Annotated in this window: 55 protein-coding genes (2 of these 55 only partly in view); 17 read left to right on the forward strand and 38 right to left on the reverse strand. The window is 72.2% G+C overall.

Annotated elements, in window-relative coordinates; genetic code table 11:
- The 16 genes from MFF21_RS21840 to MFF21_RS21915 all read right to left on the reverse strand — a co-directional run.
- Window positions 1-862: the 5' portion of a heme lyase CcmF/NrfE family subunit gene (locus MFF21_RS21840; RefSeq protein WP_238314076.1), read on the reverse strand. 1,139 nt of this gene lie to the left of the window's left edge; only the first 862 of its 2,001 coding nucleotides appear in the window; it begins with the start codon at window positions 860-862; its stop codon lies beyond the left edge, outside the window.
- 31 nt (window positions 863-893) lie between these two features.
- The gene (ccmE, locus tag MFF21_RS21845; protein WP_238314079.1) at window positions 894-1,400 is read right to left on the reverse strand and encodes a cytochrome c maturation protein CcmE; all 507 of its coding nucleotides are present in this window, start codon (window positions 1,398-1,400) and stop codon (window positions 894-896) included.
- 146 nt (window positions 1,401-1,546) lie between these two features.
- The gene (gene ccmI / locus MFF21_RS21850; protein ID WP_238314090.1) at window positions 1,547-3,046 is read right to left on the reverse strand and encodes a c-type cytochrome biogenesis protein CcmI; all 1,500 of its coding nucleotides are present in this window, start codon (window positions 3,044-3,046) and stop codon (window positions 1,547-1,549) included.
- Window positions 3,047-3,266: 220 nt separating this feature from the next.
- Window positions 3,267-4,682: an ATP-binding protein gene (locus MFF21_RS21855; protein ID WP_238314091.1), complete on the reverse strand. Its 1,416-nt coding sequence runs from the start codon at window positions 4,680-4,682 to the stop codon at window positions 3,267-3,269.
- On the reverse strand, window positions 4,679-5,146 hold the full coding sequence (locus MFF21_RS21860) for a DUF2335 domain-containing protein (RefSeq protein WP_238314093.1): 468 nt from the start codon (window positions 5,144-5,146) through the stop codon (window positions 4,679-4,681). Before MFF21_RS21860 ends, MFF21_RS21855 begins: the two co-directional genes overlap by 4 nt.
- The gene (locus MFF21_RS21865) at window positions 5,112-5,321 is read right to left on the reverse strand and encodes a hypothetical protein (RefSeq protein ID WP_238314095.1); all 210 of its coding nucleotides are present in this window, start codon (window positions 5,319-5,321) and stop codon (window positions 5,112-5,114) included. Before MFF21_RS21865 ends, MFF21_RS21860 begins: the two co-directional genes overlap by 35 nt.
- Window positions 5,322-5,420: 99 nt before the next feature.
- Window positions 5,421-6,098, reverse strand: a complete 678-nt coding sequence (locus MFF21_RS21870; protein WP_238314098.1) for a response regulator transcription factor — start codon at window positions 6,096-6,098, stop codon at window positions 5,421-5,423.
- A gap of 43 nt (window positions 6,099-6,141) precedes the next feature.
- Complete coding sequence (locus MFF21_RS21875; RefSeq protein WP_238314100.1) at window positions 6,142-6,519, reverse strand: PepSY domain-containing protein; 378 nt, start codon at window positions 6,517-6,519, stop codon at window positions 6,142-6,144.
- Window positions 6,520-6,592: 73 nt separating this feature from the next.
- Complete coding sequence (locus MFF21_RS21880; protein ID WP_238314102.1) at window positions 6,593-6,811, reverse strand: hypothetical protein; 219 nt, start codon at window positions 6,809-6,811, stop codon at window positions 6,593-6,595.
- A gap of 33 nt (window positions 6,812-6,844) precedes the next feature.
- Window positions 6,845-7,198 (reverse strand): hypothetical protein, encoded by a 354-nt coding sequence (locus tag MFF21_RS21885; protein ID WP_238314104.1) that lies wholly within the window; start codon window positions 7,196-7,198, stop codon window positions 6,845-6,847.
- 39 nt (window positions 7,199-7,237) lie between these two features.
- Complete coding sequence (locus tag MFF21_RS21890; protein ID WP_238314106.1) at window positions 7,238-7,744, reverse strand: hypothetical protein; 507 nt, start codon at window positions 7,742-7,744, stop codon at window positions 7,238-7,240.
- 26 nt (window positions 7,745-7,770) lie between these two features.
- Window positions 7,771-8,358 carry a lysozyme gene (locus MFF21_RS21895; RefSeq protein ID WP_238314108.1) on the reverse strand — a complete coding sequence of 196 codons (588 nt, stop codon included), beginning with the start codon at window positions 8,356-8,358 and terminating at the stop codon, window positions 7,771-7,773.
- 37 nt (window positions 8,359-8,395) lie between these two features.
- Entirely contained in the window at window positions 8,396-9,916 is a 1,521-nt protein-coding gene (locus MFF21_RS21900) for a DUF2793 domain-containing protein (protein ID WP_283206551.1), read from the reverse strand.
- A 42-nt stretch (window positions 9,917-9,958) separates the two neighbouring features.
- A complete protein-coding gene (locus MFF21_RS21905) occupies window positions 9,959-13,852 on the reverse strand; it encodes a baseplate multidomain protein megatron (protein WP_238314110.1) in 3,894 nt (1,297 codons plus the stop codon).
- Window positions 13,849-14,319: a C40 family peptidase gene (locus MFF21_RS21910; RefSeq protein ID WP_238314112.1), complete on the reverse strand. Its 471-nt coding sequence runs from the start codon at window positions 14,317-14,319 to the stop codon at window positions 13,849-13,851. Before MFF21_RS21910 ends, MFF21_RS21905 begins: the two co-directional genes overlap by 4 nt.
- Before the next feature lie 56 nt (window positions 14,320-14,375).
- Window positions 14,376-15,269 (reverse strand): phage/gene transfer agent baseplate hub protein, encoded by an 894-nt coding sequence (locus MFF21_RS21915; protein ID WP_238314114.1) that lies wholly within the window; start codon window positions 15,267-15,269, stop codon window positions 14,376-14,378.
- Between the two features lie 214 nt (window positions 15,270-15,483).
- On the opposite strand from MFF21_RS21915, the gene MFF21_RS21920 reads away from it, so the two are divergent.
- On the forward strand, window positions 15,484-15,954 hold the full coding sequence (locus tag MFF21_RS21920) for a host-nuclease inhibitor Gam family protein (RefSeq protein WP_238314116.1): 471 nt from the start codon (window positions 15,484-15,486) through the stop codon (window positions 15,952-15,954).
- A 482-nt stretch (window positions 15,955-16,436) separates the two neighbouring features.
- Here MFF21_RS21920 and MFF21_RS21925 read toward each other — a convergent pair whose 3' ends face one another.
- The 8 genes from MFF21_RS21925 to MFF21_RS21960 are packed head-to-tail and all read right to left on the reverse strand — an operon-like array spanning window position 16,437 to window position 20,046.
- On the reverse strand, window positions 16,437-17,072 hold the full coding sequence (locus MFF21_RS21925) for a DUF2460 domain-containing protein (RefSeq protein ID WP_238314117.1): 636 nt from the start codon (window positions 17,070-17,072) through the stop codon (window positions 16,437-16,439).
- A gap of 9 nt (window positions 17,073-17,081) precedes the next feature.
- Entirely contained in the window at window positions 17,082-17,711 is a 630-nt protein-coding gene (locus MFF21_RS21930; RefSeq protein ID WP_238314118.1) for a phage tail tape measure protein, read from the reverse strand.
- A 12-nt stretch (window positions 17,712-17,723) separates the two neighbouring features.
- Window positions 17,724-17,942 carry a phage tail assembly chaperone gene (locus MFF21_RS21935; RefSeq protein ID WP_283206552.1) on the reverse strand — a complete coding sequence of 73 codons (219 nt, stop codon included), beginning with the start codon at window positions 17,940-17,942 and terminating at the stop codon, window positions 17,724-17,726.
- Window positions 17,939-18,268, reverse strand: coding sequence for a gene transfer agent family protein (locus MFF21_RS21940; RefSeq protein WP_238314120.1), 330 nt, complete (start codon window positions 18,266-18,268; stop codon window positions 17,939-17,941). The genes MFF21_RS21935 and MFF21_RS21940 overlap by 4 nt, the downstream gene beginning before the upstream one ends.
- Window positions 18,269-18,271: 3 nt before the next feature.
- Window positions 18,272-18,682 (reverse strand): phage major tail protein, TP901-1 family, encoded by a 411-nt coding sequence (locus MFF21_RS21945; protein ID WP_238314122.1) that lies wholly within the window; start codon window positions 18,680-18,682, stop codon window positions 18,272-18,274.
- A gap of 10 nt (window positions 18,683-18,692) precedes the next feature.
- Window positions 18,693-19,103, reverse strand: coding sequence for a DUF3168 domain-containing protein (locus MFF21_RS21950; protein WP_238314124.1), 411 nt, complete (start codon window positions 19,101-19,103; stop codon window positions 18,693-18,695).
- A complete protein-coding gene (locus MFF21_RS21955) occupies window positions 19,100-19,441 on the reverse strand; it encodes a head-tail adaptor protein (protein ID WP_238314126.1) in 342 nt (113 codons plus the stop codon). The genes MFF21_RS21950 and MFF21_RS21955 overlap by 4 nt, the downstream gene beginning before the upstream one ends.
- A gap of 23 nt (window positions 19,442-19,464) precedes the next feature.
- Complete coding sequence (locus MFF21_RS21960) at window positions 19,465-20,046, reverse strand: head-tail connector protein (RefSeq protein ID WP_238314128.1); 582 nt, start codon at window positions 20,044-20,046, stop codon at window positions 19,465-19,467.
- Between the two features lie 42 nt (window positions 20,047-20,088).
- Between MFF21_RS21960 and MFF21_RS21965 the strand changes: the two genes are divergently transcribed.
- Window positions 20,089-20,850, forward strand: a complete 762-nt coding sequence (locus MFF21_RS21965; RefSeq protein ID WP_238314135.1) for a trypsin-like serine protease — start codon at window positions 20,089-20,091, stop codon at window positions 20,848-20,850.
- A 187-nt stretch (window positions 20,851-21,037) separates the two neighbouring features.
- Entirely contained in the window at window positions 21,038-21,862 is an 825-nt protein-coding gene (locus MFF21_RS21970; RefSeq protein ID WP_238314136.1) for a S1 family peptidase, read from the forward strand.
- A 28-nt stretch (window positions 21,863-21,890) separates the two neighbouring features.
- Here MFF21_RS21970 and MFF21_RS21975 read toward each other — a convergent pair whose 3' ends face one another.
- The 5 genes from MFF21_RS21975 to MFF21_RS21995 all read right to left on the reverse strand — a co-directional run bounded on the left by MFF21_RS21975 (window position 21,891) and on the right by MFF21_RS21995 (window position 27,031).
- On the reverse strand, window positions 21,891-23,159 hold the full coding sequence (locus MFF21_RS21975; protein WP_238314137.1) for a phage major capsid protein: 1,269 nt from the start codon (window positions 23,157-23,159) through the stop codon (window positions 21,891-21,893).
- Window positions 23,160-23,166: 7 nt separating this feature from the next.
- On the reverse strand, window positions 23,167-23,694 hold the full coding sequence (locus tag MFF21_RS21980; protein WP_238314138.1) for an HK97 family phage prohead protease: 528 nt from the start codon (window positions 23,692-23,694) through the stop codon (window positions 23,167-23,169).
- Between the two features lie 32 nt (window positions 23,695-23,726).
- Window positions 23,727-24,884, reverse strand: coding sequence for a phage portal protein (locus MFF21_RS21985; RefSeq protein WP_238314139.1), 1,158 nt, complete (start codon window positions 24,882-24,884; stop codon window positions 23,727-23,729).
- Between the two features lie 199 nt (window positions 24,885-25,083).
- Entirely contained in the window at window positions 25,084-26,349 is a 1,266-nt protein-coding gene (locus MFF21_RS21990) for a DNA-packaging protein (RefSeq protein WP_238314306.1), read from the reverse strand.
- Window positions 26,330-27,031 (reverse strand): hypothetical protein, encoded by a 702-nt coding sequence (locus tag MFF21_RS21995; protein ID WP_238314140.1) that lies wholly within the window; start codon window positions 27,029-27,031, stop codon window positions 26,330-26,332. The genes MFF21_RS21990 and MFF21_RS21995 overlap by 20 nt, the downstream gene beginning before the upstream one ends.
- Window positions 27,032-27,330: 299 nt before the next feature.
- On the opposite strand from MFF21_RS21995, the gene MFF21_RS22000 reads away from it, so the two are divergent.
- A complete protein-coding gene (locus tag MFF21_RS22000) occupies window positions 27,331-28,362 on the forward strand; it encodes a sensor histidine kinase (protein ID WP_238314141.1) in 1,032 nt (343 codons plus the stop codon).
- An 84-nt stretch (window positions 28,363-28,446) separates the two neighbouring features.
- On the forward strand, window positions 28,447-28,878 hold the full coding sequence (locus tag MFF21_RS22005; protein WP_238314142.1) for a SufE family protein: 432 nt from the start codon (window positions 28,447-28,449) through the stop codon (window positions 28,876-28,878).
- 96 nt (window positions 28,879-28,974) lie between these two features.
- On the opposite strand, the gene MFF21_RS22010 is transcribed toward MFF21_RS22005, so the two are convergent.
- The 3 genes from MFF21_RS22010 to MFF21_RS22020 form a co-directional block, all read right to left on the reverse strand.
- A complete protein-coding gene (locus tag MFF21_RS22010; RefSeq protein WP_238314143.1) occupies window positions 28,975-29,826 on the reverse strand; it encodes a DUF6456 domain-containing protein in 852 nt (283 codons plus the stop codon).
- A 137-nt stretch (window positions 29,827-29,963) separates the two neighbouring features.
- A complete protein-coding gene (locus MFF21_RS22015) occupies window positions 29,964-30,158 on the reverse strand; it encodes a hypothetical protein (RefSeq protein WP_238314144.1) in 195 nt (64 codons plus the stop codon).
- Between the two features lie 133 nt (window positions 30,159-30,291).
- Complete coding sequence (locus tag MFF21_RS22020; protein ID WP_238314146.1) at window positions 30,292-30,729, reverse strand: Ros/MucR family transcriptional regulator; 438 nt, start codon at window positions 30,727-30,729, stop codon at window positions 30,292-30,294.
- A gap of 404 nt (window positions 30,730-31,133) precedes the next feature.
- On the opposite strand from MFF21_RS22020, the gene MFF21_RS22025 reads away from it, so the two are divergent.
- On the forward strand, window positions 31,134-33,314 hold the full coding sequence (locus MFF21_RS22025) for a S9 family peptidase (protein WP_238314148.1): 2,181 nt from the start codon (window positions 31,134-31,136) through the stop codon (window positions 33,312-33,314).
- 113 nt (window positions 33,315-33,427) lie between these two features.
- Window positions 33,428-35,266 (forward strand): dihydroxy-acid dehydratase, encoded by a 1,839-nt coding sequence (gene ilvD, locus MFF21_RS22030; protein WP_238314309.1) that lies wholly within the window; start codon window positions 33,428-33,430, stop codon window positions 35,264-35,266.
- Between the two features lie 136 nt (window positions 35,267-35,402).
- On the opposite strand, the gene MFF21_RS22035 is transcribed toward ilvD, so the two are convergent.
- Window positions 35,403-39,032: an AsmA-like C-terminal region-containing protein gene (locus tag MFF21_RS22035; RefSeq protein WP_238314150.1), complete on the reverse strand. Its 3,630-nt coding sequence runs from the start codon at window positions 39,030-39,032 to the stop codon at window positions 35,403-35,405.
- 152 nt (window positions 39,033-39,184) lie between these two features.
- A complete protein-coding gene (locus MFF21_RS22040) occupies window positions 39,185-39,439 on the reverse strand; it encodes a hypothetical protein (RefSeq protein WP_238314152.1) in 255 nt (84 codons plus the stop codon).
- 137 nt (window positions 39,440-39,576) lie between these two features.
- Here MFF21_RS22040 and MFF21_RS22045 point away from each other — a divergent pair, with 137 nt between their 5' ends.
- From MFF21_RS22045 to MFF21_RS22055, 3 genes are all read left to right on the forward strand, one after another.
- Complete coding sequence (locus MFF21_RS22045) at window positions 39,577-41,934, forward strand: ATP-dependent helicase (protein WP_238314154.1); 2,358 nt, start codon at window positions 39,577-39,579, stop codon at window positions 41,932-41,934.
- Window positions 41,935-42,295: 361 nt separating this feature from the next.
- The gene (locus MFF21_RS22050; RefSeq protein ID WP_238314156.1) at window positions 42,296-43,012 is read left to right on the forward strand and encodes a PhoH family protein; all 717 of its coding nucleotides are present in this window, start codon (window positions 42,296-42,298) and stop codon (window positions 43,010-43,012) included.
- 489 nt (window positions 43,013-43,501) lie between these two features.
- Window positions 43,502-43,732: a hypothetical protein gene (locus MFF21_RS22055; RefSeq protein ID WP_238314157.1), complete on the forward strand. Its 231-nt coding sequence runs from the start codon at window positions 43,502-43,504 to the stop codon at window positions 43,730-43,732.
- A 76-nt stretch (window positions 43,733-43,808) separates the two neighbouring features.
- Here the strand turns inward: MFF21_RS22055 and MFF21_RS22060 are convergent, their stop codons facing one another.
- Both MFF21_RS22060 and MFF21_RS22065 read right to left on the reverse strand, forming a co-directional pair.
- Window positions 43,809-45,293 (reverse strand): L,D-transpeptidase family protein, encoded by a 1,485-nt coding sequence (locus MFF21_RS22060; RefSeq protein WP_238314159.1) that lies wholly within the window; start codon window positions 45,291-45,293, stop codon window positions 43,809-43,811.
- Window positions 45,294-45,633: 340 nt separating this feature from the next.
- A complete protein-coding gene (locus tag MFF21_RS22065; protein WP_238314161.1) occupies window positions 45,634-46,593 on the reverse strand; it encodes an acetyl-CoA carboxylase carboxyltransferase subunit alpha in 960 nt (319 codons plus the stop codon).
- 239 nt (window positions 46,594-46,832) lie between these two features.
- On the opposite strand from MFF21_RS22065, the gene MFF21_RS22070 reads away from it, so the two are divergent.
- The gene (locus MFF21_RS22070) at window positions 46,833-47,618 is read left to right on the forward strand and encodes a 3-hydroxybutyrate dehydrogenase (RefSeq protein ID WP_238314163.1); all 786 of its coding nucleotides are present in this window, start codon (window positions 46,833-46,835) and stop codon (window positions 47,616-47,618) included.
- 63 nt (window positions 47,619-47,681) lie between these two features.
- Here MFF21_RS22070 and MFF21_RS22075 read toward each other — a convergent pair whose 3' ends face one another.
- Together MFF21_RS22075 and MFF21_RS22080 are read right to left on the reverse strand one after the other, a co-directional pair.
- Window positions 47,682-48,038 (reverse strand): CsbD family protein, encoded by a 357-nt coding sequence (locus tag MFF21_RS22075; protein ID WP_238314166.1) that lies wholly within the window; start codon window positions 48,036-48,038, stop codon window positions 47,682-47,684.
- A 194-nt stretch (window positions 48,039-48,232) separates the two neighbouring features.
- On the reverse strand, window positions 48,233-49,426 hold the full coding sequence (locus MFF21_RS22080) for an adenylate/guanylate cyclase domain-containing protein (RefSeq protein WP_238314169.1): 1,194 nt from the start codon (window positions 49,424-49,426) through the stop codon (window positions 48,233-48,235).
- A gap of 426 nt (window positions 49,427-49,852) precedes the next feature.
- On the opposite strand from MFF21_RS22080, the gene MFF21_RS22085 reads away from it, so the two are divergent.
- From MFF21_RS22085 to MFF21_RS22110, 6 genes are all read left to right on the forward strand, one after another.
- Window positions 49,853-50,782, forward strand: coding sequence for a DUF7146 domain-containing protein (locus tag MFF21_RS22085; RefSeq protein WP_238314172.1), 930 nt, complete (start codon window positions 49,853-49,855; stop codon window positions 50,780-50,782).
- Window positions 50,782-52,365 (forward strand): YfjI family protein, encoded by a 1,584-nt coding sequence (locus MFF21_RS22090; protein ID WP_238314174.1) that lies wholly within the window; start codon window positions 50,782-50,784, stop codon window positions 52,363-52,365. The genes MFF21_RS22085 and MFF21_RS22090 overlap by 1 nt, the downstream gene beginning before the upstream one ends.
- Window position 52,366: 1 nt before the next feature.
- Window positions 52,367-53,104, forward strand: a complete 738-nt coding sequence (locus MFF21_RS22095) for a hypothetical protein (protein WP_238314177.1) — start codon at window positions 52,367-52,369, stop codon at window positions 53,102-53,104.
- The gene (locus MFF21_RS22100) at window positions 53,101-53,358 is read left to right on the forward strand and encodes a hypothetical protein (protein ID WP_238314180.1); all 258 of its coding nucleotides are present in this window, start codon (window positions 53,101-53,103) and stop codon (window positions 53,356-53,358) included. The genes MFF21_RS22095 and MFF21_RS22100 overlap by 4 nt, the downstream gene beginning before the upstream one ends.
- Window positions 53,359-53,369: 11 nt before the next feature.
- Window positions 53,370-53,627: a hypothetical protein gene (locus MFF21_RS22105; RefSeq protein WP_238314183.1), complete on the forward strand. Its 258-nt coding sequence runs from the start codon at window positions 53,370-53,372 to the stop codon at window positions 53,625-53,627.
- A 162-nt stretch (window positions 53,628-53,789) separates the two neighbouring features.
- A protein-coding gene (locus MFF21_RS22110; protein WP_238314186.1) for a hypothetical protein crosses the window boundary here: on the forward strand, window positions 53,790-53,858 show its 5' portion. Its footprint extends 216 nt past the window's final position; only the first 69 of its 285 coding nucleotides appear in the window; the start codon lies at window positions 53,790-53,792; its stop codon lies off the right edge, out of view.

The raw sequence follows: 53,858 nt of genomic DNA on the forward strand, positions 1-53,858 counted from the left end.
GCAGCGACAGGGAGAATGTGAGGATCGCCAGAAGGACGGTCCAGACCTTCAGGGCGTCGCGCTTCTCCATCACCACGGTGGAGTGGACCAGGGCGGTGCCCGCGATCCAGGGCATTAGCGAGGCGTTCTCGACCGGATCCCAGAACCACCAGCCGCCCCAGCCGAGCTCGTAATAGGCCCAGTAGGAGCCCATGGCGATGCCGAGCGTCAGGAAGCTCCAGGCGGCGAGCGTCCAGGGGCGCACGGCCCGGGCCCAGACGGCGTCGATCCGGCCATCGATCAGCGCGGCGATGGCGAAGGCGAAGCTGATCGAGAAGCCGACATAGCCGAGATAGAGCAGCGGCGGATGGATCGCGAGGCCGGCATCCTGCAGGAGCGGGTTGAGGTCGTTGCCCTCCATCGGCGCCGGCGCCACCCGGGTGAAGGGGTTCGAGGTGGTGATGATGAACAGCACGAACACGAAGGTGATCGTGGCCTGCACCCCGAGGGTGTTGGCCCGCAGGGTCGGCGGCACCGCGTTGCGCGCCACCGCCACCATCGCCCCGAACAGGGCGAGGATGAGGACCCAGAGCAGCATCGAGCCCTCGTGGTTCCCCCAGACGCCGCTGAGCTTGTAGATGAAGGGCTTGAGGGTGTGCGAGTTCTCGACCACGTTCTGGACCGAGAAGTCGGACGTGGCGTGGGCATAGGTCAGCGCCGCGTAGGCGAACAGGATCGCGGCGAACACGCCCAGGGCCGCGGGCACCGTCGCCTCGCGCAGGGCCGCGTCGCCGGAGCGGGCCGCCCAGACCGGCAGCACCGCCTGGACCAGCGAGAGCGCCAGCGCCAGCGCCAGCGCGAAATGGCCGACCTCTACCAGCATCGGCGGGTCTCCTTCTTCCGGTTCCGGGCCATCACCGCTCGCTGCGCTTGCCGATGGGGGCGCCCGTCTCCGCCTGCGGCGCGGCGGGCGCGGCGCCCTTCTCCCCGCCTTCCTGCCAGCGGCCCTGCGCCTTCAGCGCGTCGGCGACCTCGCGGGGCATGTATTTCTCGTCGTGCTTGGCGAGCACGGTGTCGGCGCGGAAGATGCCGCCGGCATCGAGGGTGCCCTCGGCCACCACGCCCTGTCCCTCCCGGAACAGGTCCGGCAGCAGGCCCTGGTAATGCACCGGCACGCTCGCCTTGGTGTCGGTCACCGAGAAATCCACGCTCTGGTTCGACCCGCGCTTGAGGGAGCCCTCCTCGACGAGGCCGCCGAGGCGGAAACGGGTGCCCGGCGCCACGCCCTGGGCCGCGACCTCGGCCGGGGCCCGGAAGAAGACGATCGACCCGCTCATGGCGGAGAGGATCAGCCCGAGGGCGAGGGCGAGCACGGCCCCGCAGGAGGCGATCAGGATCAGACGTCGGCTCTTGCGGGTCACTTCGCGATTCCGCCCCGGATCGCTGCCGCGCCGCGGGTGCGATCGTGTTTTCGAACGATGATAAGGTCGGGTTTCGGCCGACCGCCCCGCGAAATCAAGGTGCGCGGCCGGGACCGATTGTCAGGGTGGGGACGATTGCGGAGGCCTCAGGGCTTGAGGTCGAGCTCGCGGGCGAGGGCGTCGAGGCGTTCGGCGGCGCCCCTGTCGGCGGCAAGGGCCATCTTCGCCCGGTCGAGCGTCTGGGTCGCGGCCGGGCGGTCGCCCAGCGCGTTGTAGGAGCGCACGAGCCGCATCCACTCGTCGACGCTGCCGCCCTTGGCCGAGAGGCGCCGGTCGAGACCCGCCACCATGTCCCGGATCATCTTCTCGCGATCGGCCTCGGGCATGGCGCGCATCGCCGCCGCGGCCTCCGGGTCGATGCGGGCCGGCCCGGGCGGGGGTTCGCTCCGCGGCGGCTGAACCTGGGACAGCCCGAGTCCGGCGACCTGCGCCTCCAGGCTCTCCCGGGCCGCCGTGTCGCCGGACAGGGCGGCCCGGCCCCGCTCCAGCGCCTCGCGTGCCTTGTCCGGCTGGTCGAGCGCCCCGTAGGAGCGCACCAGACGCGCCCATTCCTCCGGCGTGCCGCCCTGCTTGGCGAGGCGCCGGTCGAGCCCCTCGACCATGCCGCGGATCGCATCCATGCGCTGGGAGGGGGGCAGCGCCTGGAGATTGGCCGCGGGGCCGGCGGCCGGTGCGTCCGGCTTCGTGTCGGGCGCGGGCTTCGTCTCCCCCGCCGGCTTGCCGGCCTCGGCCTTCAGCCGGGCGAGGCTGTCGCGCACGCCGCCCATCCAGGAGGCGTCGGCTGGACCCTGGGCTTCGAGCGCCGCCAGGCGGCGGATAGCGCCGTCGAGGTTGCCCGCCAGCTCGTCGGCCCGGGCGAGGTAGAATTGCGGCTTGGGCGCCTTGGGATCGGCGGCGACCGCCCGGTCGAACAGCGTGCGCGCCTCCGGCGGCACGTTGCCGTCATTGGCCGCGACCAGGGCCTCGCCCCAATCCGACAGGATCGTGGCGTTCTCGCCCTTCAGGCGGGCCACGGCGGCGAAGGCGCGGGCGGCCTCGTCGAAGCGGCCGAGCCGCATGTAGACCGGGGCCAGCACCTCCCAGCCGCGGGCGTCGTCGGGATGGCTCGCGAGGCGCGCCTCGATCTGGCCGATCGCCTTCATCAGGTCCTGGCCGCCGGCCTGGGCGGCCTTGCGGTCGGCCTCGGTCTGCGAGGGCATGTTGGGCGAGCCGTAGAGCCCGTAGACGACGAGGGCCACCAGCGGCACGGTCGAGAGGGCGAAGGCCGCCGCGGCCCGGCGCTGGCGCAGATGGGGTTCGGCGAGATGCGGGCCGTCCCGATGGTCGGCGGCTTCCTCGCGGCTCGCCCGCAGCAGGCGCCGGGCGGCCTCCGCCCGCGCCGATTCGGCCTCCGCCGGGGCGATCAGCCCGCGGGCGAGGTCGCGCTCGATCTCGGCGAGCTGGTCCTCGTAGAAGCCGGTCTGCGTCGCGAGCCCCTCCGGCTCGCCGGCCTGGGCCTGCGGCTTCGGACGGCGCGTGAGCGGCCAGAGCAGCGCGAGCACGGCCGCGCCGGTCATGAACGCCAGGATGAACCAGATCGCCGTCATTGAACCTTACAGAGTGCCGGGGCTTCGCGGCCAGCGCCCCGCACCGGATCGTGGATCCGCGGCAAGTCGACAGCTCCCCTCGTCCCGTCCCGAGCATCGGGTGCCTGACGGCCCGCCGCCCATGGCCCGCTTGACCGCGAGCCGCCGCGCCTTAGCACGGACGAGGCCGAACGTAACCGCGCCGGGGCCGCGCGCGATGTCGCTCCGGGGCGGGGCCGCCCTATCGCTGGGCCGCCCCGGCCGGGGCGTCGCCCGGCACTTCCAGCACGGCGCGCAGCCCGCCGATCGCCGCCTGCTCCAGGCGGAAGCGGCCGCGATAGAGCGCGGCGAGGTCGGCGACGATGGACAGGCCGAGGCCGGAGCCGGGCTTGGTCTCGTCGAGGCGGCGCCCGCGCTTGAGCACGGCGGTGAGGTCCGCTTCGGGCAGGCCCGGACCGTCATCCTCCACCGCGACGATCAGATGTGGAAAATCCTGCTCGCCGACCGCGGCGGCCGAGATCGCCACCCGGCCGTTCGCCCATTTCGAGGCGTTGTCGACGAGGTTGCCGACCATCTCCTCGAAATCCTGACGCTCGCCGCGGAAGCGCAGGCCCGGCGGGACCTGCACCTCGTAGGCGATGTCCTTGTCGCGGTAGATCTTGCCGAAGGTGCGCACCAGGCCGGCCAGCGCCGGTTCGACTTCCGTCGAGGCGCCCAGCGTGCCGGCGAGCGCCGCGGCCCGGGCCCGGTCGAGGTGATAGTTCACCTGGTCGCGCATCACCGCGGCCTGCTCGCGGATCTTGTCGGCGAGCTCGGGGGGCGCCTCGCCGCCGCCGACCTCGTTCACGATGATCGAGAGTGGCGTCTTGAGGGCATGGGCGAGGTTGCCGACCTGGGTGCGCGCCCGCTCCAGGATCTCGCGGTTGGTCTCGATCAGCAGGTTGATCTCGCCCGCCAGGGGGGCGATGTCGCGGGGATACTCGCCGTCGATGCGGTCGGCCTCGCCGCGGCGGATGGCGCCGAGCGCCGTGCGCAGCTTGGTCAGCGGCGCGAGGCCGAAGCGGATCTGCAGGAGCGCCGTCACGGCCAGCGAGAAGCCGAGCAGGCCGAAGGTGACGAAGAGGGAGAAGCGGAACCGGTCGACGTCGTTGACGATCTCGTCCGCCGGTCCCGCCACCCGCACGGTGTAGCGACCCTCCTGGCCGAGATCGACGTCGCGCTCGACGATGCGCAGGAGCCGGTCGTCCTGGCCGTGGCCGTAGCCCTGGCGGATCTGCCCGATCGTCGCCGTGCCGGCCTGGTCCGGCCCCTTGAGGGGCACGCCGACGAGGGAGCGCGAGCCGCGCAGGTCCCGTGGCCGCGCATCGGGCCGCCCGACCTGCCAGTACCAGCCGGACAGGGGCAGGTCGAAGCGCGGGTCGCCCAGCGCGAAGGAGCGCGTCTCCGGATCGTTGGGCGAGACGAGGTCGGTCGCGAGGTTGTTGGCGTAGACGAGCAGCCGGCTGTCGAAGCCGCGCTCGGTGTTCTCCCGGTAGAGCGTGGTCAGGATCCAGGCGGCCAACACCAGGATCGCCGTGCTCGACAGGAGCGAGGACACCGCGAGGCGGACCGCGATGGAACGGCGGCGCAGGGGCAGCCAGGCGAGGCGGTCGGTCATGGCGGTGGCAAAGGGGCGGGCGTGTCGACCCGCTTGACGGAACGCCGGTAAAGAAAGGCGCCCACGACGGAAACGATGGTGCCGCCACCGATCGTGGCGGCGACCCAGGGTTCATGCATCCAGATTGCGAAGGCGGAGACCCCGAGCGCCGTCAGGGCAAACAGGACCGCGCTGATCTGACCGAGGGCCTCGCGCCGTACGGTGGCATCAAGCGCCGTTCGCTCGTAGGCGCGGCGGTGATCGGCCTCCAGCTCCCATTGCCGCAGGATGCGCTCCGGGGCATCTGGAACGATACGCTGAAAATCCTCCAGGATGGCCGGTGGCGGGAGAGGACCCTTCCAGAACGCGCCGTGTTCCAGGAAGACGGAGGATTCGTTCGGTTCGCTCGTCCGGCCCTGGTCGGTCGGCCCCGGCTGTCGCGCGGGCGAGCTAGACCGCCGGGGTTTCCGCACGGAGCCGCTCACGCACGATCACACGGCGCATATCGTTGCCGATCCGAAGCCCGTCGAGGCGCAGGGCCTCGGCCTCGTCGCGATGGGGATAGCGCAGCGGTGCCTCCGGTGCGGGCCAGATCGACGCGAGGGCACCAAGACCTTCCAGGAAGCTGCCAAAGCGCGTCTTGCGCTCATCTGAGGGCATCGAGGGTTCTCTGCCTTGCGGTCGCGGTTGCTGCATCTCGGGTGCAGGCTGCGGACCATGCCATGAAACGCGCGGCCTGCGTAGGGACATGACCCCCGCTCACCCCCGCCCGGTCGGCTGGTTCGGGTCGACCAGGTAGCCGAGGCCGCGCACGGTCTGGATCAGGTCCACCGCGAGCTTCTTGCGCAGGCGACCGACGAAGACCTCGATCGTGTTGGAATCCCGGTCGAAATCCTGGTCGTAGAGATGCTCGGTCAATTCGGCGCGGGAGACGACCCGGCCGGTATGGTGCATCAGGTAGGAGAGCAGCCGGTATTCGTGGCTGGTGAGCTTCACCGGGTTGCCGTCGACGAAGACGCGGCCGGAGCGGGTGTCGAGGGTCACGGGGCCGCAGGCGATTTGGCTGGTGGCGTGGCCGGCGGCGCGGCGCAGCAGGGCGCGCACCCGGGCCATCAGCTCCTCCATGTGGAAGGGCTTGGTCACGTAGTCGTCGGCCCCGGCATCGAAGCCGTCGACCTTGTCCGACCAGCGGTCGCGGGCGGTGAGGATGATGACGGGCGTCTTCACGCCCGCCCGGCGCCAGCGCTGCAGCACGGTGACGCCGTCCGCCTTGGGCAGGCCCATGTCGAGGATGATGGCGTCATAGGGCTCGTTCTCGCCGAGATAGCCGCCCTCCTCGCCGTCGAAGGCCTTGTCGGCGACGTAGCCGGCCTCCTCCAGGGCGTTGACGACCTGCCGGTTGATGTCCCGGTCGTCCTCGACGACGAGCAGACGCACGTGAACCTCCTCGAAACCGTTGCGGGCCGCCCCACCCCCGGCCCTACCACTGCCCCGCGACCTGACCGGACTGGGCGTCGACCATCACCTTCACGAACTGCCCGTCCCGCCGCAGGGCGGTGAGCAGGTAGACGAGGCCCTGGTCGTGCCGGCAGAGGGTGGCGCGCTGGATCTCGGCTCGGGGAATCACCTGCCGCGCCGCGCGGATCGCCGCAATGGGGGCGACGACGCGCTTGTCCGCCACCGCCTCGCGCAGGTCGGCGGGCGAGAGGCAGTCATCCCCCTTGTTCAGGGGTTCGCGGGGGATCTGCGGCTGCGCGGCGGTGACGGCGCCGGTCTCCTCGGCGAGCGGCCCAAGGCCGTCCGTCGCGAGGAGCGCGACGGCCGGTACGGCGAGCAGCAGGACGAGGGTGAGACGCATGGGCGGCACTGTCGAGTTCAGGCACTGAATGCGCCCTGAATGGAGTCGGTTGCGCGGTGCGACGAAGGCGCCTTCACTCGGGCAGGATCACGGGCGCAATCCGCGTCCGCACCGCCTGCAGGGCGCGGCGGGCGAGGGCCTGGCCTTCGAGGGCGTCCTGGGCCGCCAGGCGCAGGGCGCCGAGCGAGCTCTCGAAGGCGCGCTGCGCGGCGCGCAGGCGCCCCTGCGCCGCCAGGCACCGGGCAGCCTCGCGCCGGCGGCGGATTCCGCGCGGGATCTCGAAGGGACCCATCGTCGTCTCCATCGTCGTGAAACGGGGGGGGCGTCACGGCCGCGCCCGCCCCTGGATCTCGGCCAGGCGCCGCAGGATCTCGTCGAAACGGTCGCGGGCATGCCCGTCGCTGCGGTCGACCCCCTGCGCGATCTCCCCGACGAGCCGGGCCAGCTCCTCCAGCACGCGGCTGCGGGCCTCCAGGGCCGAGGCCACGGCGGCGTTGGTCTGGGAGGCCCGTTCCAGGGCGGTGGCGGTGCTGCCCGCCTCCTCGATCCGGGCCTGCGCCGCGCGCGTGCCCTCCCGGTGGAGATGCAGGCAGGCGAGCCCGAGCAGCACCGCGACGATCCAGCCCGCGCCCGCCTCGGACAGGAGCAGGCGCGCGGCCTCGATGGCGATCCGGTCCACGGGCGGCCTCCTGCGGCGTCGGGGCGGCCCGGCCCGCCCTCAGGGGCGGGCGAGGGCCGGGGCGAGGGTGTTGGCGCGGGTGGCCTCGGCTTCGAGCGGAAGGCTACGGAACACCTTCTCGGCGAGGCCCGTCTCGCCGCCGGCCGCCCGCACCAGCCAGGCCGGGGCCTGATCGAGGGCGCGCTGCACGGCCTGGGCGATCACCGCGGAGCCGAGGGGCACGGAGAGGGTGCGCCCGCGCGCCGCCCCGGCCACGGCGTTGAGCGCGTAATCCGTGGCGTTGCGCACCAGGCGCTCGACCAGGGTGCTGGTGACGAGGAAGCGCAGCGGCCCGGCGAGCCGCGCCGCGGCCCCCGCGGCGGCCGCGGCCAGGGCGGGCGCCGCGATGCCGCCGAGCGCCTGCAGGCCGGCGGTGAGGGCGTCGCCCCAGGGCAGCAGGATCTCCGCGCCCGCGGCACGGGCCGGGCTGCAGGCCCCGGCGAGGCCGAGGACGGACAGGGCGAGGAGGGCGGCAGGGGTTCGTGCGGGACGGTTTCGTGCGGTCATGGCGATGTCTCCGAACGGCGTGTGGGTCAGCGGCGGAAGAGGCGGGCGAGGGCGCGGCGCAGCCAGCCGGGCCGCGCTGCGGCGCCCGGAGGCGGGCTCTCGGCGGGGGGCGCCTGCGCGGGCCATGCGACCGGCTGCCGGTCGTCGCGGCGGGCACGGGGCAGGGCAGTAGCGTAGGGCGTGCGGAACTGGTCGTGTTCGCCTTGGCGGCGGGGGATCAGTGCGGCCGGCCGGTCCCACATCAGGATCGCCTGCGCCGCGCCGTCGCGATCGCCGTCCCGCAGGCGCCGCAGCACGGTGGAGCGCAGGAAGGCGGTGGGTCCGATGTTGAAGCAGAGGGAGACGAGGGCGTCGAAGGCGTTCTGCGGCAGGTCCTCGCCCGGGGATCCGGCGAGGGCCTCGCGCACTGTCCGGGCGTAGCGGGCCACGTCCCGGGCGAAGAGCGCGTCGCATGCCTGCGCCGTGATGGTCAGGCCCGGCACGACGACGGGTGGCCCCGCGGCGGCGGTGTGGCCGACGCCGATCGTCCAGATGCCGGCGGAATCGCGATAGGCCTCGAGCCGGCGTCCCTCGCGGGCGACGAGCACGGCGCGGCCGATGGGGCTGAGCTCCATGGAAATCTCCGGCGATGGTCGAGGGACGAGACGGTCCTCAGCCCCGGCACAGGATCCAGACCTCGCCGCGGCCACCGGCGCCCCCCGGGCCGGAGGCCGCGCCGTTGCTGGCGCCCCCACCCCCGCCCCCGCCGCCGCCGGGAAGGCCGCCATTGCCGCCGGCACCGCCGGAGCCCGAGCCGTTGGCCGGTCCGGCCCCGCCGCCGCCGCCGCCGCTCGCACCTCCGCGGATCCAGGCCTTGGCCGCCCCGTTGTTGCCGCCGAGCCCGACGGCGCCTCCTGCGGCGGTGACGGCCCGCCGTCCCGCATTGCCGAGGATGTAGCCCTGTCCGCTCGGGCCGCCGGCGGTCGCGGCCTCGCTCGCGGAGATGCCGCCGCCACCCCCGCCGCCGCCGCTGCCCTGGAGACCGTTTCCGCCGGCTCCGCCGGCGGCGGCGCCCGCGGAGCCGGTGCCGCCGCTGCCCACGGCCAGCGCGCTCAAGCCGCCTCCGCCCGTGCCGCCGCCGGCCGCCGCCGTGGCGCCTGCGCCGCCGGCGCCCCCGCCCAGGGCCGTCAGCAGGATGACGGAGCCGTTGGCGACCGTGGTGTTGCTCCCGGCCGTGCCGCCGCTGCCATTGGTCGAATCCGCGGTCTGGGCCGGTGCGCCGGCCCCGCCGGCGCCGATCGTGATGGCGAGCGTCGCCGGAAGGTCGTCGGCGAGGAATTCCTCCACGACCAGGGCGCCCGCGCCGCCGCCCCCGCCTCCGGCCCGGACCGTGCCGGCGGCGCCGCGGCGCCCCGCGCCGCCCCCGCCTCCGCCACCCATGGCGAAGATCGTCACCATACGCGCCCAGGCGGGCCTCTCCCAGGTGCCGGAGCCGGTGAGGGCCGTCACCTCCGTGCGCAGGGCGCCGCGCTCGAAGCTGACGAGGCCGCTGCTCCGGTCGACGCTGAAGGCGGTCGACCAGGCACTTCCGTCGGCGCTGACCCGGAGGCTCAGGTCGTCGCTGCCGACGAGCCCGATTTCCGCCCGGCCCGAGAAGGCGCTCTGGAGCAGGAGGGACAGGACATTGGCGGCCCCCTCCTTGTTGAGGGCGTAGCGCAGATCCCCGCTGCCGCCCTCGGCGGCGGGCCTGGCGGTCCAGAGGGCCTTGTTGAGGCGGGCCGCGAAGGGATTCTGCGCATCCGCCTGCGTGCCGATCCCGAGAAGAGCGAGGTTCTGCAGCCCGGCGATCGTGCTGCGCAGGTCGATCCAGGCGGAGCCGGTGAAGGCGTAGAGGGCGCCCTCGTCGAGGAGGAAGGCGCACCAGCCCGGCCGGGGTGCGTAGCCCGTCCAGACGCCGTCGCGGAAGGCGGCGACCTGCCCCGACAGGCCGCTCCAGGCCCCGGTCGGGTTCGCCGCGAGGACGAGGTAGCGGTCCCCCTCGTTCGGCGCGGCGGGCGGCGCCGCGAGGTCCTTGTCGAGGCAGGCGAGCTGCACCAGCGCGTCGAGGTCGGCGAGCGCCTCGTTGTGGGTGACGTGCTTCTGGGCCTGCCCCGCCGCGAGCAGCGGCAGGCGCAGGTTCTCGGTCTCTGCCATGCGGGGCTCCGTCGTCGAGGGGCTTCGGGAAGAGGCGGCCGTTCAGGCCATGCGCACCGGCAGGCGCGCCTGTGTCGCCGGGCCGGGGCCGGTCACGGCGCCGAGCTGCGCCACCGAAACGGTCAGCGTGTCCTGCGGGCCGCCGAAATCGGCGCTCTCCTGCGCCTGGGCGTAGAGGGCGCTCGCTTCGTCCGTCTCGAAGCTGCGCAGGGCGCTGCCATCCGCGCCCAGGATCGTGACGCGGTAGCGCTCCGGCGCGTCGAGGGGGATCTCGGCGGCCTCCCAGGCATCGGCGTCGCGCAGCGCGCGGCGGATCCAGGAGAGCCGCACGCCCTCCGCCTCCCGCCGCGCCCGCAGATGCACCGGAGACAGGGGCCGGTAGGCCAGGAGGCCGGCGCTCGCCTCGAAGCCGGTGGAGGCCGGATCGGCGGGATCGCGCTCGGCGGGCACCGCCCGGTAGCGGAAGGCCCGTCCGGCCTCGTCCAGGCGCTCCACCAGGGGCTGCACGGCCCCGTCGTCGAGACGCACGAGCAGGCTGCCGGCGGGGGCGGTCCGCGCCGCGGCGGCCTCGCTGCCGGCGAGCCCCCGCAGCAGCCGGGACAGCCGCCAGCGGCCCGCGCCGATCAGCGCCACCCCGGCGGCCGCGAGGATCTCGACCGTGCCGTCCGGGGCCCGCAGGGCGAACAGGTTGCCGCCGCCGAGGGCCTCGGCTTCCGGGATCGCCGCGAACCCCTCGGCATGGCGCAGGGCGACCTCGAAGCCGGCCCCGCGGTCGAAGCGCCAGAGCGGGCCGGGCGGCAGTGCCGTCAGCGTTTCCCCGAGGCAGGCCGGATGCTCGATCAGGCGCTGCAGGGCGAGGCCGGCGCCCTCGCCCTCCGACCGCCAGAGTGCGACCCGGCCGGGCCAGGGATCGGCGGCCACCGCCACGTATTGCAGGGCGGGCGGCGTGCCCTGGGCGATCGGCAGGTCGAGGGCGACGGCGAAGGGCGGCCCCGGCAGGGCGGGCGGCGTGCGCCGCGGCGGCGCGGTCCCGGACGCGGCGGCGGGGCTGTCGGAGGCCGGCGGCACCGCCCGCGCCTCGATCCGCCGCCCCGCGGCCGAATCCGCGATCCGCTCGATCCGGTAGAGGCCGCCTCCGGATTCTTGGGGCAGGATCAGGCGGTCCCCCGGCTCCGCCGCGATCTGCCGGGGGCTGAGCGTCAGGCTCGCGCTGTCGCGGCCGGCCAGGGCGGTCTCCAGCACTGCCTCCGCCAGATCCTGCGCGCTCGCCCGCCGCGTCACTACGGCCGTGTCGAGGCGGCTCTCCCGGCGGCGCTGGCCGCCCGGGCGCAGGGCGGCGGCGGTGGCGCGCCGGTAGTCCGGGTTCTCGGAATCGGTGAAGGCGACCGCGACCGAGCGGGGCAGCTCGCTCTCCTGCGCCCGCACGAAGCGAAGCGGCGCCTCCCCGTCGCGCGGGCGCACGAGGTCGTCGGCCCGGAGCGTCAGCGCGGCGGCGCGGCCGGGGCCGCGGATGGTCAGGGTGCCGGCGCCCGCGCGCACGTCGAGGCCGAAGAGCTGGACGAGGGGTTCGAGGGCGCCGCGGGCGGAGAGCGGCCGGTCGATCACGTAGCCGTCGAGGAAGCCCGCCGCCTCGCAATCGAGCCCGCCCGCCTGGCCGAAATCGGCCAGGATCGCCGCGATCAGCCGGTCGAGCTCCATCCCCTCGATCCGGCCCGTGAGCCAGTGGCCGCTGCGCCAGTTCTCCGCATCCGCCCAGACGCCGTCGAAATCCGGGAAGGCGGGGAAGGGCCGCGCATCCCAGCACCAGGCGAAGAGGCGTGCCGGATCCACCATGCGGCCGGGGAAGGCGGCGGCCTCCGGATTGTGGGCCGCCTCGAAGCCCGCCATGGCGGGATCGAAGCGGGCGAGGATCGCCTCCAGGCCCCGGGCCTGGATCAGGTCGTCGCGGAATCCCCGCGAGAAGGGCGGCAGGGCGTTCTCGGAGGACTTGGCGTCCGGGAAGGCGTTCGGGCCGTTGCTGCCCCGGTCGACGGCGGGGATGCCGATCTCGGTGAGCCAGATCGGCTTGCTCCCGGGCACCCAGGCGGTGGCGCCCGTCTCCACCCCGTTCTCCCGCTCGACATGCGGGTTCGACCACCAGGAGACGAGGTCCTTGGCCCGGTAGGTCCAGGGCCGGCCATAGGCCCCGTCCGTGATCGGGGTGCGGATCTGGGCCGCCCGGTCGGCGGCGCTGGCATAGAACCAGTCGAAGGCCTCCCCCGATCCGAGCCGGCCCTTCAGATAGGCGCGGTCGTAGATCTCCGACGCCTCGGCGGCGTCGCGATGCGCCGTGCCGTCGCGCCAGTCGGTGATCGGCGGGTAGTAGTCGATGCCGACCGCGTCGAGGGCCGGGTCGGCGAAGAGCGGGTCGAGGGGGAAGCGCAGGCTCGCCCCGTCGTCGCGGATATGGGCGCCGTACTCGGTCCAGTCGGCGGCGTAGACGAGCATCACCGACGATCCCAGCCGTGCCCGCACGTCCTGGGCGAGTCGGCGGAAGGCGGCGACCGCCGGATAGGCGCCGCCGGGGCCGCGCACCCGGGTCAGCCCGACGAACTCGCTGCCGATCACGAAGCCGGAAAGCCCCCAGGCGGCGGCACGGTCGGCATAGTGCAGGACCATCCGGCGATAGCCCTCCGCCCCGTCGAAGAAAGCGGCGACCTGCTCGGCGGCGGCCGCCGTTCCGTCGACGCTGCCCGGCGCCCCGGGGGCGGGATGGCAGGTGATGCGCCCCCGCCAGGGATAGGCCGGCTGCGGCTGGTCCGGCGCCTGTGGGTCGGGCAGGGCGTTGCCGGCGGGCACGTCCATCATCACGAAGGGGTAGAGCACCACCTTGAGCCCGCGCCGCGTCAGCTCCGCGACGAGGCGTTCGAGGGACGCGTCGTCCGGCGTGCCGCCATAGGCCGGCCCGCCTCCGGGCCGCGTCGAGACGGCCCGGGCGGTGGCACGCGTCAGGCCGGCGACGCTCCAGGCCGCGCCGAAGGTGGCCTTGCGCGTCGAATCCACCCGCGGCGTCAGGGTGCAGGCGCCCGCCCGCAGGTCGTCGCCGAACCAGCTGACCACCACCGACACCGCCTCGAGCTTCGGGCAGAGCGCCTGCAGGGCGTCGAGGGAGGCGACCACGTCGCTCGCCCCCTGGAGCTGGAAGCGGTTGGCCGGCTTGGTCGCCCCGAACCCGGCATCCTCGGTGACGGGGCGTGGGTCGAGCCCGAATTCCGTCGCGCCGGGGATCAGGCAGACCGCCCGCAGGTGGCTGGCCAAACCGGCCACGGGGCGGATCACCTCGAAGGCGAATTGCGGGATGCGGTTGCCGAACTCGGCCAGGGCTAGGTTCTCGAACACCACATAGGCGAGCCCGCGATAGGCCGGGGCGTTCTCCGCCCCCTCCTTGGCGACGATCAGCGGGTCCGGCATCTGGTCCGGCCCGCCGCGATGCACGCGGTAGCTCAGCCGGGTCAGGTCGAGCTCGGTGCCGTCCGCCCAGATCCGGCGCACCAGGGCGATCTCCCCGGCGCAGAGCCCGACCGCGAGGCTGACGGAATAGCTGTAGGCGGTGGTCACGACCTTGCGGCCGCCCCCGCCCTTCGAGCCGGACTGCGTGCGCGTCACCGTGGTGTTGGCGGTCTCGAGGGGCCGCGTCGCCCAGATCAGGGTGCCGCCGAGGCGGGCGCGGCCGTAGAGGCGGGGAATGGGATCGCCCTCGGTCGAGGTCAGGCCGGCGAGGTCGGTGAGCCGCGGCCCCTCGACGAAGCGGGGGCCGGGGGCGCCGGGGCCGAACAGGGCGCGGTCGAGCGCCCCGCCGGCCGCCGCGCCGAGCACCTGCCCGATCCCGGCCCCGATCGGGCCGCCGAGGGCCGCGCCGATGGCGGAGCCCGCCGCCTGCAGGACCAGCGTGGTCATCGCGGCTCCTCCCGGTCGGGAAAGCGGAAGGCGGCCGCGAGGTGCCGGCGCCACCAGGGGGTGAAGGCGATCTCGGTGACTGCGGCGCCGTCCTGGGCATGCACCATCGCCTCCGGGCCGGTGGCGATGGCGCAGTGCTTGGCCGGCAGATGCGCCCGGAAGGCGAAGAGCAGCACGTCGCCGGGCGTCGGCCGGTAGCCCGGCCCCGCGGGAATCGGGATCAGGTGGCGCCGCGCCGCCTCGGCCAGCAGGTCGCGCCCGCCGGGCACGGCCTCGGCCCAGCCGGCGGGATAGGGCGGCGGCACCTCCGGCTCGGCGCCGTGGATCTCGGCCCAGACTCCGCGCACGAGGCCGAGGCAGTCGCAGCCGACCCCCTTCAGGCAGGCCTGGTGCCGGTAGGGCGTGCCGATCCAGCCGCGCGCGGCGGCGACGATTCTTTCGCGCAGGCGCGGGGAAGCGGGCGGCATGGGCGATCCTCCGCGCGACGGGACGGAACGACGGGTCGGGTGGGCGTTCGGCCGCCTCAGCGGAACAGGCTGCCGCCGTCGAGGCCGGGGCCGCCGCTCGGGGCGGGGCGCAGCACGAAGTCGTTGCCGGGCATGTGCGGGAAGCCCTGGAAGTTGAGCCCGTTGGCGAACTTTTCGCGGCAGGTGGCGAAGGCCTTGTCGCAGCCCGCGGTCAGGGTGACGGCGTCGCCGGCGGCCACCGTGCGCGCCGGGGCCTGCCAGAGCTCCAGCAGGATCTCGGTCCCCGTCCCCGCCTGGGTGCGGATGTCGGCGGAGAGCCCGGCATTGGCGCCCGTCTCCCAGGCGAGGCGCCCGCCGCCGAACCAGCCCTCCGCGACGGCAGCGGCCAGGCTCACCCGCAGCCGCGTCGCGGACGCGATCTCCGCGACCGTGCCGGTGCCGCGGTAGCGCGGATCCGTCAGGTCCACCCCGCAGCGGGCCTCCCCGAGGGCGGCGTCGCAGGCTGCCCGGAAGGTGCGGCCGGATTCCGCGTCGAGCCGGTGCATCGGCCCGCGCAGCTCCGCCACGAAGGCGGTCCCCGCCCGCCGGATCTCCCCGATCTCGGCGCGATCGAGCAGCAGCCGGGCCTCGGGGGCGCGCCAGTCGACGAGCCAGGTCTCGACGGAGGCCCCGTCATAGAGCCCGGCGGCGACGTCGGCTTCCGCGATCGCCGCGGCGCTGAGCGCCCCGGCCACCTCGCCCCCGCCCACGGCGAAGCCGAGCTCGGCGCTCGCCTCCGCCGCCTCCAGCCCCGTGCGGGCGGCGAAGGCGGTGCCGTCGAAGGCGAGGTCGCGGTCGTGGTCGGTGAAGCCGAGGGCGAGCCCGTCCCGGCGCAGCAGCCGCCAGCAATGGCACAGGGTCGTCGCCCCGCCGGCGAGCCGCGCGGCGAGGTCGGGAGGAAGGGCGCGCATGCAACTACTTCCGGCTTAGTGGGGAAAAGACCTCAACGAAGGTCCAGCGTCTTGCATTTGTGAACTTAGAGCACTGCAGAGGAAGCGGCCCATTCTCGGGCTGCTATTGTTCACGTTATGTTCTTATATGAGAAGAATCTGGTGGTTCGCGATAGCAATGGGCTTGTTCAGTCTTCCGATTGGCACTAGGTTTGCTGTCGCAGAGGAGCGTCTGATGCGGGATTTGCGATCAGAACTTAGAGAGCGAATCGCCGAAATTGAGTCGGAGATGCGAGAGGCGATTCAAGCATATAATCGCCAGAAAGAAGAGATTGATCGGGCATACGCTGAGCGGACTGATCCTCTTGAGGAAGAGCGCCAAGTTATCAATAATTTGCTTATCATTCAACAAAGGAAATTGGGCGAAAAGCCATCCGCCTCTACTCCAATTGAGTCGTTATCAAGTTTTTTAATTCAGCAGACTCGGAAGATTGGCCGTATCTCAAAGGAAGATCTTCGAATTTCTGCCGTTAAAGCTGGGTATTTTTCAGTGGACGATGGCGGTGGTAGAGTTGTTCATGCGACACTTCTAAATCTGGTCCGTAGTGGACGTCTTCAAGAGTATGATGACAGTACTTATTCGGTGCCATCGAAGCCTGATTTGTTAGTTTCTGGCGCTTCGCGAGTCGAGGGAGTATTTAAATGAAAAAAGGTTGCTCTCCGGGGTAGGTTCAACCCGAGAGAGAAATAGTCGAGCCGGACACTCCCTGGTTCAGAGGGAGCGCCGGCTCGGCCAGAACCACACATCACGAACGCTTCCGGTTCGGAAGTCCCTGATGCGCAGCCACACGTTCAACGTCGCATCTCAGGGACGAATTTTCAAGCCGGCAGCATCCCACCATACCGCGCACTTGCGGAGGATATGTCATGCCTGCCGAGTTTCCCTGTAGTCGTCAGACAGCATGCTATATTTTGCACGCCGTCTTAGTGTTGGGCTGGAGCCAATCTCGCACAGCTTTTCACTTTTGCGTTAATGGCGGTACTGTGTCAAAAATTGTAAGAGGTCTCGTACATCAAGGGGCGTCGCCTCTGCCATTCTAATATTATTTGGTCGAGACTAGTATAAATAGTCTTGACCAATTTTATTAATATAAATAATATAGTTCAATAAAATAATAGAAGTATTTACTATAGCACAACCTCGATCAGCGGCACCCGCGGGATCTCCCCCGCGGTGAAGGCGGCGAGATCGATGGTCAGGTCGTCGGTGTCGAAGCGGACCGGCACGTCGAACTCGTAGCCGGCGGTGATCGCCGCGCCGCTCGGGGGCGCCGCCGTGAAGACGACGAGGCCGGTGGCCGGGTCGCAGGCGAAGGCGGAGGCCGCGCGCTCGACTCCGTTCACCGCGACCCGCACGCTGCCCGCCACCGGCTTTCGGATCGGGCGCAGGTAGGGGAGCGGCCCGTCGCCATAGGTCTTCACCAGGGAAAAGCCCTTCGTGCTGCCGTCCCCCGTGCCGATCCGCTGGTCGAGGGGCGTGACCGGCGCGCTCGGCGGGCCGGAGCGGTGGTCCACCCGGTCGCGGTAGCGGAAGCCGTAGAGCCGGCCCCGCCGCGCCTCGAAGAAGCCGAGCACCGCGTGCAGGGCGTCCAGGGTGCGGATGCCGAGCCCGGCATCGTAGCGCCGGCGCGAATCCGCCCAGCGGCTGTTGCGGTGCTCCCGGCCCGAAGCCAGGGTCACGATCTCGGTGAGCCGGCTCGGGCCGCCGCTGCCCTTCAGCGCCACGTCGAGGGGGAAGCGCACCTCGTGGAAGTCGTCGGCCATGACGCGTCCTCACAGCGCGCGCCGGCCGCGGGCGACGGCCCGGGCGAGGGTGGCCGCCACCTGCGCCTCCGAACGGCGGAAGCTCTCCGCATCCGGCGTGCTGATGTTGACGGTGACTGCGACCGGGCGCTCGCCCCCGGAGGCGGCGACGCCCAGGCGGCCGTCGCTGCCCCGGCGGAGGGGCATCACCGCCTCCGGCCCGGCCTCGCCCATCAGCCCGGTGCCGTTGGCGAGGGGGAAATAGGTCGGCGCGGCCACGATTCCGCCGGCCGCGAAGGGCTGGACCCGGCCGGAGGCGATCCCGCCCGGGAAGGCGGCTCCCTTGGCGTAGGCCGAGACCCGGCCGTTCTCGATCACCCCGCCCCGGGCCAGCGCCTCGTCGGCGCCGGAGAAGCGGCCGAGCACCTGCGTGACGAGGTTGGCCACGCTCCGCCTCACCGGCACCGCGGCGGCCCGGAGGGCGAGGCCGGCGAGCCGGGTCGAGAGGGTGTCGAGCACGCTGTCGAGCTGGCGTCCCGCGCTGAGGGAGCTCGTCAGGGCCTGGGTCAGGGAGCGGCCGAAGCTGCGGGCGAGCCTGTCGAGGGATTCGAGGCTCTTCACGCGCTCCGCGTCGCTGCGGGTGGCATCGTCTTCGGCCATGCGGCGTCCTCGTCAGCAGGGATCGGGATGGGCGGCGACGAGCCGGTCGAGATCGGCCCGGGTCGCGGCGGGGGCGGGCCGCGGCCCGGCCGCGGCGGCGAGTTCCCGCGGCGTCGCTGCCCAGAAGGCGGCGGGCGTCCAGCCGAGGCGGTTGAGGGCGAGGGCCATCGCGGCGTCCCACGGGAAGGCGAAGGCCTGCGCCTCCGCCGCCGCCCCTCCCGTGGGGCTCAAGGGCGGGGGGCGTCCTCCGCCGTGCCGAAGGCGGCCTCCACCGCTTCGCCCAGCGCCCGCACGATCGCGTCCAACCCGCTCGCCAGGGGCAGGGCGGCCACGGCCCGGTCGTCCAGGGCGTGGCCGCCCCCGCGCAGGGCGGCGCCGAGCAGGGTGATCAGGTCCCGGCTGCGCAGGCGCCCCTCCGCGAGGCGCCCGGCCAGCGCCACCGCATCCGCCGCCTGGAAGGCCTCCTCCAACTCGGCCAGGGCGCCCAGCGTGAGGCACAGGGTGTAGCGCTCGTGGCCGAGCACCAGGGGCACCTCGCCCCGTCTGCGGTTCGCCATGGCTCAGGCCGCCGTGAAGGCGAGGGCGCCGGCGGATTCGAGGGTCATGTCGTAGGTGACCTCGCCGGCATGGTCGCCGCGGTATTCGAGGCTCGTGACCTGGAACGGCCCCTCGATCGTGCCGAAGGCCGGCACCACCACCTGGAAGGTCTCGATCGCCCCGTCGAAGAACAGGGCGCGCAGGCGCAGGTCCGAGGCCTCGTCGCGGAAGACGCCCGCCCCGGTCACGGAGGCGCGCCGCACCCCGGCGCCCGCGAGCAATTCGCGCCAGCGCCCGGCGGAATCGGCGTTGGTCACGTCCACGCTCTCCGCGTTGAAGGCGATCTGCCGGGCGCGCAGGCCCGCCACCGCCACGAAGCCGCCGCTGCCGTTGCCGGCCCGCAGCAGCAGGTCCTTGCCCTTCTGTGCGCTCATGGGATCCCCTTCAGGCGATGGTTTCGGTGACGGCTTCGAAGGCGAGCACCGCCCGCGTCTCGCCGGTGGCGGCGTCGCGGGCGGCGCTGGTCCGGGCGATGCGGAAGCTGACGAGGGCATGGCCCTGCGGCGCGGGCGCGCCCGTTTCGAGGCGGGCCGCGACGGCCTCGGCCGCCTCCAGGGCGCTGCGGGCGGAGCCGGGCCGGCCATGGATCACGAGGTCGAGGGCGTGGCGATGGCGCCGTGCCCCGTCGACGGAATCGTCGCGCGCCTCCGCGGGGCCGAACACGGCATAGACGGGGGCGGCGCCCCGGGGCGGCTCGTCGTAGAGCCGGACCTGGCCCCCCATGAGGGCGGCGAGGGCGGTATCGCCGGAGAGGCGCGCGAGGATCGCGCCGCGCAGGGCGAGGAGCGGGCTCACGGCAACGCCTCCGGCAGGATCTCCTCGACCAGGCAGACGAGGTCGCAGCCCCGCCCGTCCGGATCCTCCGCGCTGCGGATCGCGAAACGGCGCGGCCCGGCGGAGAGGCGCATGGCCGGCGTGATGCCGGCGCGGAAGCGCAAGGCGATGCGGTGGGTGCCGATGCGGTCGGCCCGGCCGCCGCGGATCTGCGTCTCGGCGCCGAGCGCCTGCATCGCCCCCCACAGGACCGGGCCGGCCTCGTAGCGGCGGATCCGCCCGCCGAAGCCGTCCGGCGTGTCCACGGGCTGTTCGAGCACGAAGCGTCGCCGCCGCGCGCCGATGGGCACCTGCGTCATGGTCGGGGTTCCTGGTGGGCGGGTCAGAGCCGGAGCCGGCGATGGGGCGCGATCAGCGCCAGGGCGGTCTCGGGCAGGGCGGTGCGGCGGCCGGGGCCGTCGCCGCGGTTCTCGAAGGCGTCGGCCACGGCGAGGCGCAGGGCCTGGAGCAGGGGCGCGGGCACCGGTGGCCCCGGCTGCGGCCCCGCCCCGCCGCAGCCGGCGCTCAGCTCGATCAGGGCCGCGCCGTCGCCGAGCGGAGGCCGCTCTCCGGTCAGGAGGAGGCAGGGCGCCTCCCAGGGATCCGGCCCAAGCCGCAGGAGGCCGGCGGGCAGGGGCGTCGCGGTGCCGGCGGCATCGACCCGCTGCGCGCTCGCGATGCCCGTGAGCGGGCTCAGGGGCACCGGCACCACGCCGCAGGCCGGCCAGGCTGTCAGGGTGATCCGCCAGCGTCCCTGAACCAGCAGGCGCCGGCTCTCGGCCTCCACCGCCTGGCGGGCGGCGGTGATCAGGCGGGCGAGGAGGTCGTCCTCGTCCGTGTCGTCGGGATCGAGGCGCAGATGGCCGCGCATCTCGGACAGGCTCACCGGCTCGACGGCGCTGCTGTCGACGCGTATCGGGGTCAAGGCATCCCTCCCGTTCCTCTCGTCTCGCCGGGACCGCTTCCGATGGCCGCTTCCCGTCCCGCCGGCCCGCGCCGGATCGCGGCCCGCCTCGGCCTCGTCGGGGCCCTGGCCTGCGCCCCGGGGCCGGCCGGCGCGATCGTCGGTGGCCGGGAGGCGGCGGACACGGATCTCGCCCGCGCCGCGGTGATGGTGCTGACCTCGTCCGGGGGCGTGTGCACCGGCGTGGTGGTGGCCCCCGACGCGGTGCTCACCGCGGGCCATTGCGTCGCCGGGGCGGCGCAGAACCGGGTCCATTTCCGCGACGAGGCGGGGCAGCCGGTGCTGATCGAGCCCTCGGCCCGCCTGGTGCATCCGGGCTACGACGCGGACGCGATCCGCGGGCGCACCCGCTCGATCGACCTCGCCCTGCTGCGCCTGCCCGCAGCGCTGCCCGCCCGCTTCCGGCCGGCGACGCTGGCGCAGGACGTGCCGGGGGCGGGCACCCCCCTCGAACTCGGCGGCTACGGCGCGGCCCGGGACCGCGACCGCAAGAGCCTGGGCCGCTTCCGCATCGCCACGCTGCCGGTGGTCGAACCCTACGGGCCGAGCCGCATCCTGCTCTGGCTCAAGGCGCCCCGCGCCGGGGGCTGCAACGGCGATTCCGGCGGCCCGATCGTGCAGGGAGGCGCCGTGGTGGCGCTCGCCGCCTGGGTGAAGGATGCCTGCGGCGGCCTCACCCAGGGCATCCTGCTCGGCCCGCAGCGCGGCTGGATCGACGCAACGCTTCGCCCCTGGGGCGCCGGGGCGTCCTGGCGCGGGCCCTGAGGGCGGCGAGCGGGTCTCCCCCTGCTTCCGCGGGGTTTCGCCCGAGGGCGGACGGCCCGCGCGCCGTGCCTGATGGCACGGATCCGGCTTCGGCCCGGTCCGGCACGGGGAACCTCAGCTTGGCCGCCGAATTGGGTTCGGATACGCTGAATCGAATCGGAGCGCGCTTGGGCGCGGGAGAGGCAGCATGGTTTCGATCCCCGTCCGCAGGCTCGCGCTCGGCGCGCTGCTGGCCCTCGTGCCGCTCTCGGCGCAGGCGGTGGTGCAGGGGCAGGTCGAGCGCGATCCCGGCGGCCTGCGCGCCTCGGTGGTGCGCGTCGAATCCACCCAGGGCGAGATCTGCTCCGGCACCCTCATCTCCCAGGACGTGGTGCTCACCGCCGCCCACTGCGTGATGCACGAGGCCGGCTACAACGTCGTGGTGGTGGATCCCTCCTTCCGCCAGCGCCGCATTCGCGCGGTCGCCGCGGCGATGCATCCCGATTTCGTCTCCGGCACCACGCCGGAGGACCAGCCGGGCATCGATCTCGCGCTTCTGAAGCTCGCCCAGCCGGTCGGCCCGGGCTTCCGCCCCCTCGATCCCCGCGGCGGCGCCATCGGCACCGGCGATTCCGTGGACATCGCCGGCTTCGGCGTGGTGGCGGAGAACCGCCGCGGCACGGCGCGGACGCTGCGCACCGCCCATCTCGTCTCGATCGGCTCTCTTCAGGTCGCCAACCGGGTCACCGTGGTCACCGATGCCCGCCGCATGGCGGAGACGGCCGGGGCCGGCGCCTGCCTCGGCGATTCCGGCGGCCCGATCCTGCGCGGCGGCCAGATGGTCGGCGTGGTGAGCTGGTCGAGCGGCGCCATGCGCCAGGACCGGCGCGCCCGCACCGCCTGCGGCGGCTTCACCGCGGTGACCCCCACCGCCGAGCATGCCGGTTGGATCTCGTCCCGGGCGGCGGAGCTGGAGGCGATGCCCGCCGCCAGCGCCCGCTCGGAATGGATGGCCCGGCCGGGGCGGCGCTGACGCGCCCCGGCTTCCGCTCGCGCCGCGCTCACGCGGTGAACTTCAACAGCTTGATCGCGTCGAAGTCCTGCACGCCGCCGCCGACCCGCTTGGTGGTGTAGAACAGCACGTAGGGCTTGGCGGAATAGGGGTCGCGCAGGGTGCGCAGCCCCGTGCGGTCCACCACGAGATAGCCCCGCCGGAAATCGCCGAAGGCGACCGAGAGGCTGCCCGTCGCGAGGTCGGGCATCGCCTCGGCCTCGGCCACGGGGAAGCCCATCAGGGTCGCGGCCCGGTCGGCGGCCAGCGGCGGCTGCCACAGGTAGTTGCCGTCCGCGTCCTTGAACTTGCGGATCGTGCTCTGCACCCGCCGGTTCATCACGAAGCTCGCCCCCTGCCGGAAACCCGCCCGCAGGGCGTAGACGAGGTCGAACAGCACGTCGGAGGGGTTGCTCGCCGGGAAGGCGCCGTTGGCGCCGGTGGCGACGAAGCCGAGCTTGCCCGGCACCCAGGCGCTGTTGGCCACGGTGTCGTAGGCGAGGAAGCCCTTGGGCCGGCCGCTGCCGCTGCCGGTGACGAAGGCGACGCTCTCCTGCTCGGCGAAGACCGTCTCGATCTCCTCGGCCAGCCAGGCGTCGATGTCGACCACCGCGTCGTCGAGCAGCGTCTGGGTCGCCGCCGGCATGGCGTAGAGCTCCATGGCCGGGAAGTTCAGCTCGGTCAGGGGCGGGCTGTCGGTCTGGGGGCGTGGGGCGGTCTCGGCCACCCAGCCCGCGGCCGGCCCGGTCGCCGAGAAGGCCCGCTTGTACTGGCCGCCGGAGATCACCCGCACGGAGGCGATGGCGCGGATCGGCGAGATCGTGGCCAGCCGGCGCAGCACCTCGCGCTCGACCATGCTCGGCACGAGGTAGCCGCCATCCGGCCCGGAGCCGGCCGAGAGCGCCTTCTCCTCCAGCCGCTTCAGGCCGGCGCTCTCGCCGGCCCGCATGTAGAGGTCGAAGGCCGCCTTGTGCTCGCTGGCGCCGGCCACCCGGCGGGTCCCCTCCGGGTCGGCCAGGGGCGGGCGGGCACGGTCGAGGCTGATCCGGTCGAGCCGGTTCTTGGCCTGGTCGAGGGCCGCGTCGATGCGGGCGAGCTTCTCCTCCGTCACCACGTCGGCGGAGAGCCGGGTCTCGATCTGCCCGAGCCGGGCGTCGTTGGCCTCCTTGAAAGCCTCGAAGGCGCGGCCGAGCTCGTCCAGGGCGCTGTCGACGCCGCCGAGCGCCGCCTTGTTCTCGAGGGACTTGGTTTCGATCGCGAAGGGGATCTGTCCGGTCATGAGGGCCTCAGAGGTGGGAGGGCGTGGCGGAGCGGGGCGAGATCCGGCCCGGGGGGCCGGGCGGCGGATGCAGGCGGCCGGCGCAGCGGCGCAGCCGCGCGGCGAGGTCGATGGTCGGGGCGGCCTTGGCGGAGCGGGTGGCGATCCGCGCCCCCGGCTGCAGGGGGAAGCTGACCAGGGAGATCTCCCAGAGATCGACGGCCAGGAGCCGGCGGCCGCCGCGGGACGGCGCCGCGCGCACGGTCCGGAAGCCGATGGAGAGCCCGTCCAGCGCTCCTTCGCGCAGGAGCGCGTCGAGTTCGCGGGCCCGCTGCACGGCGAGGTTCAGCCGCCCCTCGACCCGCAGGCCCCTGCCGTCCTCGCGCAGGGCCAGCCAGGCGCCGATGGGCTCGGCCGCGTCGTGCTGCCAGAGCATGCGCACGCCCGCCGGGCCCCGCCGGGCGAGGCTGTCCGCGAAGGCGCCCGGCATCACCGTGTCGCGCCCGAGATCGGGCACGCCGAACAGGCTGGCATAGCCGGTGAAATGGCCATCCATCGAAAACCTCGGCGCTGGGAGGAAGGGGGTGGTCAGGCGGCGGGCGTGCCGGCCGGCGGGTAGCCCAAAGCCTCGCGCTTCTCGTCCGGGCTGAGGAAATCCGCGCCCTGGAGGCGGCGCCAGAGGGATTCGCGCTCGGCGGCCAGCGCCTCGATGCCGTCGAGATCGGGCACCAGGGCGGCGGGGCCGAAGGCCGGCTCCAGCCAGCCGGCGAGGGCGGCGGCGGTGCGGCGCACCAGGGGGATCACCGTCTGGCGGTAGAAGGCGCGGTTGGCCTCGGCGTAATTGGCGTGGGTGTTGTCCCCCGGCAGGCCGAGGAGCAGGGGCGGCACGCCGAAGGCGAGGGCGATCTCCCGGGCGGCGGAGGCCTTGGCCTCCACGAAATCCATTTCCTTGGGCGAGAGTGCCAGCGGCTTCCAGTCGAGACCGCCATCGAGGAGCAGGGGCCGGCCGGCATTGGCCGCGCCCTGGTAGCTCGCCTCCAGTTCCCCCTTGAGCCGGCTGAACTGCGCGTCGCTCAGCGAGGCCCCGGAGGCGGGGGCGAAGACCAGGGCGCCGGAGGGGCGCGCCGCGTTGTCGAGCAGCGCCTTGTGCCAGGCGCCGGCCGCGTTGTGGATGTCGAGGGCGACGGCGGCCGCCTCCACCGGTGAGAGGCCGTAATGGTCGTCGAGGGGATTGAAGGTCTTCAGGTGCAGGATCGGCGGCACCGGCCCCGCCTGCTCGTAGCGGACGGGCCGTCCCCCGGCGGAATATTCGTAGGCGGTGGGCCAGCCGTCCGGCCCGGCGATCACCCGCATCCGGTCGGGGCGCAGGGCGTAGAGGGCGCGGGGGGCGCCGTCGAGGAAGACCGCTTCGAGATAGGCGTTCCCGGCGATCATCAAGTGCCCGTAGACGCCCTCCAGGAAGCCGGGGCCGCCCTCCCGCGGGTTCGGCCGGGCGAGCAGGGCGAGGAGCGGATGTCCCGCCTCGCCGCCCTCCAGGGTGAGGGGCAGGCTCGCGGCGGATTCCGCGACGAGGCGCACGGCCCGGTGGGCGATGGCGTTGCGCTGGTAGCCCTCCCGGGCGAAGGCGCCGACATCCCGCGTCATCCAGACGGCGGGGGCGTCGCCGTAGAGGGCGAGGCTCGCCCCCTTCACGGCGGGCGCGGAAAAGCCCGCGGCCCGGACGAGCCGCGCGAGAATGTTGGGCATCGGGGGCTCCGCGGGTGGAGGTTCGGTCGAGGCGGACGCACCTTTCCTCCCCCACTCGGGGGAGGTGGCCGCGAAGCGGACGGAGGGGGCCGTGGCTTCCGGCCTCGCGCCCGCGGCCCACTCCACCCCGCTTCGCGCGGTTCCCCTCGCCCAGGGCGAGGAGAGGGGCGGCCATCGCGTCCATCGTCCGGAAGCACGCCTATAGCCGCCGCACCTGCGGCGCGGCGGGCGGCGTCAGCATCAGGTGGGTCAGCGCCCAGACCAGGGCGTCGAGCCGGTCGGGGGAGGCGCCGGTGGAGAGGCCGCCGGGGCCGAAATCGCAGAGTTCGTCCTCCAGGGCCGGGAAGGCGCCGACATGGCGCACCCGGCCCCGGGCGTAGAGCAGGGCGACCGGCTCGGCCCGCAGGTACTTTCCGCGGCTCGCCCGCACCGGCACCACCGGCACGGCGGCGTCGATCTGGGCGAGCACGGCGGCGACCATCTCGCCGCCCTGGTTCACCTCCACCACCAGGGCATCGGCCGCGAGCCGGTGGTAGAGGGCCAAGGCGGCCCCGGCCCAGGCCTCCGGGCGCGCCCGGTCGAGGCTGGCATCGGCGAGCACGTAGGCGATGCCGTCCTCGGCGAGGCCCGCGGCGACGAGGCCGCAGGCATCCGCCCCCGCCCCGGAGCTGGCCGGCGGGTCGAGGGCCACCGCGATGCGCATCAGCGCCGGGGCCCGGGCGACGCGGCCGGCCTCGATCAGCGCCCGCGACCAGAGCGCATCCGGCCGGTCGTCGATCAGCACGCCGTCGAGCTCCTGCCGCCCGAGCCGGGTGCCGGCATAGCGGCCGACGATCGTGTCGAGGAAGCCCGGCGCCAGGTTCATGGCGTTGTCGGCGGTGCGCGCCCGGCTCACCGCGACGCGCGGGTCGGCGAGCAGCCGGCGGATCAGCGGCACCGGCCGCGGGGTGGTGGTCACGAGGCCCCGGGGCCGCGCCCCGAGGCGCAGGCCGAACTGGATCATGTCCCAGGTGGCCTCCGCATGGCGCCACTTGGCGGCCTCGTCGGCCCAGGCGGCGCCGAACTGGGGTCCGCGCAGGGAATCCGGCTCCTCCGCCGAGAAGGCGAGGGCCACGGCGCCGTTGGCGAAGGTCAGCCGGCGCCGCGAGGGCATCCAGTCGGGCCGGGCCGCGCCCCGCCGGGGCAGGGCGAGCAGGCCGGAGGGGCCGTCGATCATCACGTCGCGGACATCGGCGAAGGTCTCGCCGACCAGGGCGATGCGCCCCACCGGCGCGGGCGTGAAGGCGGGGTCGCCCAGAGCCAGCGCCCGCACCCATTCGGCCCCGGTGCGGGTCTTGCCCGCCCCGCGCCCGCCGATCACCGCCCAGGTGGTCCAGTCGCCCTCCGGCGGCAATTGATCGTCCCGGGCGAGGAAGAGCCAGTCCTGCGCCAGGGCCCGCACCGCCTCAGGCGGCAGGCTCGCCAGGAAGGCCCCCAGCCGCCCCGTCCGCGAGAACCGCCGCAAGGCGTCGCGCGAGGTCGTCGCGGAGGGCGGTGAGATCGGTGTCAGATCCCCCATCCGCCCCGTCTCCCGTGTCCCGAGGGCCTCCGGCCCGTTCGTCGGCGTCGAGCGCGTCGAGCAGCCGCTTCAGGCCGCCGAGATCCCGCAGCACCCGGGCGGAATCGATCACCGCCGCGCCCTGCCCGTGCAGGGCGGCGTCGAAGGCGGCGATCTGCCGGGCGACATGCGCCCGCAGGGCCCGGTTGAGCGCCCGCGCATCGGGCGCCTCCTCCCCGAGGGGCGCGACGGCCGGCGGCGGCGCCCGCAGGGCGGGCCGGCGCGGGGGCAGGCCGCAGGCGCGGAACAGGTTCTGGGCGGAGCTCGGCCGCACCCCCATCGCCTCGGCGAGGTCCTTCGGGTCGACCCGCGGCTCGTAATAGAGCCGGGCTACCGCCTGCAGCCGGCTCTCGGGCCAGTTGGCCGGGCTCAGCGCGCCGCGGCCGGCGACCTTCGGCTTGCGCCAGCCGCCGGCACTGTTCCAGGTGCTGACCGTCTTGGGCGACACGCCGGTGCGCCGGCCGATCTCCACCAGGGTCAGGGCGGTGTCGCGCAGCATCGCCTCGACGGCCTGGCGCGTCTCGGCGCTGTAAGGGCTCGGAATCCGCATCACCCCCCGCCGTCTCGTCACACTTCTTGAGCGTGGGATCACCCTAGCCGAGGAGCGTCACGCTGTCAATCATAAATTCCTATAATAGGAAAAATGTCCGATATTCTCTCCGCCGAACGGCGGGCCGCTCGCCTTGCTGGCGCCGCGCCCGGCCCGTCGCCGGCGAAATGCCCCATATCCGCAGCGCCCTAGGCCGATGCGATCCCGGTTTCCCCGGCCGGAACGGCGCTACCCTCGACACGTTGACCGCCGGGTGCCCGGTGTGGTTCAGGCGGGCCGTGAAGCTGGGCGGGTCGCGTATGGTCGGGGCGGCAACGGGCGAGGAGCGGGAGGGCGGCGGGATCCGCGACGACTTCCGGCGATTCGCGGATTTCGTCCCGCTCATGATGTGGCGCTGCGACGCGGCCGGTCAGGCGATCCATCACAACGAGTGCTGGCTCGAATTCACCGGGCGGAGCCTGGAGGAGGAGCTCGGGCAGGGCTGGCGCCAGGGGCTGCATCCGGACGACTTCGCCCGGCACGCGGCCCTGGTGGACGAGGCCTTCGCCGCGCGGAAGCCCTTTACCGTGGAATTCCGCCTGCGCCGGCATGACGGGGCCTATCGCTGGCTGCTCGACACCGCCCGGCCCCTGGTCGAGGACGGCGCCTTCGCCGGCTATATCGGCTCCTGCTTCGACATCACCGACCGCAAGCATGCCGAGGAGCATGCCGAGGCGGCGCTCGCCGAGAAGGAGACGCTGCTCGCGGAGATCTATCACCGCGTGCGCAACAATCTGCAGGTGATGGTGAGCCTGATCGGCCTCTACGGCCGGGCCGCGCCGGAGCCCTGCCGCGGCAGCTTCGATGCCCTCGGCCAGCGGGTCCGGGCGATCGCCCTCGTGCAGCAGCACCTGCACGAGGCGCCCCACATCGCCTCCATCGACCTCAAGGACTATCTCCACCGCCTCGCCTCCGGGCTCGGGCAGCTGCGGCGGGCCGGGCGCATCGGCGTGACGGTCGAGGGGCGGGGCACGAGCATCGTCGAGCCGCGCATCGCCAACGCCCTCGGCATGATCGTGGCGGAGATCGTGGCCGAATGCCTCGACGCCACGGCGGAGACGGTGGCCTGCACCATCGCCATCACCCTGGAGGCCCCCCCCGGTGCCCCGGTGCAGCTCGCGATCGTGTCCGGCGAGACGACGGCGATCGCGCGGCCGGGCGTGCCCAAGCTCGGGCCGCGCCTCATCGCGGCCTATGCCGCCCAGGCGGAGATCGCCGTGCGGGGCGAGGCCACCAAGGCCGATCCCCTACTGCTCCAGCTGCCCGAACCCCGGACGCAGGGGAGGGCCTGACCTGGGCTCCCCCTGCGGGCCGGTCTCGTCCACGGCGGCATCACCGACTATATGGGGGCCTCGCGAAGACCGGCCGGACCCCGCATGCTGCCTCCCATCGAGACCATCATCGAGAATTTCGCCTTCATCGACGACGCGATGGATCGGTACGAATACGTGATCGAGCTCGGGAAGGCGCTGCCGCCCCTGCCCGAGGCGCTGCATTCCGAAACGAACCGCGTCCATGGCTGCGAGAGCCAGGTCTGGCTCGACGTCTCCCTCGATCGCGCCGGTGCCGGGCCGCAGCTCGCTCTCCAGGGGGACAGCGATTCCCAGATCGTGAAGGGATTCGTTGCGCTCATGGTGGCGCTCTACCGCGGCAAGAGCCCCGAGCAGGCCGTGACGACGGACGGGTTCGATCTGCTCAAGCAGCTCGATTTCGGCGCGCACATCACCTCCAAGCGCTCGAACGGCGTCCGGTCCATGGTCGAGCGCATCCAGCGGGATGCGCGGCGCTTCGCCGCCGAGGCCGCCTGACGATCGGGTCCGGCCCGGGGCCGGATCACGCCCCGGCCGAGGGGGCGCCCTTCCCCGGGGCGGGGAAGGGACGGCGGTGTTTCCCCCTGAACCGGCTCAGGCGGAGGCGTCGGCCGCGCGCCAGTGGCGCGCGCGGGCGCGCTCCGGGCCGGTCGCCTCCGGCGCGAGGCCGTAATGCTCGGCGAGCCGCCGCAGGGCGATGCGGACCACGACCTTGGCCGAGCGGGCCGGCCAGTCGCGCTCGCTCTCGATCTGCTCCAGCCCCTTCAGGAAGCCGCACAGGTCGATCAGCAGGCCCGACAGGTCGGCGCCGACGGCGCGCAGGGCCCGGTCGGTACGCTGGCGCGCCGCCACGACCCGGTCCGAGCCCGCGGCCGGATCGCGCGGGCCGCCGCCATCGACCCGCAGCGTATCCCAGGTCTGGCCGAGGCTCGGCAGCATCTGCGCCGCGGTGAGGTCGCGGCGCAGGCGCTCCCCCGCCTCGAAGGCGGCGGCGTCGATCAGGGGAATCCCGCCCCGCCCGCGCCGCCGGGCCATCCACGCCAGGGGGCTCTCCGCCGCGTCGCGCAGCCTTACGGCGCCGCCCTCGGGGGGCGTCTCCGCCACAAGGGTGAGGTGCTGCGCCCGGAAGGCCTCGCCCTCCGGCGCCTCGGCGCGCCGCAGGCGGGCGCGTCCCGCCGGGCTGATCCGCAGGCGGTCCCCCGGACCGCCGCCCTCGACGAGATCGGCCGCTCGCAGGCGCTCGACCGCGGCACGGCTGAAGCGGCCGCCGCCCAGGGAGATGCCGCCGCGCGCGCGCCGCACGCAGATCCGCCCGCTCTCGACCGGATCGGGGAAGGCGTAGGCTTCGTCCTCGCCGAGGGCCGCGAGCAGGCGCGCTGCCTCGCGCCCCAGCGGGCGGCCCGTTCCCCCATCTTGCTCCCGGCGGCCGTCAGACCGCTTTGTCATCGCAATGTTCATGATATGTTCCAAACGCGATCCGCAATTCGGGGACGGGCGTCCCCAGGGAGCGAGAGCTATCAGAAAATAATCCTAATTCAAGACTTGACGCCTGATCGGTCGAGGGCGCACGGGGCTGGGGGGCGCTATTCGCGCGCGGCCGGCTTCGTCGGCGGGTGCCTCAGAGCCTCTTCGATCTCTTCCTCGGACTTGCCGCGCACGGCGTAGCCCATGCGCTCGAAACGCTCGATCAGCGTCTCGCTCTCGGTCGCCTTGCGGGCGGCCCATTCGGCAAGGAGGGCATTCGTCTTGCCGAGCTGCTCGGAGGGATCGTCGTCCATCGCCGGAACAATCGGCGAGGATGCACCGCGTTCCCGATCTTTCCTGTTGATAAGGGCGTTCCATGTGAAAACCCCGGCCGGGACAGAGGCCCGGCCGGGGTTTCGAGGTCGATGGCGCGACGCTTGCCGACGGTCAGGCGGCTTCGTCGTAGCTGCCGTTGCGGGTCTGGCCCAGGCCGATCGCCTTGGCGAGGTCGGAGCGGGCCTTGGCGTAGTTCGGCGCGACCATCGGGTAGTCGGGGGAGAGGCCCCACTTCGCCCGGTACTGCTCGGGGGAGAGGTCGTACTTGGCGCGCAGGTGCCGCTTGAGCGACTTGAAGGTGCGGCCGTCCTCCAGGCAGACGATGTAGTCGGGCATCACCGACTTCTTGATCGGCACGGCGGGCTGCTGCGGCGCGGCCTCGACCGGCTTCTCCTCGACCGCGCCGGTGGCGATCTGCGTGAGAACGGCGTGGACCCGCTTCAGGAGCTGAGGAAGCTCGGTGGGTGGAACCGGGTTCCGGGTGACGAAGGCCGAGACGATGTCGGCCGCGAGTTCGATCAGGTCCACCGCTTTCTCGTTTTCTTGCATGATTGGCATCATCCCCTTGGCACGCAGCAGGCCGCGAGGCTGCGCGTCCGGCCCATGACGGCACAAGACGGCAACCGCCCCAGCGAGGAAACCCATCGCATCGCCGGCCCGACTGCAAATTCTCCGATAGATGTGGCATCCCCCTCTGCCACGTTACTGACTTAGGCCATCGGGTTTCAGGTCGCAAGACAGGGCTGGCATGCACGGATACGTGAAGAGGACTTCATCCGACCGACGTGGTGGGTTTCCGCACTTGCGTTGAGCCTCCTGAAGCGGTTGCAGATGCTCTTGCGGCGGGCGCCACTTGTGTCGAAGCCGCAGGCGAGACACATGCCGGCTCCGGCCCGGCAGGGAGGCGAACTCCCGGAAACGATGCCCGAAGCGATGCCCATGGAGCGAGAGCCATGACCGACACCCCGCCCACGATCCCGCCCTTCGCCCTGCCTCCGCAGGCGCCGGTCGCGGAGGCGAGGCCCCGTCCCTTCCATCTCCACGGATGCGAGGTCGCGGACGACTATGCCTGGCTGAAGGCGGCGAACTGGCGGGACGTGCTCAAGGACCCGGCCGCCCTGGACGCGGATATCCGCGCCTATCTCGAGGCGGAGAACGCCTATGCCGAAGCGGCGCTGGGGCAGGCCGCGGCACTGCGCAAGGCGCTGGTGGCCGAGATGCGCGGGCGCATCCGCGAGGACGATGCCAGCGTGCCCGAGCCGGACGGGCCCTACGCCTATTACGTCCGGCACCGGGAGGGCGGGCAGCATCCGCTGATCTGCCGCCGGCCGCGCACGGTGGTCGTGCTGCCCGGCCAGGGCGCCGAGACCGCCGCCGAGGGCGGCCCGGAGGAGGGCGAGGTGATCCTGCTCGACGGCGACAAGCTCGGCGAGGGGCTTCCCTTCTTCGAGATCGCCGGGACGACGCATTCCGACGACCACGCCTTCCTGGCCTGGGGCGCCGACACCAAGGGCTCCGAGCTGCACACGATCCGCATCCGCGACCTCGCCACCGGCGAGGACCTGCCCGACCGGGTCGAGGAGACCGCCGGTCAGGCGGTGTGGTCCACGGACGGGTCGGTGTTCTTCTACGTGGCCCTCGACGAGAACCACCGCCCGGCCCGGGTGATGCGCCACCGGGTCGGCACGCCCCAATCCGAGGATGCGGTGGTCTACGAGGAGGCCGATCCCGGCTTCTTCGTCCATATCGGCAAGACGCAGTCCGGCCGCTTCCTCACGGTGATGGCGAGCGACCACGAGACGTCGGAGGTGTATCTCCTGGAGCGCGCCGCGCCCGAGGGCCCGCTGACCTGCGTCGCCCCCCGCGAGGAGCGGCTGATGTACTCCGTCGAGCATTGGGGCGAGTATCTCGTCCTGCTCACCAACGCCGACGGGGCCGAGGACTTCAAGATCGTCACCTGCCCGCTCGCGCAGACCGCCCGCGAGAACTGGCGCGATGCCGTGCCCCACCGGCCGGGCGTGTTGATCGGTCACCTGCACGTGCTCGGCAATCACCTCGTGCGGCTGGAGCAGGAGAACGCCCTGCCGCGCATCGTGGTGCGGGACCTGAAGGGCGAGGAGCACACGGTCGCCTTCCCCGAGGAGGCCTATTCCCTCGGCCTCTCCACCGGCTACGAGTTCGAGACGGCGCGCATCCGCTTCACCTATTCCTCGATGACGACGCCGTCGGAGACCTACGACTACGATTGCGTCACCCGCGGCCGGCACCTGCGCAAGCGCCAGGTCGTGCCGAGCGGCCACGAGGCCGGCGCCTACGTCACCCGGCGCCTCTTCGCCACCGCGCCGGACGGGGCGCAGGTGCCGATCTCCCTGCTGCACCGGCGCGACACGCCCCTCGACGGCTCGGCGCCGCTCCTGCTCTACGGCTACGGCTCCTACGGCGCGTCGATGTCGGCCGCCTTCCGCACCAACCCGCTCTCCCTGGTCGATCGCGGCTTCGTCTACGCCATCGCCCATGTCCGCGGCGGCACGGAGAAGGGCTGGGGCTGGTATCTCGACGGCAAGCGCGAGAAGAAGCCCAACACCTTCACCGATTTCGTGGCCTGCGCCCGCGCCCTGATCGAGGCCGGCTACACGTCGCGGAAGCGCATCGTCGCCCATGGCGGCAGCGCCGGCGGCATGCTGATGGGCGCCGTGGCCAACCTCGCCCCCGAGCTGTTCGCCGGCATCGTGGCCGACGTGCCCTTCGTCGACGTGCTCAACACCATGCTCGACGCCGACCTGCCGCTCACCCCGCCGGAATGGCCGGAATGGGGCAATCCGGCCGAGAGCGAGGCGGCCTTCCGGACCATCCTGTCCTACTCGCCCTACGACAACGTGGCGGCCAAGGCCTACCCGGCGATCCTGGCGCTGGGCGGCCTCACCGATCCCCGCGTGACCTACTGGGAACCGGCCAAGTGGGTCGCCCGGCTGCGCGCCACCATGACCGGGGGCGGCCCGGTCCTCCTCCGGATCAACATGGAGGCGGGCCACGGCGGCGCCGCCGGGCGCTTCGACCGCCTGGAGGAGGTCGGCCTGATCTACGCCTTCGCCCTCATGGCCGCCCAATCGGCCTCCGACCCCGCCTCCGCCTGACCCCTGCGGCCATCGCGGGCCGGCCCTTCGTTGAAACGGAGGGCCGGTTCGTGAGAGAGGGGGCGCAGCGGCGCCTCTCGAAGCCGACCCCTTCCAAAAAGACCCGCCACGCCATGCCCGCCTATCGCTCCCGCACCACCACCCACGGCCGCAACATGGCCGGCGCCCGCGGCCTGTGGCGCGCCACGGGCATGAAGGATTCCGATTTCGGCAAGCCGATCATCGCGGTGGTGAACTCGTTCACGCAGTTCGTGCCGGGCCATGTCCATCTGAAGGATCTCGGCCAGCTCGTCGCCCGCGAGATCGAGCAGGCCGGCGGCGTCGCCAAGGAGTTCAACACCATCGCGGTCGATGACGGCATCGCGATGGGCCATGACGGCATGCTCTACTCGCTGCCCTCCCGCGAGCTGATCGCGGATTCCGTCGAGTACATGGTCAACGCGCATTGCGCCGACGCCATGGTCTGCATCTCGAACTGCGACAAGATCACCCCCGGCATGCTGATGGCGGCGCTCCGCCTCAACATCCCGGCGGTCTTCGTCTCCGGCGGCCCGATGGAGGCCGGCAAGGTCGTGATGAAGGGCGTCACCCGCAAGTTCGACCTCGTCGACGCCATGGTGGCCGCGGCCGACGACCGGATCTCGGACGAGGACGTGGCCGTCATCGAGCGCTCCGCCTGCCCGACCTGCGGCTCCTGCTCGGGCATGTTCACCGCCAATTCCATGAATTGCCTCACCGAGGCCCTCGGCCTGTCCCTGCCCGGCAACGGCTCGGTGCTGGCGACCCATGCCGACCGCAAGCGCCTCTTCGTCGAGGCGGGCCACCTGATCGTCGATCTCGCCCGCCGCCATTACGAGCAGGACGATGCCAGCGTGCTGCCGCGGGCCATCGCCACCATGGCCGCCTTCGAGAACGCGATGACCCTCGACATCGCCATGGGCGGCTCCACCAACACGGTGCTGCACCTGCTCGCCGCCGCGCACGAGGCCGGGGTGAACTTCACCATGGCCGATATCGACCGGCTCTCGCGCCGGGTGCCGGTGCTCTGCAAGGTCGCCCCGGCGGTGGCCGACATCCACATGGAGGACGTGCACCGGGCCGGCGGCATCATGGGCATCCTCGGCGAGCTCGACCGCGCCGGCCTGATCGACCGCTCGGTCGGCAATGTCGGCTCCGGCACGCTCGGCGCGGCGCTGGACCGCTGGGACGTGACCCTGAGCCGGAGCGAGGCCGTCCAGACCTTCTACCGCGCCGCGCCCGGCGGCGTGCCGACCCAGGTCGCCTTCAGCCAGGAGTCGCGCTGGGACGAGCTCGACACCGACCGCGCCGCCGGCGTCATCCGCGACGCCGCCCACGCCTATTCCAAGGATGGTGGCCTCGCCGTGCTCTACGGCAACCTCGCCGAGGACGGCTGCATCGTGAAGACCGCGGGCGTCGACGCCTCGATCCTCACCTTCACCGGCACGGCCCATGTCTTCGAGAGCCAGGACGCGGCGGTGGACGGCATCCTCAACGGCCGGGTCAAGGCCGGCGAGGTCGTGCTGATCCGCTACGAGGGCCCCCGCGGCGGCCCGGGCATGCAGGAGATGCTCTATCCGACGAGCTATCTGAAATCGAAGGGGCTCGGCAAAGCCTGCGCCCTCGTCACGGACGGGCGCTTCTCCGGCGGCTCGTCGGGGCTCTCCATCGGCCACGTCTCGCCGGAGGCGGCGGAGGGCGGCCTGATCGGCCTCGTCGAGCAGGGCGACCGGATCGAGATCGACATCCCGAACCGGCGCATCCACCTCGCCGTGGACGAGGCGGTGCTCGCCGAGCGCCGCGCCGCCCGGGACGCGGCGGGCTGGCAGCCGGCCGCCCCGCGCAAGCGCAAGGTCAGCACCGCGTTGCGCGCCTACGCCATGCTCGCCACCAGCGCCGCCAAGGGCGCCGTCCGCGCCCTGCCGGAGGGCTGAGGGCAGGGCCGGTCGAGGCACGTCGGTCCGGTCTAAGGCGCTCCCTTCCGCGCGCGGCGATCTGTGAATGCCATCGCCGCTGGCGGGGCGAGAGCGACCCGGCTCGACCGCAGCCCTCGACCGAAGCCGGCCTTGGCTAAGGCTGCGGGGCCGGCTCCGATGTCGTCGGCTCGGCCGGGTTGTGGGCGGAGGGCGTGGCGGCGCGGCGGGCCTCCTCGTCCTCCCGTTGGCGGGCCTGGCGGGCGGCTTCCTCCGCCGCGGCCTGGCGCGCCCGGCGGGCGGCGTCTTCCTGAGCCGCCTTCTCCTGGGCCGCTCTCTCCTGAGCGGCCTTGTCCTGCGCGGCCTTCTCGGCGGCTTCCTTCTCCGCCGCGGCCTTGAGGGCGGCGGCGCGGGCGCGATCCATCTCGATGCGGGCGCGGCGGCGCTGGCGCTCGACCTGATCGGCCTCGAACATCTCGATCTTCTCGAGTTCCCGCTGCAGCACCAGGGCGGCGAGGCCGTTGGTGAGGGGCGCCGGGTCGGTCTGGCGTTCCGGCGCGGTCAGCGGTCCCGCGAAGCCGAGCTGGATCGCCGGCGCCGCGCCGGGCCAGCCCTTCGGCGCGCCCGCGCTGACGAGGGTGCCGCGGGCATCGAGGCGCCGGCTGCGCAGGTCGATCCCGAGGGTGCCGGTCCAGCGGGCCGGTCCGAGGGCCAGGGTGAGGGGGGCGCTGCGCAGGCTGCCGCCCACCAGCGTCGTGCTCGTCGTCACGGGCTCGGCCTGCGTGAGCGCCCCGGCGGAGAGCTCTTCCGCGAGGAGGCCCTGGAGCCGGCCCTCGCGCAGGGGATCGTCCTCGCCGAGCGCCCGGGCCAGGGTGCGGTCGATCGCGGCGGGGTCGGCCCCGGGCAGGGACAGGCCGGCCAGGGTCAGGCGGCCCTCGCCCGCGAGATTTCCGACGAGGGCGGCCGGGCTCTCCCCCGTGCTGCTGAAGCGCAGGTCGCCCGAGACGCGGCCCTTCAGCGGCCCCTCGCCCACGAGATCCGGGAGCGCGGCCTCGGTGAGCGTGGCCTCGCCGGAGAGGGAGGCCCCCTTCGGCAGCCGCATCAGCCGCAGCCCGCCCGACAGCTTGCCCCCGGCGAGATCGGCGGAGAGGTCGCGCAGGGTCAGGGTCTCGCCCTCATGGGCGAGGTGGAACGTGCCGTTCCGCGCGGTCAGGCCCCGGCCGAGATCGAGCTCGCCGACCTGGAGGTCGAACACCATCCGCGGCGTCGGCGGCGGCGCGGCGAAGCGGGCGGTCGACCAGCCGGCCGCATCCGCGGCGGTCCCGGGATCGGTCGGGAGGATCAGGGCGGCGGCGAGCAGGGGCAGGGAGAGCCGGCCGAGGCTGGCGCGCCCGGTCAGGGCGCCGTCGTAGCTGCGGCTCAGGCTCGCCGAGAGGGGCACGCCCGCCACCCGCCCGCTCAGATCGGCCCGCGCGTCCCGGTCCTTGCGCGAGAGGGCGAGGGTCAGCTCCGCCCGCAGCGGCGCGGAGAGGACGACGGCGCTGCCGGCCAGCGTCAGGAAGGGGGTGAGATCCGGGGTCTCGATGCCGATCGTCCCGTTTTCCGGCGCCGAGAGGTCGTCCGCGAGCAGGATCGGCCGATCGGTGGAGAGGGCGAGGCCGGCGAGGTTGCCCCCGATCGAGAGGCCGAGCAGCCCCGCGCCTTCGGGCTTCGGCGCCCCGGGGGCGGGGGGCGCGTCCGGCACCCGGCGGGCGGCGATGCGCAGCCGGGCCGGCTGGCGCAGGGCCACGATGTCGTCGCGGCCGAACCAGTCCGAGGCCCGGGGCGTGGCCGCGTCGATCTCCGCGGATTCGATCCGGCCGGCCCGGCTCAGGGCCGCGCCGTCGAGGCTGCCCCGGGCGGCCTTGCCCTTGGCCGCGATGCGGAGGGAATCGGTGTCGCCGGCGGCGCGCTCCAGGGTCAGATCGAGATCGAGGGGGCTCTCGCGCAGCACGTTCGGCAGCAGCCGCATCTCGGGGATGCCGAAGCGGTCGACCAAAGCGAGGAGGGGCGCCGCGGCAGGCGCGGCGACATGGCCCGCGATCCGGCCCGAGCCGTCCGGTGCGATCCGGCCGGAGAGCCGGGCGCTGGCGCCGGCCAGATCGGTGACGTCGAGGCTGTCGACCACCAGGGCGGTCCCGTCGGACTGGATCCGCGCCGCGATGCGGCCGTTCCCCGAGCCGGTCGGGCCGTAGCGCACGTCCCGCGCCTGGATCGTCAGGCCGAGATCGCTGCGGCGCAGGCCGGCCCGCAGGGCGTCGAGGGAGGGCAGTTCCGCGATGTCGAGGCCATGGGCGGAGATCTGCGCCTCCAGCCGCCCCCGGCCGTTCGGCGCGCCCGCCGCGTAGCGGGCATTGCCGGCGAGGCGCAGGTCGCCGAGCGACAGGCGCAGATTCGAGAGGGAGAGATCCGCGCCCGCGAGCGACAGGTCCGTGGCGAGCCCCAGCGTCCGGCCGTCGAGCAGGTTGGCCAGGGTCTCGGGGCCGCCGGCCCGGTTGAGGAAGCGGCCGAGATTGGCCGAATTGACGGCCTCGACATCGAGATGGCCGGAGAAGCGCAGGGCCTGGGCCAGATCGGCCTCGCCGGACGCGTCGAGCCTGGCCCCGCCGGGGCCGGTCGCGGTCAGCCGCCGCAGGACGAGGCCGCCGCCGCGGTCGAAGGTGCCCTTGAGGGCGAGGCCCGACCATTCCTCCAGGCCGAGGGCCACGCTGTCGACGGCGAGCTCGAGATCGAGGAGCACCGGCAGGGCCAGGCCGGTTTTCGGCAGGCCCCGGGCGAGCCAGGCCTGTCCCGCGGAGGAGATCAGGAAACCGTCGATGTCGAGCCGGCGCGCCTCCAGGTTCAGGCCGGCCCGCCAGGTCCGCAGGTCGATCTGGCCCGTGCCCGACAGGCGCATCGTGCGGCCGCCCGGGTCGATCTCGGCGGCGACGGTCTCGAAGCGGGCCACCGGGCCCCGGGCCTTGAACTTGCCGGTCAGCGAGAAGGGCAGGTAGGGGCCGGCGATCTGGCTGGGGGGGCCGACCACGAGACGGGCCGAGCCCTCCGCCTCCGGCATCGCCACGCCCTCGGCGGCCCCCGGGACCGGCCGCAGGGAGAAGCGGGCATCGGCCTCGAAGCGGGGCCGCGTCTCGCCCCCGCCGGTGACCTTCGCGGTCAGGCTCCCGTCCGGGCCGAGGGCGCCGGTGGCGACCCGGAAGGGGGTGCCGTTGGACGAGCCCTCGACCTGCCAGGGGCCGCTCAGGGCGGGGGCCTTGAGGTGCACGTCCTCGGCCCGGATCTGGTCGGTGCGGCCCGTGGCCGGCACCTGCGTCGTCACGGCGAGCTGCTGGACCTGGAGATCCTCGATCACGAGGTCGCGCCGCGTCCCCTCCGCGAGGTCCAGCGGCAGGGCGAGGGCGTTCCCCTCGGTGACCGGCACGGTCAGCTCGGCCCGCCCGACCCGGGTCTCGGTGAACCGGAACTCGCCCTTGAGCAGCGGCGTGAGCGCCACCTCGGCCTTCACGAAGCGCGCGTCGAGGGAGAGGCTGCCCTCCTGCCCGAGGACGAGCCGGTCCAGCCGCAGCCGCGGGGACGGCAGCAGCCGCACCGCGATCTCGCCCTCGCTGCGGGCCGCCATGCCGAGCGACCGGCTCACCGCCCGGTCGACGAAGGCGCGCCGGGCGGTCCAGTCGATGAAGGGCGGCAGCGCGAGGGCGGCCACGAGAACGAGGATGACGGCCCCCGCGAGCGCGGTCAGGAGATCACGCACAGGTCTTGGTCCGCTCGACGCCCGGCCCCGCCCTCCGGGGCCGGCTCAAGGGGATGCGGCGGCCGCCGGAACTCTCCGTCCGGCCGGCCCCTGGCCCCCGGCGTGGCCTTAGCACAGCCCGTGGCTGTCCCGCACCTCGCCTCTGCCACGCTTCAGCGGTAACGGGGTGCGACGGTGGGGCCGGTCGGCTGCGGGCCGAACAGCTCGTTGCGCTGGATCTGCATCCGGGTCTGGTTGTTCTCGAAGGTCTGCTGCTGCTGCAGGCCGCGGATCTGGTTCTGGTTCTGGAACGACTGGTTGGTGAAGTTCGAGGAGGCGTTGCCCCCCGAGATCTGGGCGAGCGACGGGCCCGCCCCCGCGAGCAGGGCGGCGGCGGCGAGCAGGGCGGGAAGGGTGGGGGCGCGCATGGCGGCTCCTGCGTTGGGTCCGTCTCGAGGGAGGGATCGTCGAGGCATGTGTCGTCTCATGGGGACGACGCGGGGGAAAGGCCCGGAGTTCCGATCCCGTCTCGACGACGTTCGCGTTTTGGTCCAGGGAGGCGGCCATGAACCATCAGCCCGACGACATGGGGCGCGACGCGCCCGAAGACGGTGCCGCTCCGTCGATCGCCGCCCGCGCCATGGCCGCCCTGCGGCCCGGGGGGGCACCCTACCTCTCCGGCCTCAATCCCGAGCAGCGCCGCGCGGTCGAGGCGACGGAGGGGCCTGTCCTCGTCCTGGCCGGGGCCGGCACCGGCAAGACCCGCGTGCTCACCACGCGGATCGCCCACCTGATCGCCACCGGCAAGGCGCGCCCCTACGACATCCTGGCCGTCACCTTCACCAACAAGGCGGCGCGGGAGATGAAGCACCGCATCGGCCAGCTGGTCGGGCCGGCGGGGGAGGGGATGCCCTGGCTCGGCACCTTCCACGCCATCGGCACCAAGATCCTGCGCCGGCACGCCGAGCTGGTCGGGCTGAAATCCGACTTCACGATCCTGGGCACCGACGACCAGCTCCGCCTGATGAAGCAGGTCATCGCCGACCAGAACGTCGACGAGAAGCGCTGGCCCGCCCGGGCGCTCGCCTCCGCCATCGACGGCTGGAAGAACCGGGGCCTGTCCCCGGAGCAGGTGCCCCCCGGCGAGGCGCAGGCCTTCGCCTTCGGCAAGGGCGGGGCGCTCTACACCGCCTATCAGGAGCGCCTGAAGACCCTCAACGCGGTCGATTTCGGCGACCTGCTGCTGCTCTGCCTCAAGCTCTGGCGGGAGAACCCGGACATCCTGGCCAACTACCAGGACCGCTTCCGCTACGTCCTGGTCGACGAGTACCAGGACACCAACGTCGCCCAGTACCTGTGGCTGCGGCTCATCGCCCAGGCGCGCCGGAACGTGTGCTGCGTGGGCGACGACGACCAGTCGATCTATGGCTGGCGCGGGGCGGAGGTCGACAACATCCTGCGCTTCGAGCACGACTTCCCCGGAGCCGTCGTGGTCCGCCTGGAGCGTAACTACCGCTCCACCGGCCACATCCTCGCAGCCGCCTCGGGCCTCATCGCCAAAAACGAAAGCCGCCTCGGCAAAACCCTGCGCACTGAGGACGTTCCCGGCGAGCCGGTCACCGTCACCGGTGCCTGGGATTCGGAGGAGGAGGCCCGGCTCATCGCCGAGTCCATCGAATCCTTCCAGCGGAAGGAGCATCCGCTCTCCGAGATCGCGGTGCTGGTGCGCATCTCGGCGCAGATGCGCGAGATCGAGGACCGCTTCGTCCAGCTCGGTCTGCCCTACCGGGTCATCGGCGGCCCGCGCTTCTACGAGCGGGCGGAGATCCGCGACGCGCTCGCCTATCTGCGCGTCACGGCCAACCCCGCCGACGACCTCGCCTTCGAGCGCATCTTCAACACGCCCAAGCGCGGCCTGGGCGACGCGACCCTGCAGACCCTGCACGCCTTCGCCCGCGCGGACCGGATCCCGCTGCTCGCCGCCGCCCGCAAGCTGATCGAGACCGACGAGCTGAAGCCCCGCGCCCGCTCGATGCTGCGCGGCCTCGTCGAGAGCTTCGCCCGCTGGGCCAGGGCCGTGGAGAGCCAGCCCCATTCCGAGGTAGCGCAGACGATCCTCGACGAATCCGGCTACACGGAGATGTGGCAGAAGGACCGTTCGGCCGATGCGGCGGGGCGGCTCGAGAACCTCAAGGAGCTGGTGCACTCCATGGAGGAATTTCCCGATCTCGGCGCCTTCCTGGAGCATGTCTCCTTGGTCATGGAGGCGAGCGAGGCGGAGGGGGCCGACCGTGTTTCCCTGATGACGCTCCACGCGGCCAAGGGACTCGAATTCGACACCGTGTTCCTGCCCGGCTGGGAGGACGGCCTGTTTCCCAACCAACGCGCCCTCGACGAGAGCGGGCGGGCCGGGCTCGAGGAGGAGCGCCGCCTCGCGCATGTCGGGCTGACCCGGGCGCGCAAGCGCGCCAAGCTCTCCTTCGCGGTCAATCGGCGCATCCACGGGCTCTGGTCCTCGACCATCCCGTCGCGCTTCATCGACGAACTGCCCCCTTCCAGCGTCGACGTGATCGAAGCGCCCGCGCATTTCTCCGCCGGGGCCTCGCGCTTCGACCGCAACCCCACGCCCTTCGGCTCCTCCTACAGCACCCCCGGCTGGCAGCGGGCCCAGGCCCAGACCGGCGGCAGCTTCGGCGCGAGCCGGGGGCCCGGCGGCCGGTCGGGCGGCGGCCCGCGCCAGATCGAGGGGGAGCTCGTCGCCAAGTCGACGGCTAGTTCTTCGGCCTTCTCGGGCGGCATGCGGGTCTTCCACACCAAGTTTGGTCCCGGAACGGTTGCAGGAATCGACGGTAACAAGCTGACCGTTGACTTCGACAAGGCCGGTCGCAAGATGGTGCTCGACAGCTTCGTCCAACCCGGATGAGGCGTGCCGCCGGAGCCTGCGGGGTTCTCTCCGTGGGATCCGGTTCGCCCCGGGAGGGCGCGTGCCGCGATGGAAGCAGGGTCGCCGCGATCCGCCCACCGCGCCGAGATCGGCGCCAGATTCATCACCTCTTCATCTTTGCGTCATGCCCCCGTCGCCGGCGCCTGCAAGAAGCGTTGCAGTAAAGCCGCGATCCACAACCAATCTTTCCCCGCCTGGAACCCACCCGAGGCGATTGGCTTTGCTCTTGCAACGCAGCTTCCCGCTGCGGCGGCGTACTCGGCCACGGCACAGGAGACATCACAAGAAGACGGCAGGTCCCAGGAACGAGTTGCTCAAGTCCAAGGTGGAGTGTTGATCGATGAAGAGACGACGCGCACGGCTTGAACTGGTTGAAGATCGCACCACGCGGATACACCGGACCCGTTTCGACGAAGAACGTCACCTCGCTCCCATACAACCCCTGACCGACAAGCAAGCCCAGTACCTCGACGCGCTCGCCCATCACCCTCAAGTCATCGTCCTCGGCCCGGCCGGCACCGGGAAGACCTACATCGCCGGCACCCGCGCGGCCGATCAGCTCCGCCAGCGCCGGATCTCGAAGGTGGTCATCACCCGGCCCAACGTTCCCTCCGGCCGCTCCCTGGGCTTCTTCCCGGGTACCCTCGAAGAGAAGATCGCCCCCTGGGTCGCCCCCCTCACCGAGACCATGAAGGAGCGGATGGGCGCCGCCGCCTTCGAAATCGCCGTGAAGACCGGCGACATCGAAGTGGTGCCCTTCGAGGTGATGCGCGGCCGTACCTTCAAGAACTGCCTCGTGATCCTGGATGAGGCGCAGAACACCACCACCCAAGAGATCAAGATGTTCCTGACGCGCATCGGCGACGATTGTCAGGTCATCATCAACGGTGACGTCTCGCAAACGGACCTGCGCGAGACCTCCGGCCTGCGCACCGTCATCCATCTCGTGAAGAGCCGGATGATGAACATCCCGATCGTCGAGTTTACCCTGGAGGACATCGTCCGCTCGGGCATCTGCGCCGAATGGGTGAAGGCCTTCGAGGAAACCCGTCTCTGATGCCGATCCGTCGCCGGGCCGCTGAGGCCCGGCGACGTTCCTTTCTGTGGCATTTCGCCAGGCCCGCCTCGCGCCGAGCCGTTCCGGGCGCGCCGAGGCGCCGACGCCATCCGGCACGTGCGGATCGAGACGCCCGCTCCGAGCCTGCGGCCTCTTCGTCCCGAAGTGCTTCGTCCCTCCTCGTGCAGGCCCGTGACCGTGACGACGGCAGGGCTTTGCCAAAGAGCGAAACCCGCCGCGTCCCGTCGCCGGCGGCTGCCTTGCGCCTCGCGCGGCGACACGCCTCCCACGCTCCGAACACACGTTGGTGAACCGGCGATCATTGCAATCTCCGGGTGAACCAATGGTCAAGCTGGCGGGTTGTGGGGTGGCGAGCTGCGCGGGAGCTTCGCGATACAAATGGTCTCCATCGCCCCTGGGCCGGAGATCGCACCGGCTGCCGCAACCGGATCAGAGAGAACGGGAGTCCCTCAGGTGAGGAAACTGACTTTGGCCATCGCGCTTGCGGCTTCGCTCGGCGGCGCCTTCGCGACCTCGGCTTCGGCCGCCCCGGGGGCTCCCATGGGTGTCACCGCCGGTAGCACCGTCGAGACCGTGCAGATGACCCACCGGGAGCGTCGCATGATGCGCCACCGCATGGAGCGCCGCATGATGCATCGTCACATGCACCGCAAGATGATGCACCGGCGCATGATGCATCGCCGCATGCACCACATGTGATCGGTTCGAGGAGCCCTTCGGGGCTCCTCTTTCGTTTCGGGTGGCGTCTCCGCGACGAGGGGGCGGTTTCGCCCGTTCAGTTATGCGGCGCGGCAGAAGCTTGGGGCTTGGTCGCCGCCGGCACGTCCTTCTTCGCGACGGGGGCGGCACCGTCCTTCCGGGCGCCCGTGTGATGGGCGGGGCCGGCCGTCTTTGCCTCGGCCGCTTTGGTGTCCGTCGGCTTGGTCTCGGCGACCTTCGTGCTGGACACTGCGGCCGTCGTCGTGGGTGCGATCGCTTCGGCGGCCTGCGCAGCGCTGGAAGCGTTGCTGAACAGGTTACCGAGCAGCTTCTTGTACGTGCTAGGATCGCCCTCGGCGTCGGCCACCGAGATCCGGGCCGGGGTCGCGGCGGGCTTGGCGGTTTCCGCCGGAGCCGGCTCCTGCTTGGCAACGACGGTGGCGGCCTTGGTGTCCTTGCCCTTCTTGCCCGGCGCTTCCTTGATGGGGGTGGTGGGCGCGGCGGCCATCAGGACCGGGCGTCCCTTGGCGTCGACCTCGATCTCCTGCGGACCGGCGGCCAGACTCTCCGGCCGGCTCACCTCGCCGAGATTGTGCCGGGCATATTCCTTGGCCGCGTAGGCGAGTTCCTTCTCCTTGTCCTTCTCGGATTCGGTCAGGCTCGCCAGGGCATTCTGCGGCGGCTGCGGTCGGAAGACCGGGTTCTGGCCGCCATCGTCGTAGACGATGCGCATCGCCGGGGTGCCCTTGGCGACGAGCTCGGCGACCTCCTGGGCGTCGCGGCTGCTCTTCTCGGCCACGACCGGGTCGACCCGCGGCGTGCAAGAGCCGGCCGCGACGTCGTTGCCGCCGAACACGTAGCGCCGTCCGCAGACATTCACCCGCGGCTCGTCGCGCAGGGCCTCGAAGTAATCCGAGCCTTCCTTCAAGTTCTTCCAGAAGGGCGCGTTGGGATCGTTGCGGGAGCGGGCGATGTTCGACGCCGTCATCCGGAAGGGATAGGATTGGAACTGGAACGCCCGCTGGCCGCCGGCGAAGGCCTCGCGGGCGATGGCGTAGATCTCCGACATCGAGGCGTCCGTCATCGCGAAGCAGCCCGCCGACGAACAGGTGCCGTGCACCATGATGTAGTTGCCGGTGCGGCCGTTGGCGCGGTCGAAGTTGTTCGGATATCCGACGTCGAAGGACAGATAGTAGGACGAGTTCGGGTTCATCTGACCCGGGGTGATCGTGTAGAAGCCCTCCGGCGCCTGGCGGTCGCCCTGCTTGGTCTTGGGGCCGAGCTGGCCCGACCAGCGGCAGATCGGATAGGTTTTGAGCAGCGCGTAGCGGCCGTCGCTGCCGCGCTTCCACACTTCCATCTCCGCTTCCTTCTTATAGGCGCGGATCAGGATCGGGTCGCTCTGCGACATGCCCTTCTGCTGCATCAGCGAGAGGGTCTGCGGCGGGATCGGGGTCAGGCTGCGGGTCGAGGCGCCGCCGAGCAGGCCGCCATCCTGGCAGGCACCGAGGGAGATTGCCATCGCGGCGGCGGCGATCACCGCCAACGGACGCACAGCCATGGGGAACCCCGTCCTCTCGCAATCGCCTGCGGGTTGTCCCGCGCAGGCGCCACTCCCCACCCCATTAGCCCGGTTAAACTTACCTCGGTGTTACCGCAAGCGGCCAAGCTTACCCGTCGGGTCTCAGGTCAGATGACTCTGATTTCAGGCGAATCCGCGGCGGAACCGCGCCATCGAAGCGGGTTCTCCAGCCCGGCGAAGGGGATAGCGGGGCCCGTGCCGCGGATTTCTCGTGGAGGCCTCGGTGAGCCAAGGAGGGGGAAGCCGGGCCATGGACCCTTAAGCGGAACGTAAAAGGTTCCAACGCCTAGTCTGTGTCAAAACGACGCAGCGCGTCCGCTCAGAGCTTGCGGCCGATCTCTAGGAACTTCTGGGCACGCCGGTCGCGGATCTCGTCGCTGCTGAGGCCGTCGAACTCGGCGAGCGACTCGGCGAGTGCCGCGCCGGCTGCGGCCAGGACGCTGTCGCGGTCGCGATGCGCGCCGCCGGTCGGCTCCGGCACGATCCGGTCGATGATGCCGAGGCGCAGGAGATCCTGCGCGGTGATCTTCATGGCGGTGGCGGCATCGTGTGCGCGACCCTGGTCCCGCCACAGAATCGAGGCGGCGCCCTCCGGCGAGATCACGCCGTAGATCGCGTGCTCCAGCATCAGCACCTTGTTGGCGGTGGCGATGGCGATGGCGCCCCCCGATCCGCCCTCGCCGATGACGACGGCGATGTTGGGCACGCCGAGGGCGAGGCAGGCCTCGGTCGAACGGGCGATGGCCTCGGCCTGGCCCCGCTCCTCCGCCTCGATGCCCGGGAAGGCGCCGGCGGTGTCGACGAAGGCAAGGACCGGCAGGCCGAAGCGGTCGGCGGTCTCCATCAGGCGCACCGCCTTGCGGTAGCCCTCCGGCCGGGCCATGCCGAAATTGTGTCGCAGGCGCGCTTCCGTGGTCGCCCCCTTCTCCTGGCCGATCACGCAGACCGGGCGGCCGCGGAAGCGGCCGAAGCCGCCGACGATGGCCTCGTCCTCCCCGAAGCTGCGGTCGCCCGCGAGCGGGGTGAACTCGTCGATCAGCCCGGCGCAGTAATCGACGAAATGCGGGCGCTGCGGGTGGCGGGCGACCTGCGTCTTCTGCCAGGGCGTCAGGGCGGCGTAGATCTCGGAGAGGGCGGCGGCGGCCTTGGCCTCGAGCCGCCCGACTTCCTCGCTGATCGAGACGGCGCCGTCGCGCTGGCCCATGGCGCGCAGTTCTTCCACCTTCGCTTCCAGCTCGGCGACCGGCTTCTCGAAGTCCAGGTAGGAGCGCGTCGCCATGGTCGAGAGCGGTTCCTGAGAGCGTGCGTGAAGGGGCCTCGCCCGAGGCGGGCCTGCGCGAAGCGTGGTGCGCGGTGTTGGCGAAGCGGGCACCGGTGTCAACCGCTCCGCTGCTCCCGGAGCCTTGAGAGCCGGGTCCGAGCGTTTCACGAACCGGTCGATTTCGCGTTGCCGTTCCCGCGATGCGGCACAACTATCCCGACGGATCGCGCGAGGCGCGGAAATCGGAGACCTGATCGATGATCTTGAAATCCAAGGCCGCGGTGGTGACGGGTTCCACGAGCGGCATCGGTCTCGCCGTCGCGCGAGGCCTCGCGCGGGAAGGGGCGGACGTCGTCCTCAACGGCTTCGGAAAGCCCGAGGACATCGAAAAGGCGCGGGCCGAGATCGAACGGGAGTTCGGCGTCCGCGCCATCCATTCCCCGGCCGACATGTCGAAACCGGATCAGATCGCGGCGATGATCGCGCAGGCCGAGGAGACCTTTGGAAGCGTCGACGTGCTCGTGAACAATGCCGGCATCCAGTTCGTCTCGCCGATCGAGGAATTCCCGCCGGAGAAGTGGGATGCGATCCTGGCGATCAATCTCTCCTCGGCCTTCCACACCATCCGCGCGGCGGTGCCGGGGATGAAGAAGCGCGGCTTCGGGCGGATCGTGAACATCGCCTCGGCCCATTCCCTGGTCGCCTCGCCCTACAAGTCGGCCTATGTCGCGGCCAAGCACGGCATCGTCGGCCTCACCAAGACGGTGGCGCTGGAGGTGGCGGGCCAGGGCATCACCGCCAACTGCATCTCCCCGGGCTATGTCTGGACTCCGCTCGTCGAGAGCCAGATCCCGGACACGATGAAGGCGCGTGGCCTCACCAAGGAACAGGTGATCGAGGATGTGCTGCTGAAAGCCCAGCCGACCAAGGAGTTCGTGACGGTCGATCAGGTCGCTGCCACCGTGATCTATCTCTGCTCGGAGGCTGCCAAGCAGATGACCGGCGCCAACCTCGCCCTCGATGGCGGGTGGACGGCGCAGTAGCGCCGCCCTGGTACGAGGAGCCTTCGCGGCACCGCGATGATGCCGCGAAGGCGAGGCCTGCGCTCAGCGGCGGCCGTGCAGGAGCAAGGCGAGGCCGTAGCCGACGGCGCCCGCGATCAGCAGCGCCAGGAACGGGCTCTCCTCGACGCGGCTCTCCACCGCTGCGCGGCCGTCCCGCAGATAGGTGCCGCCGTGCTGGCGCACGCGGTCATAGGCGTCGCCAGCATAATCGCCGACATCGTCCGCTACGTCGCGCAGGGTGTCCTTGGCCTGCCCGTAGGCCTGCTGCACCCGGCCCTCGGCCTCGCGGTAGCGGCCTTCGAGCGAGGCCCGGTTCGAGCCAACGGCATCGCCGACCGCGCCCTGGACCCGGCCGCCGACATCCTTGGCGGCGCCGACGATGCGATCCGTGTCAACCATGATGGAACTCCCTTGGGGTTCGCGCCATCTCGGGATCCGGTCCGTCGGATCCCGCGGCGCGTCGCTGACAGAACGTCCGAACCCGCAATCGGTCCCGCTTGTCCGTCGATTTCCCCGAAAGCCCTCCGCGGCCCGTCTCCAGGGGCCATGCCCACCGATCGATCGAACCGCCGCGCCGCACGGCCGGCAGGCCGTTACAGCGGATCGGACGGCGCCCAGACGCGGTGGGGCCGCTCGATGCCCCGGAACGTGAACGACCCGAGCGCCCGCAGCCCCTCCCGACAGCGGGCGGCGAAGGCGTCGGACAGCAGCAGCGGCTGGTCCAGCTCCGCGCAAAGCTGCTCGATCCGGCTCGCCTCGTTCACCGCCGAGCCGATGATCGTGAAATCGAGACGCCGGTCCGTGCCGACATTGCCATACACGACCGGCCCGTAATGCAGCACGATGTCGGCCTTCAGCTCCGGCAGGCCGGTGCGCGCCCGTGCCAGATTGAGGGCGCCGTTGCGTGCGAGGGCCTCGCGCGCCGCCCGGAACGCGCCGGCGCAGGCCGGGCAGGACGGGGCTTCGGGATCGGAGACGGGGAAGATCGCCAGGAAGCCGTCGCCCAGGAACTTCAGCACCTCCCCGCCGTGACGCGTCACCGGCTCGCCGAGGGCGTCGAAATGCTCGTCGAGCCAGCTGACCACGTGGGGCGGTGCGTGGCGGTCGGCCAAGGCCGTGAAGCCGCGCAGATCCGTGAGCAGGATCGCGGCGGGCACCATCGCGCCCTGGCCGCGCCGCATCTCGCCGGACAGAACCCGCTCCGCCGTGCGCGTGCCCAGATAGGTGCCGACGACCTCGCGCAGGGTGTGCGACAAGGCGAGCTTCGCCGTGACCAGGGCGAGCGAGGGGACGAGAGCCGCCAGAACCGCGGCCTCGGCTTCCGAGAATCCCTCCGCGCGGTCGGTCGCGAAGGAGATGCCGACGCCGGACAGGGCGGTCCCCGGCGCGAAGCCCGTCAGGTGGAGCAGGTAATCGGTGGCCCCCGCCGCGCGCAGTTCCGCCAGAAGCGGCAGGTTCGGGTACGCGTCGCCATCCAGACGCCAGCGCGCGTGGGTCTGCTCCGACGCGTGCAGCCAGGCGATGGGGCTGCGGGCGAAAACGTCTTCGCCTTCGGGCCCGTGGGCGGTGGACGAGAGGCTGAGACCTTCGCCGCAGCGCCAGGCGAGGCTGACGCCGCGAAACAGCGGATCGATCGTGGGGACGGACAGGCTGGCCCGCCACAGGGGGAGCCCGACGGCCGAGAGCGCCTCGCAGAACTCGGTGAAGATCTCCTCGCTCTCATCCGAGGCCGTCGCCCGCGCCACGAGGCGGCGTTCGATGTCGTGGATCGGGCTGGGAATGCGCATGACGCGGGCATCTTACCCGCGAAGCGCACCCGATCCAGCCTGCCGACCGGACAGGGCCGACGACCTCTGCCGTCGGGAACCCGGGGTGGTCGGAAAATCGCGGAAGGCGGCAACGCCGGGCGTCGCCCGACCGGACCACGGCCCCAAGGGCCATGGCGAATGCGAGCTCAGCGGCAGGGCGTCAAAAGGGCCGACGCTTCGGCAAGTGGGTTGGAGCGGGCGATCGGGATCGAACCGACGACATTCAGCTTGGGAAGCGCTCCTAACTACCTGACGGCACGAACCCCCGTTCCCCGACGCACAACCGCGGAAGGAACGTGTTGTGCGGACCAGAGAGCGTATCGCGACCACGGGATCCGATCCCCGCGGCCGCGCTGAATCGAAGGTCACCCGCGGCCTTCCTCCCTCGCTGGAGGAGGGGGCCGCATGCTGCCTCTGACCCTTCGCGAGATCGCCGTGGCCCTGCGCGGCGAAGTGGCCGGGCGGCAGGTGCTCGCCCCGGGCCCGGGCCACAGCCGCAAGGATCGGAGCCTGAGCGTCCAGCTCTCCCCGAGCGCGCCTGGTGGCTTCCTGGTCTTCAGCCATGCCGGCGACGATTGGAGGGCGTGCCGCGACTACGTCGCCCAGGCCCTCGGCTATGCCGGCGACTGGTGGCGCGGCGAGGAAGTCGACGAGGCGGAGTTGCAGCGGCGAGCCGAGGCGCGTGAGCGGGCCGAGCTGCGGCACGCGGCGGAGACGGCGCGCCGGCAGCGCTTCGCCCTCGGGATGTGGAACGAGGCCGGCGACCCGGCAGGCACCATCGTCGAGGCATACCTGAACAGCCGCGCCCTGGATCTGCCGCGCGATATCACCGGCGCCGTCCTGCGCTTCCACCCGCGCTGCCCCTGGGAGCAGGGGACGATGCCCGCGATGGTCGCCGCGGTCCGCGACGTTCGCACGGGCGCGATCATCGGCGTGCACCGCACCGCCCTGACGCCCGAGGGCCGGAAGCTCGGTCGCAAGATCTTCGGCACCGCCGCCGGTGGCGCCGTCATGCTCGACCCGCTGGACGCGATCGGGCCGACCCTCACCGTAGGGGAGGGGATCGAGACTTGCCTCGCGGCGCGCCAGGTCGGGCTGGCCCCCGTGTGGTCGCTGGTCTCCAGCAGCAACCTCGGCACGCTCCCCGTCCTCGACGAGGTGTCGCGGATCACTGTTCTGGCGGAGGTCGACACCTCGCCGACCCGGCCCAGCGCGACCGCCTGCGCCAAGATCGGCGCCCGCTGGGACGCGGCGCGCCGCACCGTCGATTTCCTCTATCCACCGGAGGGCGCGAAAGACTTCAACGACGCCCTCATGATGGGAGGTGCCGTCTGATGCGGTCGACGCAAACGATCGAGAAAGACCGCTTCATCCGGGCACGGCGCGAGACCTACTCCGCCCCCGACAAGCAGCGGCAGGCCGTCCAGCCGATTCCGTTGCCGGTCGAGCGCGACCGCCTGGACATCGCCCCGGCGATGAGCGCGGCCCCCGTCTTCCCCGTCGAGCGCCTGCCGACGCTGATGCGGGACGCGGTGGCTGCCCTCGAACAGCACGTGCAGGCCCCCCGATCGCTCTGCGCCCATTCGGTGCTCAGCGCGTCGATGCTGTGCGTCCAGGGCCTCGCGAACGTGGGGGTGGCGAGCCTGCCCAGCCCGCGGCCGCTGTCCCTGTTCATGCTCGCGGTGGCCGTCTCCGGCGAGCGCAAGAGCGCCTGCGACGACCTCGCCCTCTCCGCGGTCTCCCGCCACGAGGCCGAGATGCGGGCGCAGCACGAGGAGGAGGCCCGGACCTACCGGGCCGCCCATGCGGCCTACGAGGCGGAGCGCCGCAAGATCGAGCGCAACAACAAGGTCTCCCATGCCGAACGATTCCAGATGCTCAAGGACCTGCACGAGCCGCAGACCCCGTTGCTGCCGGTGATCCGCGCGAAGGAACCGAATCTCGAAGGGCTGCTGAACGTGCTCTCCCAGGGCCGCGCGAGCCTGGGCATCTTCACCAGCGAAGGCGGTCAGTTCCTAGGCGGCCACGGCATGACGGCCGAGACCAAGACCCGCACCGTCACCGGCCTGTCCGAGCTCTGGGATACCGGCTCCGCACAGCGGATCCGGGCGAAGGAGACGCTGTTCTTGGCGGGGCGCCGCGTCGGCATCAGCCTCGCCGCCCAGCCGCAGATCGCCGCGGCCCTGCTCGGTGACGAACTGGCGAAGGATCAGGGCTTCGTCGGCCGCTTCCTCGTCACCATGCCCGAGAGCACGATCGGCCAGCGGACGATCCGGCCCACCGATCCCGAGAACGACGAGCGCCTGCGGGCCTTTCACAGGCAGTGCCGCAAGCTGCTCAACGCCCCTCTGCCCCTGAGGGACGGATGCCGCAACGAACTCGACCCGCCGGTGATCGGCCTCTCGTCGGAAGCCTGGACGGTCTGGCGCGGGTTCGCTCAGGCGGTGGAGGAGGGATGTCGCCCGGCCGGCTGCTGGGTCCCGATCCGCTCCGCGGCGCTGAAGATGGCCGAGAACGTCGCGCGCATCGCGGGCATCCTGGCCGTGTTTCAGGATCCCGACGTGGTGCGCCGCGAGCCCGACGAGGGGATCGACGGCGAGACCATGGCCGCAGCCTGCGCGGTCGGGAACTTCTACCTGGCGGAGGCACTGCGCCTGACCGGGCACGCCATCCTCGACCCGGAAACCCTCGCGCAGAACGAGATCGCTGAGTGGTTGAGCGCGGAATACGGCGGCGGCCTGATCGCACCGAGCTTCATCCAGCGTCTCGGTCCCAGCCACCTGCGCACGGACGCCGAGACCGTGCGCCGCCGCATCGGCGCCTTGGTCGGCTTCGGACGGCTGGAGCCGGCCGGCCCGCAGGAGATCGATGGCAAGCGATACCGCGAGACCTACCGTGTCCTCGGCGGGGAGGCCTGAGATGAGCACGCCCTCGCTCTTCGATCCGTTCGAGGCGCTGGAGGCCGCCAGACGCGCCGCGGCGGAGCCCTCGGAACTTTCGCAGGAACTTTCGCAACGGCCTGCGAAAGGAAATCATGAGCGGTATCAAGAGGTTGATCGAGGTTTCGCAGCTTTCGCAGCTTTCGCAGGCGCGAATTCGTGCGATGGCTCGCGCCCACCCGTGCGTGAAGAAGAAGAAGAAGATTTTTCTCTTTCTTTTCAGATACTTACGCGAGAGAGCGGGGGCTCTGAAGCACCCCAAACCGAGCGGTCCGACAGCACCCTTGCGAAAGTTGCGAAAGCTGCGAAAATTCCAGCAAGTGTTTGTGAAAAAACAATAAACTGCAAATCCGACGCTGCGAAAGTTTCGCAGCACGGTCTGCGAAAGTGGCGCGCCGGCCTGGAGCGCATGGCGCCTGATCGGATGCCGTGCCCCGGCTACCGATACGACGAGTGGGCTCGCGTGCTGGCGCGATGCCTGCGCTTCCTCGACCTTTTCGGGGAACAGGCGGAGGCCTTGGGTTGGACGGCACCGCACCTTTTTGGCGTGCACCCGGTCGCCGGAATCGTCCGCGTCGACGCCTGTGGCGCGCTCGTCCTGCCGTCCGGCGGCGAGCCCCGCCTCCTCTCGGCGACGGAGATCCAGCTCGGGCACCTCACGCATCGCGAGAAGCCCGGGCAGCCGGCCGGGATCCTGATCTGGGAGTTCGACCGATGATCGCTCCCGCCGACCGCTTCGGCCCTTGGGCCCCCGACCTCGACCACGCCGAGCGCCTAGCACGTCTGCGCAGCCTCCGGGCCATCACGCACCTCTGCACCGGATCGCGAGGCGACCGCCTCGCTGCCGAGCTGCGCCAGGCGGAGCAGGATGCTGCCCGCCTCCCCGCAGCCCTGAACGAGCTCAACGCGCTTGCGGCCCTCGACCGCCGGCAGGTGCTTGCCTCGTTCGCTCGTCTCCACCGCTCAACCTGAAAGGAAAACCCATGTCCGACCTCAACAGACAGCATTCCTCCATTGTTCGTGAATGGGACGAAGTGGATGGCCTGAAGACCGTGCTTCGCTCCAATTATGATGACGGCTCGGTCATCTTCCTCTGCATCGAAAACAGGCCGGGCAATACGTACGATGAAATCATGCAGATCACTCAGGGCGAGGAGTTCGCCGGCCGGTGCGGCGCCGTCGTGCATCGCGCCCTTCAGATCGCCAGCGACGCCCGGCGCTCTGCCCAGGCTGGAACGTGATCGACGATAGGGGGCGAGCCTCCCCTTCAGTCTCGGGGGCCGGCGCGGGCCGCCCTGAATGCCCTCGTGGCGCTGGACCGGCGGTGCGTGCTCGCCGTCTCGCCGCCCTTCACCGACCAGCCTGAGGAGCCGCCCATGCCCCGCACCGCGTCAGACAGAGGCATGTGGGTCTACGCCCCTTCCCAGGGCGGCACGCTCGCCGAGATCGAGGCCGGGCTGCTGCGGCTCCTC

It is taken from the genome of Methylobacterium organophilum (assembly GCF_022179465.1).
GTDB classification, from domain to species: domain Bacteria; phylum Pseudomonadota; class Alphaproteobacteria; order Rhizobiales; family Beijerinckiaceae; genus Methylobacterium; species Methylobacterium organophilum.

What these genes read in the sequence shown, in the direction of transcription:
- ccmI (WP_238314090.1), bottom strand. Translation starts at nt 3,046, where the DNA reads ATGACGGCGATCTGGTTCATCCTGGCGTTCATGACCGGCGCGGCCGTG.
- MFF21_RS21855 (WP_238314091.1), bottom strand. Translation starts at nt 4,682, where the DNA reads ATGACCGACCGCCTCGCCTGGCTGCCCCTGCGCCGCCGTTCCATCGCG.
- MFF21_RS21865 (WP_238314095.1), bottom strand. Translation starts at nt 5,321, where the DNA reads ATGCCCTCAGATGAGCGCAAGACGCGCTTTGGCAGCTTCCTGGAAGGT.
- MFF21_RS21875 (WP_238314100.1), bottom strand. Translation starts at nt 6,519, where the DNA reads ATGCGTCTCACCCTCGTCCTGCTGCTCGCCGTACCGGCCGTCGCGCTC.
- MFF21_RS21880 (WP_238314102.1), bottom strand. Translation starts at nt 6,811, where the DNA reads ATGGGTCCCTTCGAGATCCCGCGCGGAATCCGCCGCCGGCGCGAGGCT.
- MFF21_RS21890 (WP_238314106.1), bottom strand. Translation starts at nt 7,744, where the DNA reads ATGACCGCACGAAACCGTCCCGCACGAACCCCTGCCGCCCTCCTCGCC.
- MFF21_RS21895 (WP_238314108.1), bottom strand. Translation starts at nt 8,358, where the DNA reads ATGGAGCTCAGCCCCATCGGCCGCGCCGTGCTCGTCGCCCGCGAGGGA.
- MFF21_RS21900 (WP_283206551.1), bottom strand. Translation starts at nt 9,916, where the DNA reads ATGGCAGAGACCGAGAACCTGCGCCTGCCGCTGCTCGCGGCGGGGCAG.
- MFF21_RS21905 (WP_238314110.1), bottom strand. Translation starts at nt 13,852, where the DNA reads ATGACCACGCTGGTCCTGCAGGCGGCGGGCTCCGCCATCGGCGCGGCC.
- MFF21_RS21910 (WP_238314112.1), bottom strand. Translation starts at nt 14,319, where the DNA reads ATGCCGCCCGCTTCCCCGCGCCTGCGCGAAAGAATCGTCGCCGCCGCG.
- MFF21_RS21915 (WP_238314114.1), bottom strand. Translation starts at nt 15,269, where the DNA reads ATGCGCGCCCTTCCTCCCGACCTCGCCGCGCGGCTCGCCGGCGGGGCG.
- MFF21_RS21920 (WP_238314116.1), top strand. Translation starts at nt 15,484, where the DNA reads ATGCGGGATTTGCGATCAGAACTTAGAGAGCGAATCGCCGAAATTGAG.
- MFF21_RS21925 (WP_238314117.1), bottom strand. Translation starts at nt 17,072, where the DNA reads ATGGCCGACGACTTCCACGAGGTGCGCTTCCCCCTCGACGTGGCGCTG.
- MFF21_RS21930 (WP_238314118.1), bottom strand. Translation starts at nt 17,711, where the DNA reads ATGGCCGAAGACGATGCCACCCGCAGCGACGCGGAGCGCGTGAAGAGC.
- MFF21_RS21940 (WP_238314120.1), bottom strand. Translation starts at nt 18,268, where the DNA reads ATGGCGAACCGCAGACGGGGCGAGGTGCCCCTGGTGCTCGGCCACGAG.
- MFF21_RS21945 (WP_238314122.1), bottom strand. Translation starts at nt 18,682, where the DNA reads ATGAGCGCACAGAAGGGCAAGGACCTGCTGCTGCGGGCCGGCAACGGC.
- MFF21_RS21955 (WP_238314126.1), bottom strand. Translation starts at nt 19,441, where the DNA reads ATGACGCAGGTGCCCATCGGCGCGCGGCGGCGACGCTTCGTGCTCGAA.
- MFF21_RS21965 (WP_238314135.1), top strand. Translation starts at nt 20,089, where the DNA reads ATGGCCGCTTCCCGTCCCGCCGGCCCGCGCCGGATCGCGGCCCGCCTC.
- MFF21_RS21970 (WP_238314136.1), top strand. Translation starts at nt 21,038, where the DNA reads ATGGTTTCGATCCCCGTCCGCAGGCTCGCGCTCGGCGCGCTGCTGGCC.
- MFF21_RS21975 (WP_238314137.1), bottom strand. Translation starts at nt 23,159, where the DNA reads ATGACCGGACAGATCCCCTTCGCGATCGAAACCAAGTCCCTCGAGAAC.
- MFF21_RS21980 (WP_238314138.1), bottom strand. Translation starts at nt 23,694, where the DNA reads ATGGATGGCCATTTCACCGGCTATGCCAGCCTGTTCGGCGTGCCCGAT.
- MFF21_RS21985 (WP_238314139.1), bottom strand. Translation starts at nt 24,884, where the DNA reads ATGCCCAACATTCTCGCGCGGCTCGTCCGGGCCGCGGGCTTTTCCGCG.
- MFF21_RS21995 (WP_238314140.1), bottom strand. Translation starts at nt 27,031, where the DNA reads ATGCGGATTCCGAGCCCTTACAGCGCCGAGACGCGCCAGGCCGTCGAG.
- MFF21_RS22000 (WP_238314141.1), top strand. Translation starts at nt 27,331, where the DNA reads ATGGTCGGGGCGGCAACGGGCGAGGAGCGGGAGGGCGGCGGGATCCGC.
- MFF21_RS22005 (WP_238314142.1), top strand. Translation starts at nt 28,447, where the DNA reads ATGCTGCCTCCCATCGAGACCATCATCGAGAATTTCGCCTTCATCGAC.
- MFF21_RS22010 (WP_238314143.1), bottom strand. Translation starts at nt 29,826, where the DNA reads ATGACAAAGCGGTCTGACGGCCGCCGGGAGCAAGATGGGGGAACGGGC.
- MFF21_RS22015 (WP_238314144.1), bottom strand. Translation starts at nt 30,158, where the DNA reads ATGGACGACGATCCCTCCGAGCAGCTCGGCAAGACGAATGCCCTCCTT.
- MFF21_RS22020 (WP_238314146.1), bottom strand. Translation starts at nt 30,729, where the DNA reads ATGCAAGAAAACGAGAAAGCGGTGGACCTGATCGAACTCGCGGCCGAC.
- MFF21_RS22025 (WP_238314148.1), top strand. Translation starts at nt 31,134, where the DNA reads ATGACCGACACCCCGCCCACGATCCCGCCCTTCGCCCTGCCTCCGCAG.
- ilvD (WP_238314309.1), top strand. Translation starts at nt 33,428, where the DNA reads ATGCCCGCCTATCGCTCCCGCACCACCACCCACGGCCGCAACATGGCC.
- MFF21_RS22040 (WP_238314152.1), bottom strand. Translation starts at nt 39,439, where the DNA reads ATGCGCGCCCCCACCCTTCCCGCCCTGCTCGCCGCCGCCGCCCTGCTC.
- MFF21_RS22045 (WP_238314154.1), top strand. Translation starts at nt 39,577, where the DNA reads ATGAACCATCAGCCCGACGACATGGGGCGCGACGCGCCCGAAGACGGT.
- MFF21_RS22050 (WP_238314156.1), top strand. Translation starts at nt 42,296, where the DNA reads ATGAAGAGACGACGCGCACGGCTTGAACTGGTTGAAGATCGCACCACG.
- MFF21_RS22060 (WP_238314159.1), bottom strand. Translation starts at nt 45,293, where the DNA reads ATGGCTGTGCGTCCGTTGGCGGTGATCGCCGCCGCCGCGATGGCAATC.
- MFF21_RS22065 (WP_238314161.1), bottom strand. Translation starts at nt 46,593, where the DNA reads ATGGCGACGCGCTCCTACCTGGACTTCGAGAAGCCGGTCGCCGAGCTG.
- MFF21_RS22070 (WP_238314163.1), top strand. Translation starts at nt 46,833, where the DNA reads ATGATCTTGAAATCCAAGGCCGCGGTGGTGACGGGTTCCACGAGCGGC.
- MFF21_RS22075 (WP_238314166.1), bottom strand. Translation starts at nt 48,038, where the DNA reads ATGGTTGACACGGATCGCATCGTCGGCGCCGCCAAGGATGTCGGCGGC.
- MFF21_RS22080 (WP_238314169.1), bottom strand. Translation starts at nt 49,426, where the DNA reads ATGCGCATTCCCAGCCCGATCCACGACATCGAACGCCGCCTCGTGGCG.
- MFF21_RS22085 (WP_238314172.1), top strand. Translation starts at nt 49,853, where the DNA reads ATGCTGCCTCTGACCCTTCGCGAGATCGCCGTGGCCCTGCGCGGCGAA.
- MFF21_RS22090 (WP_238314174.1), top strand. Translation starts at nt 50,782, where the DNA reads ATGCGGTCGACGCAAACGATCGAGAAAGACCGCTTCATCCGGGCACGG.
- MFF21_RS22095 (WP_238314177.1), top strand. Translation starts at nt 52,367, where the DNA reads ATGAGCACGCCCTCGCTCTTCGATCCGTTCGAGGCGCTGGAGGCCGCC.
- MFF21_RS22100 (WP_238314180.1), top strand. Translation starts at nt 53,101, where the DNA reads ATGATCGCTCCCGCCGACCGCTTCGGCCCTTGGGCCCCCGACCTCGAC.
- MFF21_RS22105 (WP_238314183.1), top strand. Translation starts at nt 53,370, where the DNA reads ATGTCCGACCTCAACAGACAGCATTCCTCCATTGTTCGTGAATGGGAC.